We start from the raw sequence: 54,288 nt of genomic DNA, 5'->3' as shown, positions 1-54,288 counted from the left end.
CCGGCGCTCCGGCTCGGCCTGCGGGTGCTCGCGGTCGCCGTGGCGCTGACCGGCGCCGCCGCGGGGTCGCCCGCCGGCTGTCTGGCCAGTGCCGCCGTGCTGCTGTGCTCGCTCGCCGCGGGCTCGATGCACCACCGGGGCGTCGGCATCACAGGCCTGGCGCTGGTGGCGGCGGTGACGGCCGGAGCCGTGTGGGCGGTCGCGGCGGGCGCCCTGCCCGGTGATCTCGGCGCCGCGCTCGAGAGCCGGTTCGCCCCGCACCGGCTCGGGCTGTGGCAGGACGCTCTGCGGATGGCCGGCAGCGCCCCGGGGGCCGGAGTCGGCCCCGACCGCTTCGGTGAGCTGAGCGCCGGCGGGACGGGGGCGCTGCCCGACGGCAAGCCGCACTCGGCGCCGCTCCAGCAGGCGGCGGAGCAGGGCGTGGTGGGTGTGCTCCTGCTCGCGGCCACCTTCTGCTGGGTCCTGCACGCCCTGTGGCGCACCCCACGCCCGACCCCGGTCGCCCTGACCGCGGGCGCGGCGCTCACCGCGCTCGCCGCGATCGCCTCGGTGGGCGACGCGCTGAGCTTCACGACGGTGGCCGCGGGGGCGGGGCTGCTGGCCGGTTGGGCGACGGCACGGCCGTGGGCCGGTGAGGAGGCGACTGCCTGAGGAGCCGCGGCCTCGGCCCGCCGCCCTGCGTCAGGCTGCCGTACCGGGCGTGATCGTCCGCAGCCGGGCCCTGATGACCCGTACCGCCGACTCCGCGTCGTCCACGGTGATCGTGAACGTGTGGCCGTCCCACAGGCTGAGCGCGATGCCCTCGCCCCGGCGTACGACGACCGCGGTGCCCTTCTCGGGGCGCCAGCGGTAGCCCCATCCGCCCCATTGGCGCGGGGTGACGTGCGGGATGAAGTCGGCGCCGGCGACCTGGGAGAGCGGGATGCGGCGGCGTGGCACGCCGATGTGGCCGCAGCGCACCTCGAGGCATTCCTCGTCGAGTCTGAGGTCGACGTGCACGAAGGCGAGTGTGCCGAAGAGCACCAGGAGGCCGGCCGCGATGCAGCCGACGACGGCCATCACCAGCGGGGCGGTGCCCGAGGTCCAGGGCGCGTCCACGGCCAGCTCGATGCCGAGCGCCATGCAGGCCGCGCCGACCAGCGCCAGCAGCCACTGCACACGGTTGGTGGCACGCCCGGTCCATACGTCGGGGTGGGGAAGGTCCTCGGCGTCGCGGTGGTCCCTCATGTCTACGAGGTTACTCAGGTTTCGCTGCGCGGGTACCTGCTCGCGGACGGTGACTGCTCCGGCCGGGCCGGCGGGGCCGGCCGGCGGCCCGCCCCGTCAGCGCTGGTCGGCCAGCGGGCCGACGGCGGGCAGCAGCAGCCCCTCGGCGTAGTGCAGCGCGGGCGCGGGCAGCTCGCCCTCGCGGCCGCTCAGCAGCACGGTCAGGGTGCCCTCGGCCGGCGCGTCGGGGGCGGGCAGCTCGCCGAGACGGCGCAGGGCCTGGGCGGCCACGGCTCCGGCGGAGCCGTGCAGGACGAGCGAGGAGCCGCCGCGGCGCTGCACGGCGGTGCGGATACGTTCCGCCACCAGCTCGTAGTGGGTGCAGCCCAGGACGACGGTCGTCACGTCCTGCGGGGTGAGCGCGGCAGCGGCGGCGACGGCGGCGTCGATGGCCTCCTCGTCCGCGTGCTCCACGGCCTCGGCGAGCCCCCAGCAGGGCACCTCGCTGACCGGGACGCCGTCCGCGAAGTCCGCGATGAGTCCGCGCTGGTACGGGCTGCCGGTGGTGGCGGGGGTCGCCCAAATGGCGACGGGACCGCCACCCGCGGCGGCCGGCTTGATCGCCGGCACCGTGCCGATGACCGGGATACCGGGTTCCAGGCGGTCGCGCAGGGCGGGCAGGGCGTGCACGGTGGCGGTGTTGCAGCCGACGATCAGGGCGTCGGGCCGCCGGGCCGCCGCGGCCTCCGCGACGGCCAGGGCCCGCCCGGTGAGGTCGTCGGGGGTACGCGGCCCCCAGGGCATGCCGTCGGGGTCGAGGGAGAGGATGAGATCCGCGTCGGGCCGCAGGCGCCGTACCGCGGCGGTGGCCGCCAGAAGGCCGATTCCGGAGTCCATGAGCGCGATCTTCACCCGGCCACGATAGACGATCGTCCCCTGCGGGCCCGTCCGGTGGGGCAGACTTCGGGCCGTGAGCGCCATCGTGTGGACGACTGTCGCATCCCTCGCCGCCTGGTGCTGGCTGCTGCTGTGCCAGGGCTTCTTCTGGCGCACGGACGTCCGGCTGCCGCAGCGCCGGGAGCCGGAGTCGTGGCCTTCGGTGTGCGTGGTCGTCCCGGCCCGTGACGAGGCGGCCGTCCTGCCCGCGAGTCTGCCCTCGCTGCTGGCCCAGGACTATCCCGGGCGGGCGGAGATCGTCCTCGTGGACGACGGGAGCACCGACGGCACCGGGGACCTGGCCCGGGAACTGTCCCGGCGGCACGGCGGGCTGCCGCTCACGGTGGCCTCCCCCGGGGAGCCGCCCGCGGGCTGGACGGGCAAGCTGTGGGCGGTGCGGCACGGGGTCAGACTGGCACGCGCGCGCGGCCCCGAGTACCTGCTGCTGACGGACGCGGACATCGCGCACGCCCCGGACAGCCTGCGCGAGCTGGTGGCGGCGGCCCGTACCGGCGGCTTCGACGTGGTGTCGCAGATGGCGCGGCTGAGGGTGGAGAGCCGATGGGAGCGGCTCGTGGTCCCGGCGTTCGTCTATTTCTTCGCGCAGCTGTACCCGTTCCGCCGGATCGGCAGGAAGGGGTCGCGTACGGCGGCCGCGGCGGGCGGCTGTGTGCTGCTGCGGGCGGAGACGGCCGAGCGGGCGCGGATCCCGGACGCCATCCGGCACGCCGTCATCGACGACGTGGCGCTCGCGCGCGCGGTGAAGGGCGTCGGAGGCCGCGTCTGGCTGGGGCTGGCCGAGCGGGTGGACAGCGTACGCCCCTACCCGCGGCTGCACGATCTGTGGCAGATGGTCTCGCGCAGCGCGTACGCCCAGCTGCGGCACAACCCCCTGCTGCTCCTGGGGACGGTCGCCGGACTCGCCCTGGTGTATCTGGTGCCGCCCGCGGCGGTGGTGACGGGCGCCGTCACGGGCGACGCGGTGACGGCGATCGCCGGCGCGGCGGCGTGGGCGCTCATGGCGGCGACGTACGTGCCGATGCTCCGCTACTACCGGCAGCCGCTGTGGCTCGCTCCCCTGCTGCCCTTCACCGCGTTCCTCTACCTCCTGATGACGGTCGACTCCGCCGTGCAGCACTACCGGGGCCGGGGCGCCGCCTGGAAGGGCCGCACGTACACGCGCCCGAAGGCCGTGCCCGACGAGGGCTGAGCCGGGTCACTTGCGGCCGGGCGTCCAGTTCATGCCCCATCCGTAGGCGCGGTCCATGGTCCGCTGCGGACTCACCCCACGCTCCGGCACCAGGTATCGCGCCTCGCGCTGCACGACGAGGTCACTGCCCGTGTTGGTGATCAGCGCGAGCGCGCACACCGGGGAGGGGACCGTGCACTCGTCCAGCGAGAACTCGATCGGGGCGCCGTGCTGCGGCTGGAGGGTCACGGTGGCGTGCAGGTCGGCGAAGGAGCTGGCGCCTTCGTAGACGGTGACGAAGACGAGAATGCGGCGGAAATCCCGGGTGTGGTCGAGGTTGATGGTGAGGTTCTCGCCGCTCGCCATGGCACCGGTGCGGTCGTCGCCGTCGAGGTGGATGTACGGCGGACGGTTCAGTGAGCCGAAGGCGCTGCCGAGGGCCTGTACGACGCCCTTGCGGCCGTCGGCGAGTTCATACAGGGCGCCCAGGTCGAGGTCGAGGTCTCCCTGGCCGCCCCGGCGGCCGCCCCAGCCCGGGAACTGCTTGCGCACCTGCCAGTTGAGGTTGACCCGCATGGCTCCGGACGTACCGCCCTGCTTGGCCAGCGAGACGGACGGTGCGGCCTTGGTGAGCGTGATCTTGGAGAGACGGACCGGCTGCGCCGAGGGTGGCGGGGGCAGCGGCGCGGGAGTCGCTCCCGGGGGCGGCGGAGGCAGGTGGGTCAGCGGGGCGGCCGACGGCGGCGGGGCCGTCGGGGCGACCGGCGGCAAAGGCGGCGCGGCGGCCGGTGACTGTGCGGTCACGGAAGGTGCGGGCATCGGAGCGGGCGGCGCGGCAGCGTGCTGGGGTTCGTCGACGGTGATGCCGAAGTCCGTTGCCAGGCCCTCGAGTCCGCTGCTGTACCCCTGACCCACGGCGCGGAATTTCCAGCCGCCCTGGCGGCGGTACAACTCGCCGAGCACGAAGGCCGTCTCCACGCTCGCGCCCGGGCTGTCGAAGCGGGCGACCACGGCGCCCGTGGCCGCGTCGGTCACCTCGATGGCGAGGCCCGGGACCTGTCCGAAGGTCCCGCCGTCCGCGGAGGCCGCGAGGACGATCCGCTCGATGGCGCCCTCCACGCGCGCGAGGTCCACGAGAAGGGTGTCGCTCACGCGGTCGCCGGCATGGCGCTTGCCCTCGTGGCGGACCGCGCCGGAGGAGTGGGCGGGCTGGTTGTAGAAGACGAAGTCCCCGTCGGAGCGGACCTTTCCGGCCGCGAGCAACAGCGCCGAGGCGTCCGCGTCGGGCACGCCGGGTCCCGGGCGCCAGCACATCTCGACGCGCAGCGCGGCGGTCGGCACCGGAGCGTTCGATCCCTTCGGCATTGACATGTCGGCCCCCTCGCTTCCGGCGTCCCGGATGCTCCCGGTCGCCATGGTCATCCCTACCCGCCCAACGTATTCCGGGCCGCAGCGAACTCCCAGGACCGGCACAGGAAGATCGCCGGTCAACCGCCGGTAACCCTGCCGGAACTTGGCCTTTACACGATCCAAACGGGCTGCGGCGTCCATTTTTGCCAAGTTCGCTCGTATTGGGGATGCCAGGTCACTGCCGACACGGAAAACAACCCTCTTATCGGTCTCCCCAACCAGCACATCGTGGGCTTAACTTATGTGCCATGACCTCCCCCCGCTCCACTTATGGTGGCGGCTACTACTCCGCCTCCTTCCCGGACACTCCGATCTACGACTCGCTCGTGGCCGAACGGGGCACCCCGCAGATCGCCCCGATCCGGGTTCCCGCCGCCTACGAGTCGGCAAGCAACCTCCCTGCCCTGCCCTCGGCGCTGCCCGCCCTCCCGGCGGCTCCGTCTCCGCAGGCTCCCGCGTACGGCTACCCGCAGGCGCCGCAGCCCGCCCCGCTCCAGCAGGCGCCCACGGCGTACATCCCGCAGCAGGCCGGCGCGCCCCGCGGCTACGCCGCGCAGCAGGCTCCGATGCAGCGTCCGATGGCCACCGGCACGGGCACGGGATACGAGGCCATGCGTCCGGCCGCGCCGCGGCCCCCGCAGGCTCCCTACCAGGACCCGTACAACAACCAGCAGTACCGCGGCTACTGACCTGCGCGCCCCGGCCGCCGCGTCACCTGACAGGGTGGCCTCATGGGGAACGCGACGCTGCACTCGGTCCACGTCCATCCGGTCAAGGCGCTCCGCGGCCTGTCGCCACGGCAGGCCGCGGTAGAGCCCTGGGGGCTGGCCGGGGACCGGCGCTGGGCACTTGTCGACCATGGGGGAAGGGTCGTCACCCAGCGCGAGCAGCCACGTCTCGCGTCGGCCGCCGCCGAGCTCCTGCCCGGCGGCGGCCTTCTGCTGTCCGCACCCGGCAGGGCACCGCTGACGGTGCCCGTACCGGGGCCGGCGCCGACGGTGGTCATCGACATCTTCGGCACCGAGGTGGAGGCGGTCGCGGCCTGCGACGCCGCCCACGACTGGTGTGCGGCGTACGTGGGGGCGGACGTCCGCCTGGTCCACCTCGACGACCCGGCCACGCGCCGCCCCGTCGACCCTGCCTACGCGCTGCCCGGCGAGACGGTGAGCCTGGCCGACGGATACCCCCTCCTCGTCACCACGCTCGCCTCCCTCGACGCCCTGAACTCCCTGCTGGCACAAGGCGACCACGCCGATGAGGGCCCTCTGCCCATGAACCGTTTCCGGCCGAACCTGGTCGTGGCGGGCACCGAGGCATGGGCGGAGGACCACTGGTCGCGCATCTGCGTCGGCGAGGTCGCCTTCCGCGTCGCCAAGCCCTGCGGGCGCTGCGTCGTGACCACCACCGACCAGGACAGCGCCGTGCGCGGCCGCGAGCCGCTGCACACGCTGGCCCGCCACCGCAAGCGCGACGGGCAACTGCTCTTCGGCCAGAACCTGGTGCCCCTCGGCACCGGCACGATCCGGGTCGGGGATCCGGTGCGCGTGCTGACGTAGTGCCGGGCGGCGAGACGACCAGCCGTCCTGGCCTTCGGCCGGGAACCGGAGGCGGCGCACGGTCGTTGAGGTGATGTGAGAGATTCGTGAGAGGAACCGGCCGGACGTGATGTCGCTCTCTCTTGGCCGGGCCTCGGGGTGAGCGGCTCCGCCGGGGGTTGTCACGGAGCCGAAGGGGGTGGGGGACGTGCGGGTGTTGAGCGGTCTGTGGCGCTGGCGTGGCAATCCGCTGCGCCGGGCGACCGATCTGGCCGAGGCCTGGCTGGCCCTGGTGGCGCTGCTGCTGATCGCCGTGGCGGCGCCTGTGGTCGGCTCCCTGGTCGGTGCCACCACCCAGGACTCCCTGCAACGGTCGGTGGCGGACCAGCGACGCTCCCGCTATCTGGTCACGGCCACCGTGGTCCGCAAGCTGGGCGACGCCCTGCCCGAGACCGATCCCGACACCAGCGCCGCCAAGATCCAGAGCCGGGTCCTGGCCGACTGGACCGCACCGGACGGCAGCCGGCAGCACGGCCCGGTCTTGGCGAACCTCCAGTCCCCGCACCGGGGGGACCACTTCGAGCTCTGGACGGACCCGCACGGCCGAATAACGGCCCGCCCGCTGGACTCGGCCACGGCGACGACACACGCGGTGCTCGCCGGGATCGGCGCCGCCCTGGCGACCGCGGGGCTGGTCGAGGCCGGCCGCCGGCTGGTCGTCTGGCGCATGGTCCGCCGCCGGTATGCGCGTTGGGACCAGGCATGGGACCGCGCGGGTCCGGACTGGGGCAAGGCGGGCACGGGCAGCTGACAGCCTTCCACCTCTGGTCAACCCATGGTCCGCGCGCACGCTACGGTGGACCGGCCGACTCGCTATCGGCATCAACCCGCACGCGAGCGAGCCGAAGGGCGCGCCGGTGACGGAGCGCGAACGCGTCGAGGCCCCAGGGCCGGGCGCGCCCGCTCTCCCGCCTCCGGCGGCAGCGCCCCGCAGGTCAACGAGCACACGTACCACGAGGTGGGGGCACGGCAACGCCATGGCACAGGGCACGGTCCAGGTGACGCACACCGGTACTTCGCGGTGGCGGCGCCGCACGGGTGAGTACGCGTCCCTCGCCGCCGCCCTGGAGGCCGCCGCCGACGGCGACGTCCTCACCATCGCCCCGGGCACCTACCGGGAGAACCTCGTCGTCCAGCGGCCGGTGACGCTGCGCGGGCCCGAGGGTTCGCCCGGCTCGGTCCGGATCGCCCCCGCGGACGGCGTGCCGTTGACCGTGCGGGCCTCGGCGGTCGTGCAGGGTCTGCACGTGGAGGGCCAGGACGCCGCCGCGCCCGCCCTGTTGGTCGAGGAGGGCACGCCGGAAGTGTCGGACGTGCGGATCGTGACGCGGTCCGCCGCGGGCATCGAGGTGCGGGGCTCGGCGCGGCCGACCATGCGCCGCTGCACGGTCGACAACCCGGCCGGCATCGGCATCGCCGTGCTCGACGGTGGCAGCGGGGTGTTCGAGGAGTGCGAGGTCGTCGCGGCCGGCCAGGCCGCGGTGGTGGTACGGGGCGGCGCGCACCCGCGCCTGGAGCGCTGCCGGGTACATCACGCCGCCGGCATCGGACTGAGCGCGACCGGTGAGAACTCCGCGCTGGAGGCGGTCGGTTGCGAGGTGTACGAGGTCCGGGGCTCGGGGGTCCAGGTCACCCAGCGGGCCACGGCGCATCTGACCGACTGTGATGTGCACCGCACATCCGCCGACGGCGTCACGCTCGACACGGACGCGGTGCTCACCCTGGCCGACTGCCGGATCCATGACATCCCGGAGAACGCGATCGACCTGCGTTCCCGCTCGGTGCTCACGCTGACCCGCACGACGGTGCGTCAGTTCGGGCGCAACGGGCTGTCGGTGTGGGATCCGGGCACCCGCGTCGACGCCAACCAGTGCGAGATCTTCGACAGCACCGGCGACTATCCGGCGGTGTGGGTCAGCGACGGTGCCACGGCGGTGCTGGACTCCTGCCGGGTGCACGACGTGCCGGACGCCCTGTTCGTGCTGGACCGCGGCTCGCGGGCGGACGTGGTGGACAGCGACCTGTCCCAGGTGCGCAACACGGCGGTGTCGGTGAGCGACGGGGCGACCGCCCAGCTCGACGACTGCCGGATCCGGGACGCGGCGACCGGTGCCTGGTTCCGGGACCACGGCAGCGGCGGCACGCTCAACAACTGCACCGTGGACGGCACCCAGACCGGCGTGATCGTCACCAAGGGCGCCGACCCGACCATCGAGCGCTGCACGGTCGGTTCCCCCTCCGAGGCCGGTTTCTACGTGTCCGCCGGAGGCCGCGGCACCTTCCAGAACTGCCGGGTCAGCGGCAGTGGCGGCTATGGCTTCCATGTGCTCGACGGCTGTCGTACGACGCTGCGCAAGTGCCGTACGGAGCGGTGCGCGCGCGGGGGTTACGAGTTCGCGGACGCGGGGCCGGACACGGGCTCGGGGACCGGACCGGTGGTGGAGGACTGCACCAGCGACGAAAGCGGCAGCATCCGGCCGCCGGCGCCCCGCGAGACGGCCGTACAGACGGCGTCCCCCTCCTCCGGCGGGCTGCTCGGGGGGATTCCCGGGCAGCGCACCACGGAGCAGGAGCCGCTCATCACCCCGCCCGAACCGGAGCAGCCGGCCCGGACGTCGAAGGCCGTGCTCGGTGAACTCGACGCACTGGTCGGCCTGGAGAGCGTCAAGCGCGAGGTGCGGGCGCTGACCGACATGATCGAGGTGGGCCGGCGCCGCCAGCGGGCGGGCCTGAAGGCGGCTTCGGTCAAGCGGCATCTGGTGTTCACGGGCTCCCCCGGCACCGGCAAGACGACCGTGGCCCGGCTGTACGGCGAGATCCTCGCCTCCCTCGGGGTGCTGGAGAAGGGACACCTGGTCGAGGTGTCCCGGGTGGATCTGGTCGGTGAGCACATCGGCTCCACCGCGATCCGCACCCAGGAGGCCTTCGAACGGGCGCGCGGCGGTGTGCTGTTCATCGACGAGGCGTACGCGCTCTCCCCGGAGGACGCCGGGCGTGACTTCGGCAAGGAGGCCATCGACACGCTGGTGAAGCTGATGGAGGACCAGCGGGACGCGGTCGTGGTGATCGTCGCGGGCTACACGGCCGAGATGGAACGCTTCCTGTCCGTCAACCCCGGTGTGGCCAGCCGTTTCTCACGGACGATCACCTTCGGTGACTACGGCCCCGACGAACTGCTCAGAATCGTGGAGCAGCAGGCCGAGGAACACGAGTACCGGCTGGCGCCGGGCTCCTCGGACGCGCTGCTCACCTACTTCACGGCGATCCCGAAGGGTGCCGCGTTCGGCAACGGACGCACCGCTCGGCAGACCTTCGAGGCGATGGTGGAGCGTCATGCGGGCCGCGTCGCCCAGGTCGCGGACCCCAGCACCGACGACCTCACCCTGCTGTACGCCGAGGACCTGCCGGAGCTGCCCTGAGCCCGGACGTCACGCGTCCGGGGTATCCGGGTCCGGGCGCGGACCCGGCACGTCCGCGGTGAGGCAGGACAGCAGCCGGGCGCGTTCGCGGGCGAAGGCCGGGTCGGCCTGATAGTCGGAGTGGCCGAGGATCGGCGCCGGGAGCGGGTGCTCGGGGGTACGGCCGCAGGCGAGCGGGTCCCGCAGCGGCTCGTGGTCGACATCCTCGCCTCCGTCCGGCGTGACGTGGACGGGGCCGCCGATGGGATCGGTGCGGCGGTAGAGGTTGCTCCAGGAGCGGACGTCGTGGTGCAGCGCGGCCAGTGCGGGCGGGCCGAAGTGGGCGGGGAACCAGCGGCCGCACAGCCGCTCCAGCAGGGCAACCCGTCCCCGGACGGAGGGCGCGAGCTGCCAGGCCGCCGCGGCCGCGAGGACGCTGCCCTGGGAGTGGCCGGAGAGGACCAGCCGGCCGCCTGTGCGTTCGGTCCAGGTGGCCATCCGCCAGGTCAGGTCGGGCACCGCGCGCTCGGCGTAGCACGGTGGCGCGAAGGGATGCGCGGCGCGCGGCCAGAACGTGCCGACATCCCACAGGATGCCGATGGTGCGCCGGGCGGAGGCGTCCTTGTAGGCGCGCCGGCCCCAGGTGACGAACAGCAGGAAGCCCACCCCGACCAGCCAGGAGCCCAGCGCCTGCGACGTCTGCGCCACCGCGCGCAGCACCTCGAACGTCCGCCGGGTCGCCCCGTCGGGAGACTCGCCGGTCGCCAGGGCACCGGTCAGCGCGGCCGCGCCCAGCACCAGGGTGGTGACGGAGAGCACGGCGACGACCAGGGGCACACGGCCGGTGAGCGTCGCCATGGCCCGGACCTGGGCGATGCTCCGGGTGAGGGAGGCGTCCTCGGGCTCGCCGGGGTGCTCGTGGCGTACGCGGGCGCGTTCGGCGCGGGCGAGCCGTGCGGTGCGCACCGCCAGCGCGGCGGTCAGGACGAGCAGCACCGCGAGGATGGGGATCGCCGACGCCTGCCAGGTCAGCAGCACCGGCGGGCCGTCGAGCGAGGCGCGGGTGCCGTCCAGCCAGTCGGCGATGCGTTGCGCGACCCCGCCGGGCATCACCCCGCCCAGCGCGCAGGCGAGCAGTGCGACCGCCGGTCCGCCGAGACCGCGCATGTCGGCACGCCGGTCGGGATGCCGGCAGTGGAGGGCGGCGACGACCGCGAGGGCCACGGCGAGCAGTCCCTGGGCGAGCATCAGCGCGCCGAAGGCCGGGTCCCCGGGCAGCCGTCCGGCGGACCGCCAGCCGGGCCGCCGGGACACCCGGGGCCCGCGCGGGGCTCGGCTGGCATGCACGCGTCGTGACAGGCAGTGGCGCAACCGGTACCGGCCCGTGCAAAGATGAGACGCCCGCGCGCGGCCGGAGGCATGGAACGTCCAGGTCGGAGGAGGCGTGTCAGGGGCGTCGGACGGGTTGCGGGTTGCGGCGAAAGGACCGGAGCGTAGGTGAGCGAGAATCAGAACCTCCTCGCGGAGCAGCGCCGTGCCCTGATCGTGGACGAGGTCCGGCGCCGAGGCGGTGTCCGCGTCAACGAGCTGACGCGCAAGCTCGGCGTGTCGGACATGACCGTGCGCCGCGATCTGGACGCGCTCGCTCGCCAGGGTGTGCTGGAGAAGGTGCACGGCGGCGCGGTGCCGGTGGTCGAGCCGAGCACGCACGAACCGGGCTTCGAGGCCAAGTCGGGTCTGGAGCTGTCCGCCAAGGAGGACATCGCACGCGCCGCCGCACGGCTGGTCACGCCGGGGACGGCGATCGCACTGTCCGGCGGTACGACGACCTACGCGCTCGCCCAGCACCTGCTGGAGGTGCCCGATCTGACCGTGGTGACGAACTCGGTGCGGGTCGCGGACGTCTTCCACGCGGCGCAGCGCACCGCCGGCCAGCCGCAGGGCGCGGCCACGGTCGTACTGACGGGCGGGGTGCGCACCCCGTCCGACTCGCTCGTCGGACCGGTCGCCGACCAGGCGATCGCCGCGCTCCACTTCGATCTGCTCTTCCTCGGCGTCCACGGCATATCGGTGGAGGCGGGTCTCTCCACGCCGAACCTCGCCGAGGCGGAGACCAACCGCCGGCTGGTGCAGTCGGCGCGGCGGGTCGTGGTGGTCGCCGACCACACCAAGTGGGGGACGGTGGGCCTGAGTTCGTTCGCCACACTGGGGCAGGTGGACACGCTGGTGACGGACGCGGGACTGCCCGCCGACGCGCGGGCGGAGATCGCCGAGCACCTGCGGCGCCTGGTGGTCGCGGGCGAGCCGGACGACGACCAGGACTCAGAGGGCACCGAGGGCGCTGAGGGCACCGAGGACGTCTGATGACACGTCAGCTAGTCTGACGGTTCGGCTCTCCCGGTCTCCCCGGGACTTCACGAGGGGGTTCGTCGCCATGACTCATCGTCTGCGCCCGGTGGGGATCGATTTCACCGAGACCGCCCCCGTACGACTCGTGTTCGCCCGCAACATCGCCGCCTCGCCGGACGCGGTCTTCCGAGCGCTCGCGGAGGACGTGGCCGACTGGTCGGCATGGTTCTCCGCGGTGGCCTCGGTCCGGTCGACCGACGGCGGGCGCGAGGTGCGGCTGCGGGGCGGCATCCACTTCCAGGAGTCGGTGCTGGCCGCGAAGGGGCCCGAGCTGTACACCTACCGGGTCGACGTGACCAACACCCCCGGTGCCCGCGCCTGGATCGAGGAGTGGCAGCTCACTCCGGCCGGCCCCGGACCCGACGCCGGGACCCGGGTCCGGATGACCTTCGCGCTGGACGGCACGGCCGTCTTCCGCTTCGTGTGCCGGCTCGCCCGCGCGGGCGTGGGGCGCTCCTTCCGGCAGGCGGTCGACGCGCTGGACCGGCGCCTGGCCGGGTGACGCGCCGGCGCGTCCGGGTCCTTCGGCTCAGTCCGGCCACACGCCCGTCGCCAGCAGGGACTCGATGGCCTCCGTGTAGGGGGCGATGTCGAGCCCCTGCTCCTCCAGCCAGCTGTCCGAGTAGTACTTGTCGAGGTAGCGGTCGCCCGGGTCGCACAGCAGGGTGACCACGCTGCCCGTGCGGCCCTCGGCCACCATCTCGGCGACGATCTTCAGCGCGCTCCACAGGCCGGTGCCCGTCGAGCCACCCGCCTTGCGGCCGATGGCCCGCTCCAGGGCGCGTACGGCGGCCACGCTGGCCGCGTCCGGGACCTTCATCATCCGGTCGATCGCGCCGGGCACGAAGCTCGGCTCCATGCGCGGCCGGCCGATCCCCTCGATGCGGGAGCCGCAGTCGCAGGTGACGTCCGCATCGCCGGTCGTCCAGCCCTCGAAGAAACAGGAGTTGTCCGGGTCGGCGACGCAGATGCGGGTGTCGTACTGCATGTAGTGGACGTACCGCGCGAGGGTCGCCGAGGTGCCGCCGGTGCCGGCCGTGGCGACGATCCAGGCGGGCTCCGGGAACCGCTCCAACTCCAGTTGGCGGAAGATGGATTCGGCGATGTTGTTGTTGCCGCGCCAGTCGGTGGCCCGCTCGGCGTAGGTGAACTGGTCCATGTAGTGGCCGCCGGTCTCCACCGCGAGGCGCGCGGACTCCTCGTACATCTGCCGGGAGTCGTCCACGAAGTGGCACTGCCCGCCGTGGAACTCGATGAGACGGCACTTCTCGGCGCTCGTCGTGCGCGGCATCACCGCGATGAAGGGCACCCCGATCAGCTTGGCGAAATACGCCTCGGAGACGGCCGTCGAACCGCTGGACGCCTCGATGACCGGGCGGTCCGGGCGGATCCAGCCATTGCAGAGGCCATAGAGGAAGAGGGAGCGCGCGAGGCGGTGTTTGAGGCTGCCGGTCGGATGGGTCGACTCGTCCTTCAGGTACAGGTCGATGCCCCACCGCTCGGGCAGCGGGAAGCGCAGCAGGTGCGTGTCCGCCGAGCGGTTGGCGTCGGCCTGGACCTTGCGGACGGCCTCCTTCAGCCAGGCGCGACAGGCGGCGTCGCTGCGGTCGACATCGAGGGTGGCGCCGGTCCGGGTCCGGGGTGTGGTGCTCACGGCGGGGCTCCTTACGGTGGGCGCCGACGACTCCTCGCGCGGCCGGCATTTCGATGATAGGCACCTTCCACACCACTTCTCACCTGCATAAACGCATCTTTGAGCCACCCAAAGCGGGGCTGGGGCACGCCCGTGCCAGGGTTTCGGCGCACTTTGGCGCGAGTGCTCCGGGCGCTTGTCGAGTGCTCCCTTCGCGCACTGGTGCTCCGGCCCGCGTCGGGGCAGACTGCACCGCATGGGGCGATCGTCCCGAACGGGGGGCGCACACAGGGGTACCCGGATCGCCGAGGACCGGAACGACCGGAGCTGGAACAGCCGGAGACGGTACGACCGGACAAGGGCCGGATCCGGGCCGGGGCGGACCGGGACGGGGCCAGCGACGCGCACAAGGGGGCGGCGAGGGATGGCGGAGCCGGAGTTCACGGCCACGGGCGTGCGGATCGGCAAAGGTCTGCGCTCGCTCACCCGGGCCGGCAAGGTCCGCATCAGCGACGGCAGGCTGGAGCTGCTGAACAGCTACGGCAGCGAGATCGACAGCGCGCCGGTGCAGGCGGTGCGCGCCTCCAAGCCCTGGTACGCCTCCGACGACCGGGCTTCGGCCGACATCGACGGCAGGCGTTATCAGCTGACGCTCGGCGAACAGGACCCCGCGCCGGGCGAACCGGGGCCACCCGCGGCACGGCGCTTCATCGAAGCGGTGCGCCGCGCGGCCGGACGCGGCACCTGACCTGCGCCCCGTCGCGGCGAGTTGCGGGAGCAGGACCACTGCGTCACGCTGGTCTCACGTCACTCTGGGTTTACCGGCGGCTACGCTGCGAACCAGCCCGCCGGCCACGACAGCAGGTGGACGTCTGGACGCCATCACCACTCTGCTGGATCCGTTGTTCCCGTGTTCTCCGTTCTCCGTGTTCTTCCGGTTCCTCCGGACCTCACATCGGGGAGTCGCAGCCGTGATCAGTCACCCAAGCAGACACTGCACGGTGGAGCTGCAAGCCCTGCCGTCGCGGATCGGACAGGTCCGCAGAATCGTATCTGCACAGTTGCGCTACTGGCATATGGACCCATTGATCGACCGGGCCGCGCTCGGTGTGACGGAGCTGCTCAGCAACGTCCACCGGCACGCCCGGCCCGACAAGTCGTGCACCGTCGAGCTGGAGCTGCTGTCCGACCGGCTCACCGTCTCGGTGCGCGACCACGATCCGCGGCTCCCGGTGGTGGCCGACGAGGCGGAGGCGGCGCACGCCACCCCGCTGGCCACCTGCGGGCGAGGCCTGGCGATGGTGGCCGCGGTGAGCGAGAGCTGGGGCGCGCGTCCGGACGGGGACGACGGCAAGGTCGTGTGGTTCACGCTGCCCGCCTCCGCCGCCGCGCACGGGCAGCGGGCGCCGCTGCGCACGACCGAGCAGCAACCGGTGCCCCGGATCACGGAGATGCAGCCGGCGCCGGCCCCGGTCGCCGCCTCGGCTCCGGCACCGACCGTGACCCACACCTCGGCCATGACACCGGTGCGCACCTCGCCTCCGGTCTCGGCGCCCGCACCCGCACCCGCGCTGGCACCGGTCGCGGCCTCCGCCTCGGCACCCGCTCCCGCCCGGTCCGCCGTTCCCGGTTGACCAGGCGGTGACTACCCGGCGCGGCGACCGGGCGGTGAGTCGTCATGACCCACCGCCCCCGCCGTGCCGGGGCTGTGGCACTCGGACACACGGGGGTGTGCCGGGTGCCTGCCGAGGACTGCGGCATGGTCGCCGCCGTACGACGTCGTGCCGGCCGCCCCCTGCGTCCTACGACGGAACCTCACTCGGTGGCGATGGCCCGGAGTACGTCCAGGTGGGCCGCCCGCCGGGCCGGGCGCAGGCCCGCGAGGGCGCCCGCCGCGAGGCCGACCAGGGCCACGACGGCGAGCCGGGCCGGCGGGAGCGCGAAGGCGAACGCGGTGTCGCTCGCGCCGTCGGAGGCCTTCACCAGGACCCAGCCGAGGAACGCACCGAGACCGAGTCCGCCGGCCGTTCCGAACGCGGCGACCAGGACCGACTCCCAGCGGACCATGGCCCGCAGCTGGGCGCGGGTCTGTCCGACGGCCCGGAGCAGGCCCAGTTCCCGGGTGCGCTCGTGCAGGGCGAGGGTGAGCGTATTGGCGATGCCGAGCAGGGCGATGACCACCGCGAGGGCGAGGAGGGCGTAGACGAGGGTCAGCATCATGTCGATGCCTCCGGCCGAGGACTGCGCGTACTCGTCGCGGGTCTGCACCTCGGGGCTGCCGTAGCGGGCGGCCGTCTTCCGCACCGCGGCCTTGCCCACGTCGGCGCTCACCCCGCGCTTGAAGGTGACGGCGATCAGGGTGTCGGAGTCCTGGGTGCGGTGGGGCTGCCAGGCGGCACGGGTGATGACGTAGTCGCCGGCGAGTTCGGACTGGCCGTAGACGGCCCGGACGGTGAAGTTCTCTGCCTTTCCGTCGGTGAAGGTGAGCCGTGCCGTGTCGCCGGCGTGCAGGCCCTGCCGGTCGGCCTCGGTGCGGGTGAGGGCGATGCCGTCGCCGCCGAGGTCGTTCAGGGAGCCGGTGACCGTGCCCAGGTCGAAGGTGCGGGCGAGCGCGGCCGGGTCGGTGACCGTCAGTGCCCTGCCCCTGCCGTCGACTTCGGCGACTCCGCGGCCGAGTCCGACGGCGGTGTCCACCTCGGGCAGCCGTTGCAGGGCCGGGGCGAGCCGGGGGCTGAGCCCGCTGCCGCCCGCGCCGAAGGAGGGTGCGCTGACCGCGAGGTCGCCCGCGAAGGACCGGGAGACCGTCTGGTCCATGGTGGCCTTCAGGGAGGCGCCGAACACGGTGAACAGCGAGACGACGGCGACGCCGATCATCAGGGCGCTCGCGGTGGCGGCCGTCCGCCTGGGGCTGCGCAGGGCGTTGCGCCGGGCGAGGGCGCCGGTGACGCCGCGCAGCCGGTCAAGAGGCGCCCCGAGGACGCGTACGGCGGTGGTGGCGGCGACCGGGCCGAGGACCACGAAGGACGCCAGAGCGAGCAGCGCGCCGAGCCCCGCGAGCCAGACGGACGGTTCGACCAGGACGCCGGTGAGGGTGGCGGCCAGTGCCGCGGCTCCGAGGACCGTGCCGGCGACGGCGCGCGGGCGGGAGGCACCGGAGGCGTCGACGGCCGTCTCGCGCAGGGCGGCCAGCGGGGCGGTGCGGCCGGCGCGTACGGCGGGCAGCAGCGCGGAGCCGAGGCAGACCAGGATGCCCACGGCGAGCGGCAGGACCATCGACAGCGCCTTGATCACCAAGTCGCTGTCGGGGAAGGGGAATCCGATCGCCGGGAAGAGTGCCTGGAGTCCGGCGGCGATGCCGATGCCGCCCGCGAGTCCGGCGAGCGAGGCGGTGGCGGCGACCACGCTCGCCTCGGCGAGGGCGGCGGCGGTCACCTGACGGCGCGCGGCGCCGAGGGCACGCAACAGGGCGTTCTCACGGGTGCGTTGGGCGACCACGATGGCGAACGTGTTGTGGATGGAGAAGGTGGCGACCAGCAGGGCGACGCCGGAGAAGACGAGCAGGAAGGTGGTGAAGAGGGTCAGGAACTGGCTGGAGATCATGTCCGTGTTCTCCTCGGCCGAGCGCTGACCGGTGATGGCCTCGACTCCGCTGGGGAGCACGGGAGTCAGCCGCCGCACGAGTTCCGGCTGGCTCACACCCGGACCGGCCCGCACCTGGATGCTCGCCGCCTGGCCGGGCCGTGCGGTGAGGTACTTCTCGGCGTCGGAGCGGGTCATGCCGGTGAAGGTCACCTGGGCCATGCCGTCCTGGCCGCCGAAGGTGGCGAGGCCGACGATGGTCACCTCGACCGGGTCGGGGGTGCGCAGGACGGTGGTGTCGCCGATCTTCAGGCCGCCCTTCTTCGCAGCGCCCCGGTTCACCACGACCTCACCGGAGCGCGCCGGTACGCGGCCTTCGGCGAGCCGGTACGGGTTGAGCTTCGGGTCGGCGATCCAGTTGCCGGCGAGGGTGGGCGGCCCCTAGCCGCCGATCGGCTTGCCGTCGGCGCCGACGAGTTGGCCGGCACCCTGGATGTCCGGGACGGCGGACGCCACACCGGGGACGCGCTCGATCGCGGTCAGCAGGGAGGTGTCGACGGGCCGCCGTACGCCCTGGGCCTCGCCGGGCGTGGTGATGGCGTCGGCGCCGCGTACGACGGCGTCGGTGCCGCTGGTGGCCTCGCCGAACATGGTGCCGAAGCCGGCGCGCAGGGTGTCGCCCATGACGAGCGTGCCGGCGAGGAAGGCGACGCCGAGGAACACGGCGAGGAACGTGCCGGCGAATCGACGCCGGTGTGTGCGCAGGGAGTTGAGGCTGAGCCGCAGTGAGGCGTTCACGACCGCACCTCGAAGGCCTTCATGCGGTCCAGGACCTTGTCGGCGGTCGGGGACTGCATCCGGTCGACGAGCCGTCCGTCGGCGAGGAAGACCACCTCGTCGGCGTGGGCGGCGGCGACCGGGTCGTGGGTGACCATGACGACCGTGCGCTCCATCTGCCGGACGGCGCGGCCGAGGAGCCCGAGGACCTCCTCGCCCGAGCGGGAGTCGAGGTTGCCGGTCGGTTCGTCGGCGAAGACGACGTCCGGGCGGCCGGCGAACGCCCTTGCCACGGCGACGCGTTGCTGCTGTCCGCCGGACAGTTCGAAGGGCCGGTGGTGCAGCCGGTCGCGCAGTCCGACGACGTCCACGAGCGCGTCGATCCACTCGCGGTCACCGCGCCGTCCGGCGAGGTCCAGGGGCAGGGTGATGTTCTCGGCGACGGTCAGGGTCGGTACCAGGTTGAACGCCTGGAAGACGAAGCCGATCCGGTCGCGGCGCAGCAGGGTCAGACGGCGGTCGTCGAGCGTGCCCAGCTCGGTGTCGCCGATGTGGGCGGCGCCCGAGGTGAGCGTGTCGAGTCCGGCCGCGCAGTGCATGAGGGTGGACTTGCCGGAGCCCGAGGGGCCCATGATCGCGGTGAAGCGTCCGGCCGGGAAGTCGACGTCGACGCCGTCCAGGGCGCGTACGGCGGTGTCGCCGCCGCCGTACACCTTGACCGCGTCCACCACCCGGGCGGCTGTGCGCCGTGTGGTCGTCGTGATCATGCCGCACCGCCCTTGCCCGTGCGGCCGAACTGCTCTTCCAGGACGGACAGGCGGCGCCAGTACTCGTCCTCGTCGATCTCGCCGGAGGCGAAGCGGCGGCCGAGGACCGCGAGCGGCGAGTCGCCCGCCGGGCGGCCGCCGTCCAGTGCGCGCCAGGGGGCGTCGCGGCCGCGCCGGACGGTGCGGCGCACGAACGTGACGACGGCGACCACGACGGCCGCCCAGATCAGCGGGAAGAAAAGGATCCACGGGCCGGGTCCGCCGTCCCAGTTCGCCAGGGTCTGCATCTCGGGTCATCTCCCCTGTCAGAAGGTCTTCGGGTGATGCCAAGAGGCTCCCTCGGGCAGGGGGTCCGGGTCGTCGTGCGACCGGCGGCAGTGCGCCTACCTCCCGGGGAGTACGGGGACCGGTCACGGCTGCTCCCCGGTACGTACCGGTGGCCCGTGTGCGGGCCCTGCGGGTACGCCGAGTCGGCCGCCGGGCCGGTCAGTTCGAGCCGGCCGGGCTCGGGGGCCGGAAGGTCACCGCAGTGCGTCCAGCGGGTCGTCGAGGACCGGTTGCCAGGCCAGTTCGGCGGCGCCGACCAGGCTGTTGTGGTCGAGGGTGCAGGGGAGGATGGGGACGCCGCCGCTCTGGCCCCAGAGGCTGCGGTCGGCGACGACGGCGCGCAGGCGCTCCGGGTCGGCGTCGAGGAGGGTGCGGTGCAGGCCGCCGAGGATGATGCGGTCGGGGTTGAGGATGTTGACCAGGCCGGCGAGGCCGAGGCCGAGGCGGTCGATCAGGGCCTCGGCGGCGGTGCGGACGGCCGGGTCGGCGTACTGGGTGCGCAGCAGGTCGTTGGCCTGCTGGAGCAGGGAGACCTCGGGGCCCGGTTCGCGGCCTGCCTCGACGAGCAGGGCCAGCGGGTCGGCCTCGACGTCGAGGCAGCCACGGCTGCCGCAGTGGCAGGGGCGGCCCTCGGGGTTGACGGTGAGGTGACCGACCTCCAGGGCGAGGCCCGAACTGCCGGTGTGCAGGCGGCCGTCGAGGACCAGGGCCCCGCCGACGCCCCGGTGCCCGGTGGCCACGCACAGCAGGTCCCGGGCGCCCCGGCCGGCGCCGTGCCGGTGTTCGGCGAGCGCGGCGAGGTTGACATCGTTGCCCGCGAAGGCGGGGCCGGTGATGCCCGCGGCGCGCACGCACTCCGCGAAGATCCGGCGCACCGGCGCCCCCACCGGCCAGGCCAGGTGCAGGGGGTTGAGGGCGAGACCCTCGGGTTCGGCGACGGCGGACGGGACGGCGAGCCCGGCGCCCACACAGCGCAGGCCCGTCTCGTGCAGGAGTGCGGCGCCCGCCTCGACGACGGAGCCCAGCACCTTCGCCGGGTCGGCGTCGACGGTCTCGCAGCCCGGCGCGGTCGCCACGATCCGGCCGCCGAGGCCGACCAGCGCCGCCCGGAACCCGTCGGCGTGGACCTGTGCGGCGAGCGCCACGGGGCCGTCCTCGGCGACCTCCAGCCGGTGCGAGGGGCGCCCCTGGGAACCGGCGGCCGCGCCCGGCCGGGCGTCGACGCGGATCAGGCCCAGCGCCTCCAGTTCGGCGGCCACCGCCCCGGCCGTCGCCCGGGTGACCCCGAGTTCGGCGGTGAGCACGGCCCGGGTCGGTGCCCGCCCGGTGTGCACCAGCTCCAGCGCGGGTCCGAGCGCACCGCGCCCCCGGTCCAGCCGCGCCCTCGAGGTGGTCCCTTCCCCCGACTTCCGGGGGTCCGCCTTGCCGCTCATGAGGGCGAGTCTCCCATGATCCGGACCCGTCGTGGCCGTCGCCCGGATCCGGCAGCGGCTCACCCTGTCCTCGCCCGGATCCGGGAGCCGCTCACCCGGCCGTCGCCGGCAGTCCGCTCACCCTCAGCGTGATGTTCAGTCGCCCTGCCAGCCCCAGCTCGGGCGGCGCCGTGCCCGGGTGCACGCGCGGCACCCCGTGGAAGGCGAAGCGGGACTCTCCGCCGAAGACGAACAGGTCGCCGCTGCGCAGTTCCACGTCCGTGTACGGCTTCGTCCGGGTCTCGGTGTTGCCGAAGCGGAACACGCAGGTGTCGCCGAGGCTCAGCGAGACCACCGGCGCGTGCGACTTCTCGTCGCCGTCGCGGTGCATGCCCATGCGGGCGTCGCCGTCGTAGAAGTTGATCAACGCGATGTCGTACGGCTCGGCCGGGACCGACGACGGGCCGAGCGCGTCGGCCACGGCGTCGCGGCCCAGCTCGTCCAGCCAGGCCGGGAAGGGCTTCACGGGGGCGTGGTCGCCGTCGACGACGGTGCGGGCGTAGGCGTACGGGTACCAGTGCCAGCCCAGGCAGACCTGGCGGGCGGTCATCGTGCCGCCGCCCGGGGTGCGGACCGTGCGCAGCCCGGCGGGCGGCCGCGCCCACACCCGGCAGGCGGTGAGCAGCGCGCGCTGTCGCCCGGCGTCCAGCCAGTGCGGGACGTGCACGGCGCCCGGCGCGACCTCGGAGGGCTCGCGTGCGAACAGTTCCACGTCCATGTGCTCCATCCTGCCAAAGTCCCGCCCGACCGGTGCTGAGCTGCGGCTCGGCTAGCCTGGAGCACGATGAACGACCGTATGACGACTCCGTGGGGCGAGATCGAACTGTCCCGCTTCCCCGAGGATCCCCGCGACCGGCTGCGCGCGTGGGACGCCTCCGACTCCTACCTGCTGCGGCACCTGGCCGAGGAGGGGGTGGCGCTCACGGGTGCGGTCGTGCTGGTCGGCGACCGCTGGGGCGCGCTGGCGACGGCCCTCGCGGAGCACCGGCCGACGCAGATCACCGACTCCTTCCTGAGCCAGGAGGCGACCCGGCGCAATCTCGTGCGGGCCGGTGTCGAGCCGGGTGCCGTGCGTCTGCTCACCACCCAGGACCCGCCGCCGGAGCGGGTGGACGTGCTGCTCGTGCGGGTGCCGAAGAGCCTGGCGCTGCTGGAGGACCAGTTGCTGCGGCTCGCGCCCGCCGTGCACGAGGCAACGGTGGTCGTCGGCACCGGAATGGTGAAGGAGATCCACACGTCCACGCTTCAGCTGTTCGAGCGGATTCTCGGTCCGACCCGGACCTCGCTGGCGCGGCAGAAGGCCCGGCTGATCTTCTGCACCCCCGACCCGGCCCTGGTGCGGCCGGCGAACCCGTGGCCGTACCGCTACGCCCTGCCGGACGGGATCGGCACGGTGTCCGGGCACACGGTCGTCAACCACGCCGGCGTGTTCTGCGCCGACCGGCTGGACATCGGCACCCGGTTCCTCCTCGAGCACCTGCCGGCCGGGCCGCGCGGGGGCCGGGTGGTGGACCTCGGCTGCGGCAACGGGGTCGTCGGTACGGCGGTGGCGCTGGCCGACCCGGAGGCCGAAGTGCTGTTCGTGGACGAGTCGTTCCAGGCCGTCGCCTCGGCCGAGGCGACGTACCGGGCCAACGGGGTACCGGGGCACGCCGAGTTCCGGGTCGGGGACGGGCTGGCCGGGGTGGCCCCCGGGAGTGCTGACCTCGTGCTGAACAACCCGCCGTTCCACTCCCATCAGGCGACGACCGACGCGACGGCGTGGCGGATGTTCACCGGGGCGAAGCGCGCGCTGCGGCCGGGCGGTGAGCTGTGGGTGATCGGCAACCGGCACCTGGGGTACCACGTCAAGCTCAAGCGGTTGTTCGGGAACAGCGAACTCGTCGCGAGCGACCCGAAGTTCGTGCTGCTGAGGGCCGTCAAGCAGGGCTAGGACAGGACGTCGGACGTCGGTGCGGCGCACGAGACCGTGCGCCGCACCGACGTCGGCCAGGTGAGGGGGCCGTGTGGCGCGCGGTCAGCCGGCGGCGCGGCCGAGGACACCGATGATCCGGGCCACCTCCCGGGCCATGGCCTCCCGGCCCACGCTGAGGTACTTGCGGGAGTCGACGGCCTCGGGGTGGGCGGCGAGGAACTCCCGGATCGCGCCGGTCATCGCCGCGTTGAGGGCGGTGCCGACGTTGACCTTGCCGATGCCGCCCGCGACGGCGGCGACCAGGGCGTCGTCCGGTACGCCCGAGGAGCCGTGCAGGACGAGCGGGACGGTGAGCGCGGCGGACAGCCGCTCGAGCAGGCCGTGGTCGAGGGCGGCGGTGCGGGTGGTCATGGCGTGCACGCTGCCGATGGCCACGGCCAGGCCGTCGACCTCGGTCCGGGCCACGAAGTCGCGGGCCTGGTCGGGATCGGTGCGGGCGCCGGGCGCGTGGGCGTCCAGCGGGGGCCGGCCGTCCTTGCCGCCGACCTGCCCGAGCTCGGCCTCGATCCACAGGCCCTGGCTGTGCGCCCAGTCGGCCGCGGCCCGGGTCGCCGCCAGGTTCCCGGTGTACGGCAGCCGGGCGGCGTCGTACATCACGGAGCTGAAGCCGGCTCCAAACGCCTGGCGCAGCAGGTCGTCGCTCTGCACGTGGTCGAGGTGCAACGCGACGGGTACGTCGGCGCGTTCGGCGGCGGCGACGGCCGCGCGGGCCAGCGGCAGGAGCCGTCCGTAGCGGAACTTGACGGCGTTCTCGCTGACCTGGAGGACCACGGGGGCGCCCGTGGACTCGGCGCCGGCGATGACGGCCTCGATGTGTTCGAGGGTGATGACGTTGAAGGCGGCGACGGCGGAGCGGGTTCCGGCGGCTCGGGTGACCAGCTCGCCGGTGGTCGCGAGGGGCACGACTTGTCTCTCTTCCTTGGCGCGGGTCAGGGGGCGAGGATCACCGAACGGGTGAGGTGGCGCGGCCGGTCCGGGTCGAGGCCGCGCGCGTCGGCGACGGCCACGGCGAGACGCTGGGCGCGGACGAGTTCCGCGAGCGGGTCGAGCCGGCCCTCGATCCACAACCCGCCGGTGCCGCGTACCTGTTCGGCCAGACCCTCGGGAGCCTCGCCGAACATCCAGGTTGCGGTGCCCTGGGTGGTGATGCTGATCGGCCCGTGCCGGTACTCCATCGCCGGGTAGGCCTCGGTCCAGGACAGCGACGCCTCCCGCATCTTCAGGCCTGCCTCGTTGGCGAGTCCGACGGTCCAGCCCCGGCCCAGGAAGGTGAACTCGGTGCATTCCACGAGCCCTGCGGGAAGAGGGGTGGTGAGGGCCGTGCGGGCGTCCGCGACGGCGGCCTCGGTGTGCAGTCCGAGGTGGGCGCGCAGGAGGGTGAGGGCGGTGGTCGCGAACCGGGTCTGCACGACGGAGCGTTCGTCGGCGAAGTCCAGGACGACGAGGTCGTCGGCCGCCTTCATCACGGGGGTGGCGGGGTCGGCGGTGATCGCGGTGGTCCGGGTGCCGCCCTTCAACCGCCCGAGGAGGTCGAGTACTTCGGTGGTGGTGCCGGAGCGGGTGAGGGTGACGACGCGGTCGTACGAGCGGCCGCGTGGGAACTCGGACGCGGCGAACGCGTCGGTCTCGCCCTGCCCGGCGGACTCGCGCAGGGCGGCCACCGCCTGCGCCATGAAGTACGAGGTGCCGCAGCCGACGATCGCGACCCGCTCCCCCGGCACCGGCAGCGCCTCGCGGTGCCGCCCCGCCTCCTCGGCCACCCGCGTCCAGCACTCGGGCTGGCTGTTCAGTTCGCCCTGGACATGGCTCATGCCACACCCTCCCTTTCTGATTGTTCCTGCAAGATATAGCGAGCTTTCGAGCACAATCAAGCATTCGAGCGCAGAGCAGGGTGCGCTAGGGTCGCCGGGTACACAAGGAACGGAGGCTGCGGATGTCCCGGGACGCCCGCTGGAAGGCGCTGCTGGAACTGCTCGTCGAGCGCGGCCGGCTGGAGGTCGAGGACGCGGCGGCCGAGCTGGGGGTGTCGGCGGCCACGATCCGCCGGGACCTCGACCAGCTCGCCGAGCAGCAGATGCTGGTGCGCACCCGGGGCGGGGCGGTCGTGCACGGGGTGTCGTACGAGCTGCCGCTGCGCTACAAGACGGCCCGCCGCGCCTCCGAGAAGCAGCGGATCGCCAAGGCGGTGGCCGATCTGGTGGCGCCGGGCGAGGCGGTGGGGCTGACCGGCGGCACCACCACCACGGAGGTGGCCCGCGCCCTGGCCGTGCGCCCCGACCTCGGCACCGGAACACCCGCGCTGACCGTTGTCACGAACGCGCTCAACATCGCCAACGAGCTTGCCGTACGGCCCCAGTTCAAGATCGTGGTGACGGGCGGGGTGGCGCGCGCGCAGTCGTACGAGCTCATCGGTCCGCTCGCGGACGGGGTGCTCGGTCAGGTCACGCTCGACATGGCGGTCCTCGGTGTCGTCGCCTTCGACGTCACGCACGGCGCGGCGGCTCACGACGAGGCGGAGGCCGCGATCAACCGGCTGCTGTGCGAGCGCGCCGAGCGGGTGGTGGTCGCCGCCGACTCCAGCAAGCTGGGCCAGCGGGCGTTCGCCCGGATCTGCGCGGCGGAGCTGGTGGACACGCTCGTCACGGACGTGGCCGCCGACGAGGGGACGGTGCAGAGGTTCGAGGAGGCGGGGATCCGAGTCCTCGCGGTGTGAGTCAGTATCCGCTGCGGTCGACCTTCACGAACCCCGCCCCACGCTGGTCGTTGCAGCCGGTCACCGCTCGCCCTGCCGCGTCGGGCCAGACCTGCTGCGCCTGGAGCGCCACACTCACCAGCGTCAGCAGCAGGTCCACGTCGCTCGCGGCGTCGAGCCGGAGGGTCACCCACTGCGAGCCCGGCACGATCCGGATGGCACCGGTGTGCCGCATGTCCTTGGCGAACCGCCGCACGGCCCGGTCGGTCATCCGCAGGTCGACGTCCCGGGCCGAGTGGAAGTGGGCGATCTCGCCCTGTATCGAACTCACCGCCTGTCCCAGGCCGCAGCTCGGGGCCGTCCGTCTCAGGTCCGGCCAGGTCGCCAGTTGCGCGAACGCGCGCGAGGCCAACGTCATGACTCCATCATGGACCGCTCACCCGTCCGCAACCAGCGCGTCGGCAAGCATTAACCATCCTGTGTCCGTGAGCGGACCGGCCGCCGAGCGACGGACCGGCGCCGCGAACAGGTCGAGCCTCGGGGACCGTTGCCGACGTCGGACCCTGTGCGCACCCTGCATCCGCCGTCGGCCGAAGGCACCTCGCCCGCGCACTCCTCCTATCGGATTCCGGTAGGACAAAGAGCCCTACATCTGATGAACTCGCTCGCCAGTTCTCATCCTTCCGCCTGTTCCCCGGTGGTTCGGCGGGTGATGGTCAGCCACTCGGGCGCCGTCTCGGCGTCGCTGTACGTGTCGTGCCAGTTCCACCATTCGTACGGCGGGGTCTGGGGATAGCCCTCGGGCGAGTCCTCCCAGGTCTCCTGCCGCCCGAGCGCGGTCATGTCGAGATAGGTCCAGGTGTTCCCCATCACCTCGTCACCACGGTTGTTGACGAAGTAGGTGCGGAACACGCTGTCACCGTCGCGGATGAACACGTTCGTGCCGTGCCACTCGTTCACCCCGAAGTCGGTGTCGAAGTCGTCGGTGATCGTGTACCAGGGCATCGTCCAGCCCATCCGCGCCTTCACGCGCTCGATGTCCGGCTGCGGCGCGCGCGAGGCGAACACGAGCGTGGTGTCACGGGCATGGAGATGCGCGAGGTTGGCGACATGGTCGGCCACCATGGAACAGCCGCGGCAGGCATGGTCCGGCCAGCCGAACACCCCGGGCTCGAAGAAGGCACGGTAGACGATCAGTTGACGACGGCCGTCGAACAGGTCGAGCAGACTCGCCTTCCCCTTGGGGCCGTCGAACGCGTACTGCTCCTCCACCGCCAGCCAGGGCATCCTCCGCCGCTTGGCGGCCAGTGCGTCACGGACGCGGGTCAATTGCTTCTCTTCCACGAGGAGTTGCCGACGGGCCGCCTCCCACTCCTCGCGCGAGACGATCGGGGGTGTCTTCATGATGACGTTCACCTTCCGGTTCTCAGAGATCGCGGAGCGTTCGCGGCAGCCCGAACAGAGGAAAGAGGCCGTTGTCGCCGAAGCGGGTGACGGCGGAGATCCGGTCGCCTGGCCGGCTGCCACGGCTGTGGCCGGCGGCCGGTGTCGCGCAGCGCGTAAAGACAGCGGTTGGTCGCGATGTGGTACAGCCAGGCGCGTACCGAGGACCGCCCCCGGAATCCCCCGAGCCCACGCCACGCGGCCAGGAGGGTCTCCTGCACCATGTCCTCCGCGTCCTGCACGGAGCCGGGAATCCGATAACAGTGCACCTGGAGTTCGCGCCGGCAGGGCTCGGTGAGCTCGCGGAACGCCTCGCCGTCACCCGCCCGCGCACGGTCCAGAGTCGATTCGATCACCACGGATTCCTCGCCTCGCCTCTCCAGTCTTCCGCAGATACCGACACCGTCCAGGCCGAAAAGTCATCGGTGAGTTCCACGGCACCGCTGTGTCTCCACAAGCGACCGCGTTTTCGCACCCGGGCGCCCGGAGGAACGGAGATCGTCGTCGCGCTCTCGTCCCTCCCGCCCCCACGCCGTCGATGCGACACGGCGTCGACGCATCACGAGTGGAGATACCTCATGACCATCCGCAATGCCCTCGTCATCGGCGCCGGCAGCGGCAGCGGCAGCCGCGTCGGCCGTGCCACCGCCGACGCCCTCACCGCCGCCGGAGTCCGTGTCCTGGCCGCCGGCCGCGAACGGGACGCCACGGATCCCGCACAGCGGGAGCGGGAAAGGCAGCGGGAGCGGGAAAGGCAGCGGGATGCGCACCCGGCGCTCCCCTTGCCCCGACCCCGCACCCCACCTAGCCTGACTTTGTGCCGCTACTAAACAAATCCCGTTCGCACAGCGTCGTGCCGGGCCCCGATCTCACGCGACTCCGGATCGCGATCACCACGTTCTTCGCCCTGGACGGCTTCATCTTCGCGGGCTGGGTGGTGCGCATCCCCGCCGTCAAGGAGCAGACCCACGCCTCCGCGAGCGGGCTCGGGCTCGCGCTGCTCGGGGTCTCCGCGGGGGCGGTCGTGACGATGACGCTGACCGGACGGCTGTGCCGCCGCGTCGGCAGTCACCGGGTGACCGTGCTCTGCGCGGTACTTCTCTCCCTCAGCGTCGCCCTGCCCCCGCTCACCCACTCGGCCCTGACCCTCGGCGCCGTACTGCTCCTGTTCGGAGCGGCCTACGGGGGTATCAACGTGGCGTTCAACAGCGCGGCCGTCGACCTGGTCGGGGCGCTGGGCAGGCCCGTCATGCCCAGTTTCCACGCGGCGTTCAGCCTGGGCGGAATGATCGGTGCCGGGCTGGGCGGGCTTGTCGCCGGCACCCTCTCCCCCGCCCGGCACCTGCTCGGCCTGACGCTCGTCGGACTGCTGGTCACCGCCGTCGCGGGACGCGCCCTCCTGCGGTACGAGTCGCCGGTCCCACCGGACCGCCCCCGCCGGGAAGCGGGCGGTCCGCACCGCCCGGACACCCGGACCCGTGGGCTCGTCGTCGTCTTCGGCCTGATCGCCCTGTGCAGCGCCTACGGCGAGGGCGCCATGGCCGACTGGGGCGCCCTCCACCTCCAGCAGGACCTGACGGCCTCGTCCGGGACGGCAGCGGCCGGGTACTCGTGCTTCGCGCTCGCGATGACCGCCGGCCGGCTGTCCGGGACGGCGCTGCTGGAGCGCCTCGGGCGTGCCCGGACCGTGATCGCCGGAGGCGCCACCGCGACGGCCGGCATGCTGCTCGGCGCCCTCGCACCCTCCGTCTGGGCGGCGCTGATCGGCTTCGCCGTCACCGGTCTGGGACTGGCCAACCTCTTCCCGGTCGCCGTGGAGCGGGCCGGCGCGCTGGCGGGTCCGTCCGGTGTCGCCGCGGCCTCCACTTTCGGGTACGGCGGCATGCTTCTGGGACCACCCGCGATCGGCTTCATGGCGGCCTGGTTCTCCTTGGCCACGGCGCTCACCAGCGTCGCCGCGCTGGCCGCCGTGGCCGCGCTCATCGGGGCGACGACACACCGGGCGATGACCGGCTGACCCCGGGCCCCCGCCGCCGCCCCGCCCACTGCGCCGACTCCTTGCGCGCGCACCCCGTCCGGCTGCCTGCGCGCGCACCCCGTCCGGCAGACTCGACCCCATGGAGACTGCCGAGTTCCTCGAGACCCTGGACCGGGAGGGCCGGTCGCTGGCCGCGGCCGCCGAAGCTGCGGGTACGGACGCCAAGGTGCCGACCTGCCCGGAATGGCAGGTGAAGGACCTGCTGCGGCACACGGGCGCGGTGCACCGCTGGGCCGCCGCGTTCGTCGCCGAGGGGCACACCGCTCCGCGACCCCTGGGTGACGCCCCGGACCTGGACGGCGCCGAACTGGTCGCCTGGTACCGGGACAGCCACCGCCTGCTGGTCGACACGCTGGCCGCCGCACCCGCCGATCTCGAGTGCTGGACCTTCCACCCGGCGCCCTGCCCCTCGCCCCTGACGTTCTGGACGCGGCGACAGGCGCACGAGACGGCCGTCCACCGCTACGACGCCGAGGCGGCCCGCGGCGGCACGGCGTCCGCGATCACCACGGAGTTCGCGGCCGACGGCATCGACGAACTGCTGCGCGGCTTCCACGCACGCCCTCGGAGCCGGGTCCGCACAAAGACACCGCGGGTGCTGCGAGTGCGCGCGGTGGACGCGGGCGCCGACGCGGCGTGGACCGTACGGCTGTCGGAGGAGCCGCCGGTGGCGACGCGGGACGGGTCCGGGGAGGCCGAGGCCGAACTCGCGGGCCCGGCGGACCAGTTGTACTTGGCGCTGTGGAACCGGGTGCCGGTGCCGAGCGTGACGGGCGACCTCGCTCTCGCGGCGCTGTGGCGGGAGAAGTCCGGGATCTGACGCCGACTCAGCCGGCGTCGTCGGTCAGCATCCGGGCGAGCACCGCGCGCTGTACGGGCCGTACCTCCCCGTGCAGCGCGCGCCCCTTCGCCGTGAGCGCCACGCTGACTCCGCGCCGGTCGTCCGGGCACATGGCCCGCTCGACGAGGCCGTCCTTCTCGAGGCGGCCGATCAGCCGGGACAGGGCGCTCTGGCTGAGGTGGACGCGGTCGGAGATCTCCTGCACGCGGTAGGCGAAGCGGCCGTCCCCCGAGGAGTCGCCGGCGAGCACGTCGAGGACCTCGAAGTCGCTGGCGCACAGGCCGTGTCCGCCCAGGGCCCGGTCCAGCTCGCACTGGGTGCGGGCATGCAGGGCCAGGATGCCCCGCCACTGCTCGGCGAGCGTCCGCTCGGCTTCTTTCGCCGCCATGAACGCACGGTAGCAGAGAAGCAGAATTATTGCATCGTAATTAAATGCGTTCGCATTTGATGCGTACGCATGTAGTCTCCTCGGCATGACCTCTCCGCTCACCCCTTCCGCGTCCCCGGAGCCGGCGGTCCGCTGGACTCCTCGGCTGTGGGGCACCCTGCTGGTGCTGTGCGCCGCGATGTTCCTGGACGCGCTCGACGTGTCGATGGTCGGCGTCGCGCTGCCGTCCATCGGTTCCGATCTCCATCTGTCCACGTCGACCCTGCAATGGATCGTCAGCGGCTACATCCTGGGATACGGCGGACTGCTCCTCCTCGGCGGACGCACCGCCGACCTGCTCGGCCGGCGCCGGGTGTTCCTGGTCGCCCTGGGCGTCTTCGCCCTCGCCTCGCTGCTCGGCGGGCTCGTCGACTCGGGTCCGCTGCTGATCGCGAGCCGCTTCATCAAGGGCCTGAGCGCGGCCTTCACCGCGCCGGCGGGCCTGTCGATCATCACCACCACGTTCCCGGAGGGTCCGCTGCGCAACCGCGCTCTCTCCATCTACACCACCTGCGCGGCCACCGGCTTCTCGATGGGTCTGGTCCTCTCCGGTCTGCTCACCGAGGCCAGTTGGCGCCTCACCATGCTGCTGCCCGCCCCGATCGCGCTGATCGCCCTCGCCGCCGGTCTCAAGCTGCTGCCGCGCAGCGCCCGTGAGGAGAACCACGACGGCTACGACATCCCGGGCGCCGTCCTCGGAACGGCCTCGATGCTGCTGCTGGTGTTCACCGTCGTCCAGGCGCCCGAGGCCGGCTGGGCCTCGGCCCGCACGCTCCTGTCCTTCCTGGCCGTCGCCGTCCTGCTGACCGCGTTCGTGCTGGTCGAGCGGCGCTCGCCGAGCCCACTCGTCCGGCTGGGCGTGCTGCGTTCGGGCAGCCAGGTCCGGGCCCAGTTCGGCGCGGTGGCCTTCTTCGGCTCGTACGTGGGCTTCCAGTTCCTGACGACCCTCTACATGCAGTCGCTGCTCGGTTGGTCGGCGCTGCACACGGCGCTCGCCTTCCTGCCCGCGGGCGCGCTGGTGGCGGTGTCGTCGACGAAGGTCGGCGCGATCGTCGACCGGTTCGGCACCCCGCGGCTGATCGCGGCCGGCTTCGCGCTGATGGCCGCCGGATACGCGCTGTTCCTGCGCATCGACCTCGACCCGGTGTACGCGGCCGTCGTCCTGCCGTCGATGCTGCTGATCGGCGCGGCCTGCGCCCTGGTCTTCCCCTCGCTCAACATCCAGGCGACCAACGGGGTCGAGGACCACGAGCAGGGCATGGTCTCCGGGCTGCTGAACACCTCGGTGCAGGTGGGCGGGGCGATCTTCCTGGCCGTCGTGACGGCCGTGGTGACCGCGTCGGCTCCCGCGCACGCGACCCCGCAGGCCGTCCTCGACAGCTACCGGCCCGGCTTCACGGTCGTCGCGGGCATCGCCCTGGTCGGCCTGTTGATCTCCCTCACCGGTGTGCGCGGCCGTCAGGCCCAGCAGTCGATCGTGGTCGCCCGGTCCACCGTGAAGGAGGCGGACGCGGAGCGCGTGGCGGTCCGCGACTGAGAGGGGGGAACGCCTCCCTGTGTGCGCCCGGCGCGTGGCGGATCGCCCCGCCGGGCGCACACCTGTGAGACTGACGTGATGCACGCACACGGGGGACGACGCACCAGGGCCGAGCAGGACGCGGCCACGGTGGAGATCGGATACGCGCTGGCCGGCGCCGCGTTCGCGGCGGCCGTCCTGTTCGGGGCCGTCGCCGGGCCGGCTCTCCTCTTCTCCTTGCCGCATCCGCTGTCGTCGGTGCTGCCGCGCCTCGGCATCGCCCTGGCCGCGGTGGTGTTCGTGGTCCGGGTGGTGAGCGTGCTGGTCCGCTTCCGGCGGGAGTCTCAGCCGAGCCAGCCCGGCCGCACCAGCCCCGACTCGTAGGCGAGGACGACGAGTTGGGCGCGGTCCCGGGCGCCCAGCTTCACCATCGTCCGACTGACATGGGTCTTCGCCGTGAGCGGGCTGACCACCAGGCGGCGGGCGATCTCCTCGTTGGACAGGCCGATACCGACCAGCGCCATCACCTCGCGCTCCCTCTCGGTGAGCCGGGCGAGGGCGTGGGCGGCGGCGGGCTCCTTGGAGCGGGCGGCGAACTCGGCGATCAGGCGCCGGGTGACACCCGGTGAGAGCAGGGCGTCTCCGCCGACCACCGCCCGTACCGCGCGCACGAGTTCGTCCGGCTCGGTGTCCTTCACCAGGAACCCGGAGGCGCCCGAGCGGATCGCCTCGAAGACGTACTCGTCGAGTTCGAAGGTGGTGAGCATGACCACCTTCACGTCCGCCAGTTCCGCGTCCTCGGTGACGCGCCGGGTCGCGGCCAGCCCGTCGAGCAGGGGCATGCGGATGTCCATCAGGACGACGTCGGGCCGCAGTTCACGCACCCGGCGCAGCGCCTCCTCACCGTCCGCCGCCTCGCCGGCCACCTCGATGTCGGGCTGCGCGTCGAGCAGCGCCCTGAAGCCGGCCCGCACGAGCGACTGGTCGTCGGCGAGCAGTACCCGGATCACTGGTCCTCCCTGGTGTGCAAGGGCAGTACGGCGAGCACCCGGAAGCCACCGTCGGGGCGCGGGCCCGCCTCGATCGTGCCACCCAGCGCGGCGGCGCGCTCCCGCATCCCGGCCAGCCCGTTGCCGCCGCCGCCCGCGTCGGCTCCGGTCGCGGGTCCGTCGTCGTCGACGCGCACCCGCAGTTCGTCTCCGTCGTGCTCGAGGCGCACCCACGCGTGCCGGGATCCGGAGTGCCGTACGACGTTGGTGAGGGCCTCCTGCACGATGCGGAAGGCCGCCAGGCCGGCGCCAGGCGCCAGGCGCGGCGGCTCGCCGTCGACCTCGACCGTCAGGCCGGCGGCCGCCGCCTGCTCGACGAGTTCCGGGAGCCGGTCGAGGCCGGGCGCGGGGGCGCGTGGCGCTGCGCCCGGTGCGCGCAGGGTGTCGAGGACCTGGCGCACCTCCCCGAGTGCTTCCTTGCTCGCGGCCTTGATGGTGGTGAGTGCCGTACGCGCCTGTTCGGGGTCGCTGTCCAGCAGGGCGAGACCCATGCTCGCCTGGACGTTGATGACGGAGATGCTGTGCGCGAGCACGTCGTGCAACTCCCGGGCGATCCGCAGCCGTTCCTCGTCCGCGCGCCGCTTGGCGGCCTGCGCGCGGTCCGCCCGCTCCCGGGCCCACTGCTCGCGCCGCACCCGGGCCAGTTCGGCCACCGCGACGACGACCAGCACCCAGGTGGTGACGACGATCTCCTGGCCGATGCTCGCGCCCTTGTCCCCCGCCGGCGGCAGCCAGCGGTACAGCCGGAGCGCGATCAGCGCATGCCCCGCCCACAGCAGGCCGAGGGCCGTCCAGGCGGCGCGCCGGTGCCCGGCGACGACGGCACTGAAGCAGCTGACGACGACGGTCAGGAACACCGGCCCGTAGGGGTAGCCCGCGCCCGTGTAGACCAGCACCGCGGCCGCCGTACCGAAGGCGACTGCCGCCGGGTGGCGGTGTCGCCACAGCAGCAGGAGGGAGGCAACGAGCAGCAGCACGCGCCCGGTGGTGTCGAGCGGCTCGCGGTGAGGCTGCCCGTGCGCGGCGAAGTGCGAGCCGACGAGCACGAACACGGTGACCAGCGCCGTGGACCGCCAGGGCATCCGCGCGGGGCGCGTCTCGGCGTCGCCTGCGGAGCGGTTCCACCACGGCGGCCCGTACCGCCACCAGTGCGTGGGCCCGGGGCCGCGCTGCTCTTCCATGCCCGCCACGCTAGACGCCGACGGACCGCGCGGACGTCAGCCGGGCGAGGTGATCACGAGTACTCCCCGGGGAGTACGACCGCCCGCGCGGTCAGCGCCCGCCGGTGAGCGAGTCCACCTCGGCGGCGAACAGCACGTCCTGGTCGAAGCCCATGCCGGCGAAGTGGCCGGCGAGTTCCAGGGAGAGCACTCCGTGCAGCCGGGTCCAGAAGGCCAGGGCGCGCCGCAGGACGGGGAGCGGGGCGGGGTGGTCGCCGGCCCAGCGGCGGTGGTCCGCGAGGTGCGCATCGAGGGCGTCGGGTGCCGCGGCCTCCGGGGCCGTCAGCGGTGGCGGCGTGCCGGGGGCGTCGGCCACGCACACGTCCAGCAGGGCGGCCATGATCTCCTGCGCGATGGCGGTGATGTCGTCAGGTGCCCGGTAGCCGGGGACGGGGGTGCCGTAGACCAGGAAGTACCGCTGCGGGTCCGCCAGCGCCCAGCGGCGCAGCGCCTGCGCGAGGCCGGACAGCCCCGCACCGGAGTCGGCGGCGGCGCGGAAGGTGTCGGCGAGGCTGCGGTAGGCGTCCCGCACCAGTTCGGTGATCAGGTCGTCCCGGCCGGCGAAGTACCGGTAGAGGGCCGGGCCGCTCATGCCGAGATCCTTCGCGATGGCGTTGAGGGACAGCCCCGAGGCCCCTGCCGTGGCGATCTGCTCCCAGGCCCGCGCCTTGATCTCCGCACGCACCTGGCTGCGGTACCGCTCACGGGGACTCGCCGCGCCTGCCGCCATCGCCTTCACACTCCTCCACGCCGAATGGTTTCAACGTATCACCAGCGCAAGAGGTCGTAACGGCTTTGCGAGTAAGAGCTTGACACTCACGATGGATAGCATCATTTTAGTTATAGCTTCTAACTCAACCGAAGGGCTCTAGCCGCAATGGCTCCGGCAGCCCTCATCGACACGGAGACACGGAGGTCGTCATGGGAAGCAGGGAACTGGTCGAGGTCGTCCTGCCGGGCACGGTGGAACCGGAGGGCCTGGAACTCCGGCGCCGGGACATACCGGCACCGGGCGCCGGGCAGATCGTGGTCCGGACGGAGGCCACAGGGGTGTCGTTCGCCGAGCAGCAGATGCGCCGGGGGCGTTACTACGACCAGCCGCCGTTCCCCTTCGTGCCGGGATACGACCTGGTCGGCACGGTTCTCACGGCTGGCGCGGGAGTCGCCCCGGACCTCGTCGGCCGGCGCGTGGCCGCGCTGGTCAAGGTCGGTGGCTGGGCCAGCCACGTGGTGCTCGACGCGGCGGACGCGGTGGAGGTGCCGGCCGGGATCGGGGCCGCGGAGGCGGAGACGATGGTGCTCAACGGCATCACGGCCTGGCAGATGCTGCACCGCAGGGCGCGGGTGCGCGACAGCGGGAAGATCCTCGTGCACGGCGCGGGCGGCGGCGTCGGCACCGTCCTCGTCCAGCTCGCGCGGGCGGCCGGCCTGACCGTGATCGGCACCGCCTCCGCCCGCCACCACGACGCACTGCGCACGATGGGCGTCACCCCGGTCGACTACCGCGCCGAGGACGTCCCGGCGCGGGTCCGGGAACTCGCCCCCGGCGGGGTCGACGCGGTCTTCGACCACCTCGGCGGACGCAGCGTCGTCGACTCCTGGCGGCTGCTCGCCCCCGGCGGGACCCTGGTCTCCTACGGCAGCGCCACGACCCGGGACGACACGGGCTCCAAGCAGTGGCCCGTACTGAAGATCCTGGGCCGGGTGTGGCTGTGGAACGCCCTGCCGAACGGCCGCCACGCGTACTTCTTCAACGTCTGGGCGGGGCGCGCCCTGAACAAGGACCGCTTCCGGGCCAGACTGCGCGCCGACCTCACCGAGGTGTTCCGGGCCCTGCAGCGCGGCGAGGTCACCGCGCACGTGGCCGCCCGGCTGCCGCTCACCGAGGCCGCCCGGGCGATGCGGCTGGCCGAGTCCGGGACGGTGACCGGGAAGGTCGTCCTCGTTCCGGAGGCGTAGGAGGCACCCTCGCTCCCTCGGCGCGGAGGGGGTGGGGCCGGCCCCTCAGGAGCCGCCCAGCCCCACCGACTCCGCCAGCCGGAGGACCGCGTGCCGGAAGAACGGTTCGGGATCCTCCACCAGCCGGTGGAACTGACCGAACACCTCGAAGCCGACCAGCCCGAACAGCTCGGCCCAGGCCGCCGTCAGGGCCACAACGGTCCCGGGCGGCAGTTCGGGGGCGAAGTCGGCCGCCATCCGCTCGGCCTCGGGGCGCAGGCCGGCGGGGACGGACAGGTCGGCGAGACCGGGTCCCTGTTGGGCGTCGCGCACGATGCCGATGAGGAGCAGGCCGACGCGGGAGGCGGCGGGAACGGTGGTGTCGGGCGCCGAGTAGCCGGGCACGGGCGAGCCGTAGATCAGCGTGTACTCGTGCGGCTGGGCGAGCGCCCAGGCCCGCACCGCCTCGCACACGGTCGTCCAGCGCCCCATGAGGTCCGCGTCGGGGATCCGCGCGTGCGCCGCCTCCGCCGCCGCACCGAGGGAGTCGTAGGCGTCGATGATGAGCGCGGTCAGCAGGTCGTCGCGACTGGGGAAGTACCGGTAGAGCGCGGAGGACACCATGCCCAGTTCGCGGGCGACGGCCCGCAGCGAGAGCTTGGCCGCGCCCTCGGCCGCCAGCTGTCTGCGAGCCTCGTCCTTGATGGCCGCGGTGACTGCCGTCCTGGCCCGCGCTCGGGCGCCCTGTGCGGTACTCATCCCAGCAGTGTGCCATGAGTCGAGAGCAGTGCACACAAAAGGAAGCAGTGCCCAAAAACGAGAGCACTGCTCTTGCATGGGAACGGCCGACGCCCCCACACTGGAGTCGAACGAGAGCACCGCTCTCTCAATCCGTGGGGGATCACCATGTCGTCGTCTTCGCCGTACTACGTCAAGAGCAGCCCGCTCGCCGTCCGTCTCAACGGCATCGTCGGCCGGCTCGCCCGGCACGGGATCAGCATGGCGGGGAGCGCCGAACTGTCGGTGCCCGGCCGCAAGAGCGGCAAGATGCAGCGCGTACCGGTCAACCCGCACACCTACGAGGGCGGTCAGTACCTGGTCTCGGCGCGGGGCCACTCGCAGTGGGTGTTCAACGTACGCGCGGCGGGCGGCGGGGAGCTGCGGGTCGGCCGGAAGGTGCGCGTGTTCACCGTGGTGGAGCTCCCCGACGACGAGAAGCTCCCGATCCTGCGGACCTACCTGGAGAGGTGGGGCTGGGAGGTCAAGCAGTACTTCCCGGGGGTGACCGCCACGTCCTCCGACGCGGAGATCCTCGCGGCGGCCCCCGACCATCCGGTGTTCCGGCTCACCGTCACGAACTGACGGTGTCCCCCTCCGGTGCCGCGACGGTCCCCCGGTCCAGCACGGCCAGGGCCCGCTGCGCGATCGGGCGGGACCGGACGAGCTCGCCCAGCGACGTCGAGCCCTGGGTGATGTCCTTGAACGCCCGCCAGGCGGGCCTGAAGCCGGTGAGGGCCGCGTGGAAGACGCCCGGACGGCGCTCGAACGCGGCCAGCATCCGCTTGCCGACGCTCATCTCCACGCCGAGCCCCGCCTTGATCGCGAACGCGTAGTTCAGGGCCTGGCGGCGGGTGTCGACCGCGTCGTGCGCCTCCGCGATCCGCACCGCCCACTCCCCCGCCAGCCGGCCCGAGCGCAGCGCGAAGGAGATGCCTTCGCGGGTCCACGGCTCCAGCAGTCCCGCCGCGTCACCGCAGACCAGCACCCGGCCGCGGGACAGCGGCGAGTCGTCGGCCCGGCAGCGGGTCAGGTGCCCGGAGGAGATGCTCGGTTCGAATCCGGCCAGACCGAGCCGGGCGACGAAGTCCTCCAAGTAGCGCTTGGTCGCCGCACCTTCACCGCGCGCCGAGATGACACCGACGGTCAGCGTGTCGCCCTTCGGGAAGACCCAGCCGTAACTGCCCGGCAGCGGGCCCCAGTCGATGAGCACCCGCCCCTTCCAGTCCTCGGCGACGGTGTCCGGCACCGGGATCTCCGCCTCCAGGCCGAGGTCGACCTGGTCCAGCTTCACCCCGACGTGCGCGCCTATGCGGCTGGCGCTGCCGTCGGCGCCGACGACCGCGCGGGCCAGCACCGTCTCGCCGCCCTGGAGCACCAACGCGACCGTGCGCCGGTCCGGCACCGCCGAGCCGTGCTGCTCGACGCGCTGCACCGTGACACCCGTACGCAGCTCGGCGCCCGCCTTCTGCGCGTGCTCCACCAGCTGCTGGTCGAACTCGGGCCGGTTGATCAGCCCGAACAGCATCTGCTTGGAGCGGCGGGTGCGGGTGAAGCGGCCGTTGTTCGAGAAGGTGACGGCGTGCACCCGGTCCCGAAAGGGCAGCTCGAAACCGGGCGGCAGCGCGTCGCGCGAGGGGCCGATGATGCCGCCGCCGCACGTCTTGTAGCGGGGCAGTTCCGCCTTCTCCAGCAGCAGCACGCGCCGTCCGGCGACCGCGGCCGCGTAGGCCGCCGAGGCCCCCGCGGGCCCCGCGCCCACCACGACGACGTCCCACACCCGCTGCACGTCGTCCGCCGAAGAGTTCTCGCCGCTCACGATGGTGTACCGCTCCGATCAGTGCCGTTGCCGCTCCCCCCGTCCGCCCGGCAGCGCCGGGAGCGGGGAAACCCCATGTCCACCGCATCCTACGGCGGCGGTGATCGTGGACCCTGTGGGAGGATCGGTCTACCTCAGCAGTTCAACGTCGCACCTACGAGGAGCGTGCCCATGTCGTCGAATCCGGTCGCCGAGACCGTCGCCTCGCTGCTGCCCCGGGCGAAGGCCGAGCTGACCGAACTGGTCGCCTTCAAGTCGGTGGCGGACTTCGCGCAGTTCCCGAAGAGCGAGAGCGAGGGCGCCGCGAACTGGATCGCCGACGCGCTGCGCGCCGAAGGCTTCACCGATGTGGCACTGCTGGACACTCCGGACGGCACCCAGTCGGTCTACGGCTACCTGCCGGGCCCGGACGGTGCCAAAACGATTCTCCTCTACGCGCACTACGACGTGCAGCCACCGCTGGACGAGGCCGCCTGGACCACTCCGCCCTTCGAGCTCACCGAGCGGGACGGCCGCTGGTACGGGCGCGGCACCGCCGACTGCAAGGGCGGCTTCCTCATGCACCTGCTCGCGCTGCGCGCGCTCAAGGCGAACGGCGGCGTGCCGGTGCACGTCAAGGTCATCGTCGAGGGTTCCGAGGAGCAGGGCACGGGCGGCCTGGAGCGGTACGCCGAGCAGCACCCCGAGCTGCTGACGGCGGACTCGATCGTCATCGGCGACGCGGGCAACTTCCGGGTCGGTCTGCCGACCGTGACGACCACCCTGCGCGGCATGACGCTGGTGCGGGTCCAGGTCGACACCCTCGCCGGCAACCTGCACTCGGGCCAGTTCGGCGGTGCCGCCCCGGACGCGCTGGCCGCGCTGATCCGGGTGCTGGACTCGCTGCGCGCCGAGGACGGCTCGACCACCGTGGACGGGCTCGACGCCACGCAGGGCTGGGACGGTCTCGAGTACACCGAGGAGCAGTTCCGCAAGGACGCCAAGGTGCTGGACGGGGTCGGGCTGATCGGCGACGGCTCGGTGGCCGACCGCATCTGGGCCCGTCCGGCGGTCACCGTCATCGGCATCGACTGCCCGCCGGTCGTGGGTGCCACGCCGTCCGTGCAGTCGAGCGCCCGCGCGCTGGTCAGCCTGCGGGTGTCGCCGGGCGTGGACGCGGCCGGCGCGACCAAGCTGCTCCAGGCCCACGTGGAGAGCCACACGCCGTGGGGCGCCCGGGTCACCACCGAGCAGATCGGCCAGGGCCAGTCCTTCCGCGCCGACCCGACCAGCCCGGCGTACCAGGCGATGGCCGACGCGATGGCGGTCGCCTACCCGGGCGAGTCGATGCAGTACGCCGGCCAGGGCGGCTCCATCCCGCTGTGCAACACCCTCGCCGCGCTCTACCCGCAGGCGGAGATCCTGCTCATCGGCCTGAGCGAGCCGGAGGCGCAGATCCACGCGGTCGACGAGAGCGTGTCGCCGCAGGAGCTGGAGCGGCTGTCGGTCGCCGAGGCGCTGTTCCTGCGCAACTACGCGGCGAGCTGAACCGTTCCTGATCAGTGATCAGGAGTGAGCCGTAGACCCACATTTGGTCACTGCGGACATCCCGAACGGTTTTGGATGTCCTGGTCGCCCGCTTTCGCTCCGTGTCCGGTGACACGGATCGTGTCCGTGGTCCGGGGATAGGGGGGCGGGTCTCCTCACGCCCTCGGGTGTCTGGTCGGGCCTGGACGGTCCGATGCCCGCGACGATCACTCCGGTCGTCGCGGGGCGGTGCCATCCGTCGCCGGATCGGGTGTCCGAGGGCGCGTCTACCGATCGCGATGCTCGCCGCATCGTGACGGGTAGGTTTCCTGTTGGTACCGGTGAGGGGTTTCTGCCAGTGCTGAGCGCCCCACTTGCTCGTGTAGGCGGGGTCGACGGCGACGAGGGGGACGCCGAGTTCGGCCGCCATGCTGACCAGCCGGGAGCGCAGCTTGGAGGTGGGCATGCCGGAGATCAGCCTGTGGAACCTCTTACGTCGCCCGTGCTTCTCCCGCGTCTTCTCCGCGGTGAAGTCCAGGTCCTCGACCGCGATGGCGAGAAGGTGGCGTTTGGCCCAGTGCAGCAGCCGGATCAGCGCGTGCCGCACCTGAGCGTCGCGGTGGCCGACGCAGAACACACTCGTACGCTGTTCGGCAGCAGCTGTTCACAACCCCCGGTCCCGACCCCAGGGCCAGACACCCGGATCAGCGGCAGACCCCACGGCCAGGAACCGGGTCAACGACAGACGGCACGGCCCACTCCACAGCCAGGCACCAGGGTCAACGACAGACTCCCCGGACCCACCCCACAGCCAGGCACCCAGGTCGACAGCTGACTCCCGCTCTCACGCACCGGCCCGGCATCCGGGTCAGCTGCCCCTGGCCGTTCCTCACGACCAGGCATCCGTATCAGCCGACCGGGACCCCGGCCTCCAGATACAGCGCGGCCCCGCGCTCACGAGCCCGAAGGGCCCAGCGCAGCCGCTCGTAGCGCACGGGCGGCAGCATCCCGGCCGCCTCCTGCTCGCTGACGAAACGCCAGGCGCGCAGCTCCGGCCCCGGCAGCAGCACCCGGGAGGCCTCGGCGGAGTCCAGCCGGCCGCCGTCGAAGATCAGCCGTAGGCCGCCGTAGCCGGGAGGTGCGGGCCGCTCCCAGTCGACGACGAGCAGCCGCGGCACGTCACGCAGCCGTATCCCGGTCTCCTCGGCGACCTCGCGCATGCCGGCGCGGGCCGGGGCCTCGCCGCGCTCGACCACACCGCCCGGGAACTCCCAGCCGGGCTTGTAGGTGGGGTCCACGAGCAGCACCCGGTCCCGCTCGTCGAAGAGGAGCACGCCGGCGGCGACGGTCTCGGCGGTGGGCTCGGGGGTCTGCACGATGTCGCAGGGCGCCGCGACGCCGCTGCCGACGGCGTCGGCGACGCGGACGGCGGTCTCGTAGGGGGTGAGGGCGCTGGTGTCGACGAGGTGGGCGTCGGCGGTGAGCCAGGAGGCGAGGGCGGCCCGGTAGGGCTCGATGTGATCGTAGGCCCACTGTCGCTGCCGTATCTCGCCGTCGGGCAGGTCCGGCAGGACCTCGCGCCCGGCTATCCGCGCGCGCAGGATCGTTTCCGCCGGGGCCAGCAGCAGGTGCCGCACGGGGATGCGGCGGGCGGCGAGGCCGCCGAAGATCTCGTCCCGGTACTCCTGGCGCAGCAGGGTCATGGGGGCCACGAGGGTGCCGCCGAGGTCGGCGAGCATCGCGGCCGCGGTGTCGATCACGAGCCGGCGCCAAATGGGCAGGTCCTGGAAGTCGCCGACCTCGGCCAGGCGTTTGGGCGGCAGCAGGTGCGAGAGCGTTTCCCCGATGATCTCGGGGTCGAAGAGCGTGCTGTTCGGGATCAGCTCGATCAGTTCCCGTGCGGCGGTGGTCTTGCCCGCACCGAACGCGCCGTTGATCCAGACGACGGTCACGGTTCCCCCTCTTCTGTTGGCCCCCTGGGGCTTGCCCGTTCCACCCTGCCACGGAAACCACACGCAGTTGAGGGCGGGCACACGGGAGGGCCGGTACCCCTGCCGCAGGGGTACCGGCCCTCCCCGTCCCGCCTACTCCTGGCCGAGTGTGCCCTCGTCCAGGGACAGGCTTTCCTGGCTGACGAGGTGGTCGACCGTGCCGAGGGTGTCGGTGACCTTCAGGTCGTCGACACCCCCCGGCCCCGCCGCGTGGGACGGGGTGACGGCGGCCACGACGAATCCGGTGGCGAGGCTGGCGATGGCGAGCATGCTGCGCTTCTTCATGCCGTGATCAACTGCGCAGACCGGCCGGGGTCACGCGGATCGCGCCGAAACCTCGTGGCGGCGGCGATCAAGGGGCCGGTACCGTCCGGATCCCCGTCCGCCGGAAGCCGGCGGGCCACGACCGGGAGTACGACGACCATGACCAGTCCCCGCCCGACCACCACCCTGTGGCGCCCCACCGGCCCCACGGAACTGGCCCTGGTCCGGCAGTTGGAGTGGCGGGCATGGCCGCCCCGACTGCCCGAGCAGCCGATCTTCTACCCGGTCCTCAACGAGGACTACGCGATCAGGATCGCCCGCGACTGGAACGTCAAGCACGACGGAGCCGGTTTCGTGACGCGCTTCGAGGTCGACTCGGCGTTCCTCACCCGGTATCCGGTGCAGCAGGCCGGCGGCAGGACCATCCGCGAACTGTGGGTGCCGGCCGAGGAACTGGACGAGTTCAACGCGCACATCGTCGGCCGTATCGAGGTCGTGCACGAGTTCCGGTGAGCGCCGCGCGGCCGGGCGAACCCAACACAACCGAACGCCCGGTCGCTCCGCCCCCGCCATCAGGCCTCAAGGCCATGCGTTTTCACGGCCCGTGACGACACGTCACACGGCACGACCGCAACTCTTCCAACATACTTCGACACGTCCTACCGTATTCGCGCCCCGATGACGCGCGCATGCCGTCATCCCGCCCTGCGCGAGGAAGAGGAACGTCGACGATGCGTCACCCTCACACCCGCACAACCCGCGCAGCCCGCCGAAGAGTGACCGGAGCCATCACCGCGGCGCTGCTGGGGGCGGCCGGTCTCATCGCCCCCGCGCTCGCGGCTCCCGCGCAGTCTCCCGACGCCACGACCGCCCTGGCCGACGATCTGGCCCTCACCCCGCCCATGGGCTTCGACAACTGGAACTCCACGCACTGCCGGGCCGACTTCGACGAGGCCATGGTCAAGGGCATCGCGGACCTCTTCGTGGACAAGGGTCTCAAGGAGGCCGGCTACCAGTACGTCAACCTCGACGACTGCTGGGCACTTCCGATCCGGGACGCAGGCGGGAAGCTCGTGCCCGACCCGGCCCGCTTCCCGAACGGGATCAAGGCCGTCGCCGACTACGTCCACGCCAAGGGCCTCAAGCTCGGCATCTACACCAGCGCCGGCGTCAAGACCTGCAACAGCGCGGGCTTTCCGGGCGCGCTCGGCCACGAGTACAGCGACGCCCGGCAGTTCGCGGACTGGGGCGTCGACTATCTCAAGTACGACAACTGCAACAACCTCGGCGTCGACGCCAAGCTGCGCTACCGGACCATGCGGGACGCCCTGAGGGCGACCGGCCGGCCCATCGTCTACAGCATCTGCGAGTGGGGCGAGAACAGACCCTGGGAGTGGGCTGCCGACGACGGCCACCTGTGGCGGACCACCGGCGACATCGGCGACCGGTGGAGCTCGATGCTGTCCATCCTCAAGCAGAACCTGCCGCTCGCTCGCTACGCCGGTCCCGGCCACTGGAACGACCCCGACATGCTGGAGGTCGGCAACGGCGGCATGACGGACACCGAGTACCGCTCCCACTTCTCCCTCTGGTCGGTCATGGCCGCCCCGCTGCTCATCGGCACCGACCTGCGCAAGGCCTCCCGAGCGACCTTCGGCATCCTGGCGAACAAGGAGGTCATCGCCGTCGACCAGGACCCGCTGGGCAAGCAGGGCACGGTCGTCTCCTCGGAGGGCGGGCGCTGGGTCGTCGCCAAGGAGATGAAGGACGGCAGCCGCGCGGTCGCCCTGTTCAACGAGTCCGGGACCGCACAGCACATCGCCACCAGCGCCGCCGCCGTCGGCCTGTCCGGCGCCCCCGCCTACACCCAGCGCGACCTGTGGCAGCACCGCGGCTTCAACACCGCCGGCACCATCGCGGCGACCGTCCCGGCCCACGGCACGGTCCTGCTGCGGGTCTCGGCCGACCCGGACCGGGCGGCCGACCCGCCCGCCGCCCAACTCGGCCTGTCCGGCGACCCGCTCGTGGAGGCCGGCAGACCCGCCACGCTGACCAGCACGGTCACCGACCTGGGCCGCACGCCCGCACGCCAGGTGTCCGTGTCGCTGACCGGCCCCGACAGCTGGACCGTACGCGCCACCTCCGCGGCCACCGCTCCCACGCTGCCCACCGGCGCGTCCCTTGGCACCCGATGGCAGGTGACGGCGCCGGCGGGGACGTCGACCGGGTCGTACGCGATGTCCCTGCGGGCGAGTTATCTCTCGCCCGCAGGAGAACACGTCACCGGCACTCTGTCCCTGACCGCGTCCGTCGTCCTGCCTCCGCCGCCGGGCACGTCGTATCTCAGCGACCTGCCGTGGCCGGCGGCGACGGGCGGCTGAGGCCCGGTGGAACGGGACACCGGCGACGGGCAGACCTGTCCGGGCCCCGAAGTACGGCCGCCGGAACGCCGATCGCCGCTTTCCCTCACCGCCCGCCGCTTCTCACACGGACGTATGCGCGGCGATGTGCAAGGCCGCCGCGGCCGCCCCCACCAGACCGGCGTCCGTGCCCATCTGTGCGGGCGTCACCGTCAGGCGCCGGACGAACGAGAGGGTGGCGTAGTCGGCGAGGGCCTTGCGCAGCGGGGTGAAGAGGACGTCGCCGGCCTTGCCGACGCCCCCGCCGATCACCGCGATGTCGATCTCGACCAGCGTCGCGGTGGCCGCGATCCCGGCCGCGAGGGCCCTGGCGGCGCGCTCGAAGGAGGCCACGGCGACCGGGTCGCCCGCGCGGGCGGCGGAGGCCACCGCGGCGGCGGACGTGTCGCCGTCGGGGCCGGGCCGCCAGCCCTGCTCCAGGGCGCGCCGGGCGATGTTGGGGCCACTCGCGATGCGCTCGACACAGCCGCGGGAGCCGCACGGGCAGAGGTCGCCGTCGAGGTCGACGCTGATGTGGCCGATGTGCCCGGCGTTGCCCGTGGGACCGGGGTGCAGTTGCCCGCCCAGGACCAGGCCGCCCCCGACGCCGGTCGAGACCACCATGCACAACGCGTTGTCGTGACCGCGGGCGGCTCCCTGCCAGTGCTCGGCCGCGGTGATCGCCACGCCGTCGCCGATCAGCTCGACCGGAAGGCCGCCCGTGGCCACGCGCACCCGCTCCACCAGCGGGAAGTCCCGCCAGCCGGGCACGTTGACGGGGCTGACGGTGCCGGCCGAGGCGTCGACCGGACCCGCGCTGCCGATACCGAGGGAACCCGCGTGTCCCCACAGCGGCGACCCGGCGAGATCGCCGAGCACCTCCTCGACGGCCCGCATGACCGTCTCCCCGTCCTGCTGCGCGGGCGTGGCCCGCTGGGCGCGTGCCCGGATCCGTCCGTGGCCGTCCACCAGCGCGCCGGCGATCTTTGTCCCGCCGATGTCCAGGGCCGCCACGAGGTCGGTGTGCATCAGTGTCAGATCTCCCCATTGATCCGTGAGAAGGTGCGAAGCGAACGTGCGCAGGAGCGAATCCGGAACATCGCCGCAGGCCGACAGCGGCGGTTGCGGGCCGAAGGCAGCGGTGGACAGTCTCTCTCGCATCTGACAACGTTGTCCAGGCTCTATGCTCGAGGCCACATCCTCATACATCCGCCGGATCGCCGCACCACCCCGGTGGACACCCCGGACGACAGGACAGGACGCAGCACCGTGCCCGAGACCACCCGCCGCGCAGACCACCTCTCAGGGACTCGCTACGGCAATCGTCCCACGATGAAGGACGTGGCCGCGCGCGCGGGGGTCGGCCTGAAGACGGTGTCCCGTGTGGTCAACGGCGAGCCCGGGGTCACCCCGGACACCGAGCGGCGCGTGCAGGAGGCGATCGACGCGCTCGGCTTCCGCCGCAACGACAGCGCGCGGGTGCTGCGCAAGGGCCGTACGTCGAGCATCGGCCTGGTCCTGGAGGACCTGGCGGACCCCTTCTACGGCCCCCTGAGCCGCGCGGTCGAGGAGGTGGCACGCGCGCACGGCGCGCTGCTGATCAACGGTTCCAGCGCCGAGGACCCGGAGCGGGAGCAGGAGTTGGCGCTGGCGCTGTGCGCGCGGCGGGTGGACGGTCTCGTGGTGATTCCGGCCGGGGACGACCACCGTTACCTGGAGCCGGAGATCAGGGCGGGCGTGGCGACGGTGTTCGTGGACCGGCCGGCCGGGCGCATCGACGCCGACGTCGTCCTGTCGGACAACTACGGCGGTGCCCGCGACGGTGTCGCCCACCTGATCGCGCACGGCCACCGGCGGATCGGCTTCATCGGCGACATGCCCCGCATCCACACCGCGGCCGAGCGACTGCGCGGTTACCGGACCGCCATGGAGGACGCGGGGATACCCGTCGACGAGCGGTGGATCTCCCTCGGGGCGACCGACCCCGAGCGGGTGCGCCGGGCGGCCGAGGAGATGCTGTCCGGCCCCTCCCCGGTCACCGCCGTGTTCACCGGCAACAACCGGGTCACGGTCACCGTCATCCGCGTGCTCGCCGAGCGGTCCCGCCCCGTCGCCCTCGTCGGCTTCGACGACTTCGAGCTGGCCGACCTGCTCCAGCCGGGCGTGACGGTCGTCGCCCAGAACGCGGCCGCTCTGGGCCGTACCGCCGCCGAGCGGCTCTTCCGTCAGCTGGACGGCGTCCTGGTCGCCCCGGAACGCGTCGAGCTGCCGACCCGGCTGATCGCCCGCGGCTCCGGCGAACTGCCGCCCGCGGACTGAGCCGCCCATGGCCGGCCGCACCCTGGACGAACTCGGCCTCGCCGAGGCACCCCGCGACCATCCGCTGAGCTACCCGGGCGCCTGGCCCGCCGACTCCGGTCTGCTGCACGGCGACCGGATGCTGCCGCTTGAGCGCCTGGTGCACGCCGACCGGGTACCGGTGCTCGCCGTCGGCTCCAACGCCTGCCCCGGCCAACTGCGGCACAAGCTGGACGAGTTCGGGATCGACTCCCCCATTCCCATGGTGCGGGCCCGGCTGACCGGGATCGACGTGGGCGTCTCCGCACACGTCAGCCGCATGGGCTATGTCTCGGCCTCGCCGGTCAAGTCCCCGCGCGCGTTACGGGAGTTGTTCCTCATCTGGCTGAATCCGCGGCAACTGGCCGTGATCGACGCGAGCGAGACGAACTTCCGGCGGGCCTGGCTGCCCGCGCCGGACGTTCGGATCGAGCTGCCGGACGGCTCGACGCTCCCCGGCGCGCACGCGTACGTCAACCGGCACGGGGTGCTGCACAACGGCGCCGGGGTGCCGCGCCCGCATCCCGGCCAGCACGCCCTGCTGTCCGAACTTCTCGTGAAATCGGCTCCGTTGAGGGAGCTGTTCGGCGTGACTCCCGAGGAGTTCTGCGCCCGGGCGCGCGCCGATGCCGGGCTGTGCGACCGGGGGACACGGCTGTTCGCGAAGCACACGTGGGTGACGGAGTCGGGGCTGGAGCCGTACGCACACGGCCGGCCGCATACCCCGCCCGGGGCATGACGGGCGGCTCCCGCCGCAGCCGCCGTGTCCGGGGCCGTCGCGTCCGGGGCCGTCGGCCGCTTCCGGTGCGGCCGACGCCTCCTCCGGTGTGCCCGCGCTCAGGGCTGGCGGCGCGGGCGTGGGCTCAGGGGACCTTGTTGAAGAGCGCGACGACGCTGCGGTTCTTGTCCATGGTGATCTGGAAGTTGTCCCATAATCTGCGTCAGCGCGGGTCACGCTTTCGCCCGCCCGCGCGCGAGGGCGATGTCGTCCCAAGGTTCATCCGGTCAGCCGCCAGGGACCGGTCCCCACGCCCGCGTCCGGGAATTCACCAGGCGCCACCCCGATTGAAGGGCACCGGACACGAGCCTCCCCCGTCGCCCTTCAATCGGGGCGGCGGGGGCGGCCGGGGTCTGTCCGGAGCCGCGATGACGGCGCGTTACTTCGCCGAGGCCGTCAGGTCGCCGCGCCGGGGGGCGGCGAAGCCCTCCAGGCCGGCGCGGGTCAGGCCGGTGAGTGCGGCGACCTCGGCGACGTCGAGGGCGCCGCAGTCCAGGCCGCGCAGCAGGTAGCCGCTGAGGGCCTTGGCGGTGGCGGGCTCGTCCATGACGTCGCCGCCGGCGCGGTTGGCGTAGCGGGCGAGCCGGGCCGCCGCCTGCTCGAGGCCCTCGCGGTAGAAGGCGAAGACGGCCGCGTAGCGGGTCGGGATGTGGCCGGGGTGCATGTCCCAGCCCTGGTAGTAGGCGCGGGCCAGGGCGCGGCGGGTGAGACCGTAGTGCAGCCGCCAGGCGTCGTGGACCTTCTCGGTCGGGCCGACGGGGAGGACGTTGGTCGAGCCGTCGGAGACGCGTACGCCGGTGCCCGCCGCGGCGACCTGCATGATCGCCTTGGCGTGGTCGGCGGCCGGGTGGTCGCTGGCCTGGTAGGCGGCGGAGACGCCGAGGCAGGCGCTGTAGTCGAAGGTTCCGTAGTGCAGGCCGGTGGCGCGGCCCTCGGCGGCCTGGATCATGCGGGCGACGGTCGCCGTGCCGTCGGTGGCGAGGATCGACTGGCTGGTCTCGATCTGGATCTCGAAGCCGAGGCGGCCGGAGTCGAGTCCGTGGGCCTTCTCGAACGCCTCCAGGAGACGCACGAAGGCGCTGACCTGCTCGGCGTAGGTCACCTTCGGCAGGGTCAGCACGAGCCCCTCGGGCAGGCCGCCGGCCTCCATCAGGCCGGTGAGGAAGACGTCGAGGGTGCGGATGCCCCGGTCGCGTACCGCGGCCTCCATGCACTTCATGCGGATACCCATGTACGGGGCCGCCGTGCCGTTCCTGTACGCCTCGGAGACGATCCGGGCGGCGCGGGCGGCCGCCTCGTCCTCCTCGGCGTCGGGGCGGGGGCCGTAGCCGTCCTCGAAGTCGACGCGCAGGTCCTCGATGGGCTCGCGCTCCAGCTTGGCGCGGACGCGGGCGTAGACGGGCTCGGCGAGGTCGTCGGACAGGCCGAGGGCAGCCGCGAACGAGGCGGCGTCCGGCGCGTGTTCGTCGAGGGACGCGAGGGCCTGGTCGCCCCAGGAGCGGATGGTGCCGGCGGCGAAGGCGTCGCCGGGGACGTACACGGTGTGGACGGGCTGCCGGGTGCCGGGGTCTCCGGGGTAGCGGCGCTCCAGCTCCGCGTCGACCGGCGCGAGGGATGCGCTGATCTCCTCGCTGACCGCGCCCGCGAGGCTCGTCGCCACCTTCTCCTGCTGACCCATCCCACACCCTCCAATTTTCCGCTGTACGGAATCAACAATCCGTAGAATGAAGTTATCCGGGGCGGTTCCGCTGGTCAACACCCTCGGGTGAGCCGACCGAGGTCCTCCGGGGCGCCGACCGGCACCTCTCGGGTCGCCTCCAGAATGCACCGAGGCCCCCGTGACCGCGCGGGTCACAGGGGCCTCGTGGAGCGCCTGGGAGAGGCTCAGCCCTTGCGGGCCTGGATCTCCTCGGTCAGCTGCGGGACGACGTCGAACAGGTCGCCGACGACGCCGTAGTCGACCAGCTCGAAGATCGGGGCCTCGGGGTCCTTGTTGACCGCGACGATGGTCTTCGAGGTCTGCATACCGGCGCGGTGCTGGATCGCGCCCGAGATGCCGTTCGCGATGTACAGCTGCGGCGACACGCTCTTGCCGGTCTGGCCGACCTGGTTGGTGTGCGGGTACCAGCCGGCGTCGACGGCGGCACGCGAGGCGCCGACGGCAGCGCCGAGGGAGTCGGCGAGCGCCTCGATGATCGCGAAGTTCTCGGCGCCGTTGACACCACGGCCGCCGGAGACCACGATCGCGGCCTCGGTCAGCTCGGGGCGGCCCGTCGACTCGCGCGGGGTGCGGCCGGTGACCTTGGTGCCGGTGGCCTTGTCGGAGAAGGTGACGGCCAGGGCCTCGACGGCGCCGGCGGCCGGGGCGGCCTCGACGGCGGCACTGTTCGGCTTGACCGTGATGACCGGCGTGCCCTTGATGACACGGGACTTGGTGGTGAAGGACGCGGCGAACACCGACTGGGTGGCCACCGGGCCCTCGTCGCCTGCCTCGAGGTCGACGGCGTCGGTGATGATGCCGGAGCCGATGCGCAGCGCCAGGCGGGCGGCGATCTCCTTGCCCTCGGCGGAGGACGGGACCAGCACGGCGGCCGGGGAGACGGCCTCGACCGCGGCCTGGAGGGCGTCCACCTTCGGGACGACCAGGTAGTCGGCGTACTCGGACGCCTCGTGGGTGAGGACCTTCACCGCGCCGTGCTCGGCGAGCGTGGCGGCGGTGTCGGCGGCGCCGTTGCCCAGCGCGAGGGCGACGGGCTCGCCGATGCGGCGGGCCAGGGTCAGCAGCTCGAGGGTGGGCTTGCGGACGGCACCGTCCACGTGGTCGACGTAGACGAGGACTTCAGCCATGGGATTTGCTCTCCTGCGTAACGAAGTTGAGGGGCGGTCAGCGGGGTCGGGGGGCGCCTTCTGGATCATGTCGGCGTCGCGGGCCCAGGCACGCACATCCGCCGCGTTGTCGTCGGTCGCCGACGCTCCGCGTCGACGCCCTCCTCCGCCTTGCAGCTGCACGCACCGGACCCCGCTCGGGTCGGCCGATCAGGCGCCGCTCCTGGCGGCCAGCCTGATCCAGAAGACACCCTCTGGCCCTTAGATGAACTTCTGGCTCGCGAGGAACTCAGCGAGCTGCTTGCCGCCCTCGCCCTCGTCCTTGACGATGGTGCCGGCCGTGCGCTCCGGGCGCTTGGCCGCGTCCTCGACCTTGGTGAACGCACCGTCGAGACCGACCTCCTCGGCATCGATGTCGAGGTCGGACAGGTCCCAGGACGCCACCGGCTTCTTCTTGGCCGCCATGATGCCCTTGAAGGACGGGTAGCGCGCCTCGCCCGACTGGTCGGTCACGGAGACCAGGGCCGGGAGCTGCGCCTCGAGCTGCTCGGAGGCGGCGTCTCCGTCGCGGCGGCCCGTCACGGTGCCGTCCTCGACCGAGACCTCGGACAGCAGGGTGACCTGCGGGACGCCCAGACGCTCGGCGACCAGCGCGGGGACGACACCCATGGTGCCGTCGGTGGAGGCCATGCCGGAGACGACCAGGTCGAAGCCGGCCTTCTCGATCGCCTTGGCGAGCACCAGGGAGGTGCCGATGGCGTCGGTGCCGTGCAGGTCGTCGTCCTCGACGTGGATGGCCTTGTCGGCACCCATCGAGAGGGCCTTGCGGAGCGCGTCCTTGGCGTCCTCGGGGCCGACGGTCAGAACGGTGACCTCGGCGTCGTCCGCGTCCTCCGCGATCTGGAGGGCCTGCTCGACGGCGTACTCGTCCAGTTCGGAGAGCAGACCGTCCACGTCGTCGCGGTCGACAGTCAGGTCATCGGCGAAGTGCCGGTCGCCAGTGGCGTCGGGCACGTACTTCACAGTGACAACGATCCTCAAGCTCACGCCGGCTCTCCTACTGCAATCGTCATTTCCGGGCTGCCTCTTGGAGGCAGCATAGGTGCCTCGATCAATCGGCTGATCCCCACGATCGGGCGTCCATCCGCCCGGTCGAATATTACTCACCAGTACACCCAGTTCATGCCCGCTAAGCAAGCGCTTTGAACTGTGACGTCTGCAACGCAGCGTAACCGTAACCGGACGGCCTCGCAGGACTGCGGGGCGTGATCAATCCCGCAATCCGCCGAAGCGTCCCTGGTGGTAGAGAAGCGGCCTGCCCGTGCCGGTCGGGTCGCCGAGGACCACCTCGGCGAGCACGATCCGGTGGTCCCCGGCCGGGACACGGCCGACCACGCGGCACACCAGCCAGGCGAGCACGTCGTCCAGGACGGGTACACCTTCCGGGCCCTCGCGCCAGGCGGTGGGCGCGCCGAAGCGGTCGGCGCCGCTGCGGGCGAAGGTGGCGGCCAGGTCGCTCTGGTGCTCGCCGAGTATGTGGACGCCGACGTACTCCGTCTCGGCGACGGCGGGCCAGCTGGAGGCGCCGGTGCCGATACCGAAGGAGACGAGCGGGGGGTCCGCGGAGACGGAGGTGAGGGAGGTGGCGGTGAAGCCGACCGGGCCGCGTTCTCCGCGCGCGGTGATCACCGCGACACCGGCGGCGTGCCGGCGGAAGGTGGAGCGCAGCAGGCCGGGCGAGGCGATCTGGAAGGTGCCGAGGTCGGGCATGGCCGTCATTGAGTTGTCCTTCTGCTGGTGGCGACCGGATCCGTGACTGTTCAACAGCTCGGACAGCACGCGCTCGCGGTGCGCACCAGGTCGACGTGGACCCGGCCGAAGAGAAGGAGTTCGATCGGCATACGGTCAGGCTGACGATAGGTGGCGGGTGCAGTCAAGTTCGGTCCGGGATCCGGGCGATGCCTCACCAGGTGCCGGACGACCTCACACGGCCTCTCCGAGCGCCGCGATGACGTCCGCCTTGCGGGGCTGTCCGACGGCGCGCCGCACCACCCGGCCGCCGGCGTCGAGGACCAGCACGGTGGGGGTCTTGAGGACGGCCAGCTCGCGTACGAGGTCCAGGCGGGCCTCGGCGTCGATCTCGACGTGGGCGACGCCCGGGACCATCGCGGCGACCTCGCCGAGGACGCGCCGGGTGGCCCGGCAGGGCGCGCAGAAGGCGCTGGAGAACTGCACGAGCGTGGCCCGCTCCCCCAGTTCGCCGCCCAGCTCGGCCGCTCCGAGCCGCCTGCCCTCGTCCCCGCTCACCCGCACCCTCCCGCTCCGCCGCACCACCTGCGCGGTCACCATCTGAACAAGCATCCACGAGGCCGCGGGGATTCCCCCGCCCGGGATCGGTCTCCGTCGTGAAGCTCCCGCAGGTCCCGGTACGCGCGGAGCAAAGGTGACGTGACGAGGATCTCGCCGCCACGAGGCACCAGGACTGGCTACCTGTCCGTTCTTCGGGCACCATCTGCGAGACGCCGAAAACCTACGGCTGCGTAACTTCCCGCCGGGAGCCCCCTTTCCCGAGCAGAGCAGAAAGGGTCCAACCCTCCCATGGCAGAGCTGGTCTATCGTCCCGTCGTCGGTTTCGCCAGGACGCTGTTCAAGGTGTGGGACCTCAAGATCGACTGCAAGGGTTCGGAGAACATCCCGCGCGAGGGCGGCGCCGTGCTGGTGAGCAATCACATCAGCTATCTGGACTTCATCTTCGACGGTCTGGCCGCGCTGCCGCAGAAGCGTCTGGTGCGCTTCATGGCGAAGGAGTCCGTCTTCCGGCACAAGGTGTCGGGGCCGCTGATGCGCGGGATGAAGCACATCCCGGTCGACCGCGAACAGGGCGAGACCGCCTACGCGCACGCGCTGGAGTCGCTGCGCTCCGGGGAGATCATCGGGGTGTTCCCGGAGGCCACGATCTCGCAGTCGTTCACCCTGAAGAGCTTCAAGTCCGGTGCGGCGCGCCTCGCCCAGGAGGCCGGCGTCCCGCTCATCCCGATGGCGTTGTGGGGCACGCAGCGGCTGTGGACCAAGGGGCACCCGCGCAACTTCAAGCGCAGCCACACCCCCATCACCATCCGGGTCGGCGAACCCGTCGAGGCCCCGCGCGACCAGTACGCGGGAGCGATCACCCGCCGGCTGCGCGAGCGCGTCCAGGAGTTGCTGGAAGCCGCCCAGCGCGCCTACCCCACGCGCCCCAGGAACGCCGAGGACTCCTGGTGGCTCCCGGCCCACCTGGGCGGTACGGCACCGACGGCCGAGCAGCTGCGCGCGGCCGAGGCGCACTGACACCCGGCGGCGGAGCCGCACGCGGCGGCCGGTAGGGTTCGCGTTCGTAACGGGAGGGCCCCGGTGGCTCTCGTGGGACGAGTGCGCTACGGGGGCGAGCGATGCGGCGCTGGACGAAGGCGGCGGTGGCGGTTCTGGCCGTCCTGGCGGTGGCCGGGTGGTTCGCCACGCCGTACGTGGAGGACTGGTGGCTGGTGCGCACCGCCTGCGACGGCGCGCGGCCCGGCGATGCTGTGAAGCAACTGGCCGCGCCCGGCGGTCACCTGACCGAGGCGGAGTCGACTGCGCACGAGCCTCTGGGCGACTACGGATGCAGCGTCTCTAATCAGCTAAGGGCGTGCGCGGATAGGCGGTGCTCAGGGGCGCTTCCCGGGGCGTGCGTCCCAGCGGTAGAGGATCCACGCGCGGCGGATGAGGCGACGCAGAG

General features: G+C 72.7%; 53 protein-coding genes and 3 pseudogenes (1 of these 56 only partly in view). 25 read left to right on the top strand and 31 right to left on the bottom strand.

Annotated elements, in window-relative coordinates:
• Nucleotides 1–651 carry the 3' portion of an O-antigen ligase family protein gene (locus tag ACWD5D_RS34845; protein ID WP_451376809.1) on the top strand. 312 nt of this gene lie to the left of the window's left edge, so 651 of the gene's 963 nt are visible here — the last part of the coding sequence; its start codon lies off the left edge, out of view; the stop codon is at nt 649–651.
• A gap of 30 nt (nt 652–681) precedes the next feature.
• Here the strand turns inward: ACWD5D_RS34845 and ACWD5D_RS34840 are convergent, their stop codons facing one another.
• Nucleotides 682–1,227 (bottom strand): hypothetical protein, encoded by a 546-nt coding sequence (locus tag ACWD5D_RS34840; protein WP_451376808.1) that lies wholly within the window; start codon nt 1,225–1,227, stop codon nt 682–684.
• Nucleotides 1,228–1,323: 96 nt separating this feature from the next.
• On the bottom strand, nt 1,324–2,118 hold the full coding sequence (locus tag ACWD5D_RS34835; protein WP_451376807.1) for a glutamate racemase: 795 nt from the start codon (nt 2,116–2,118) through the stop codon (nt 1,324–1,326).
• Nucleotides 2,119–2,176: 58 nt separating this feature from the next.
• On the opposite strand from ACWD5D_RS34835, the gene ACWD5D_RS34830 reads away from it, so the two are divergent.
• Nucleotides 2,177–3,352 (top strand): glycosyltransferase, encoded by a 1,176-nt coding sequence (locus tag ACWD5D_RS34830; protein WP_451376806.1) that lies wholly within the window; start codon nt 2,177–2,179, stop codon nt 3,350–3,352.
• A 6-nt stretch (nt 3,353–3,358) separates the two neighbouring features.
• On the opposite strand, the gene ACWD5D_RS34825 is transcribed toward ACWD5D_RS34830, so the two are convergent.
• Complete coding sequence (locus tag ACWD5D_RS34825) at nt 3,359–4,696, bottom strand: TerD family protein (protein ID WP_451376832.1); 1,338 nt, start codon at nt 4,694–4,696, stop codon at nt 3,359–3,361.
• A 293-nt stretch (nt 4,697–4,989) separates the two neighbouring features.
• Here ACWD5D_RS34825 and ACWD5D_RS34820 point away from each other — a divergent pair, with 293 nt between their 5' ends.
• From ACWD5D_RS34820 to ACWD5D_RS34805, 4 genes are all read left to right on the top strand, one after another.
• Nucleotides 4,990–5,430, top strand: coding sequence for a DUF6643 family protein (locus ACWD5D_RS34820; RefSeq protein ID WP_451376805.1), 441 nt, complete (start codon nt 4,990–4,992; stop codon nt 5,428–5,430).
• A gap of 42 nt (nt 5,431–5,472) precedes the next feature.
• Nucleotides 5,473–6,297 carry an MOSC domain-containing protein gene (locus tag ACWD5D_RS34815; protein WP_451376804.1) on the top strand — a complete coding sequence of 275 codons (825 nt, stop codon included), beginning with the start codon at nt 5,473–5,475 and terminating at the stop codon, nt 6,295–6,297.
• 187 nt (nt 6,298–6,484) lie between these two features.
• Nucleotides 6,485–7,087, top strand: coding sequence for an Rv1733c family protein (locus tag ACWD5D_RS34810; protein ID WP_451376803.1), 603 nt, complete (start codon nt 6,485–6,487; stop codon nt 7,085–7,087).
• Nucleotides 7,088–7,313: 226 nt separating this feature from the next.
• On the top strand, nt 7,314–9,755 hold the full coding sequence (locus tag ACWD5D_RS34805; protein ID WP_451376802.1) for a right-handed parallel beta-helix repeat-containing protein: 2,442 nt from the start codon (nt 7,314–7,316) through the stop codon (nt 9,753–9,755).
• Between the two features lie 9 nt (nt 9,756–9,764).
• Here ACWD5D_RS34805 and ACWD5D_RS34800 read toward each other — a convergent pair.
• Nucleotides 9,765–11,039, bottom strand: a pseudogene (locus tag ACWD5D_RS34800) (hypothetical protein); the annotation flags it as partial.
• A 192-nt stretch (nt 11,040–11,231) separates the two neighbouring features.
• On the opposite strand from ACWD5D_RS34800, the gene ACWD5D_RS34795 reads away from it, so the two are divergent.
• Nucleotides 11,232–12,098 carry a DeoR/GlpR family DNA-binding transcription regulator gene (locus tag ACWD5D_RS34795; RefSeq protein ID WP_451376801.1) on the top strand — a complete coding sequence of 289 codons (867 nt, stop codon included), beginning with the start codon at nt 11,232–11,234 and terminating at the stop codon, nt 12,096–12,098.
• Between the two features lie 70 nt (nt 12,099–12,168).
• Nucleotides 12,169–12,645: an SRPBCC family protein gene (locus tag ACWD5D_RS34790; protein ID WP_451376800.1), complete on the top strand. Its 477-nt coding sequence runs from the start codon at nt 12,169–12,171 to the stop codon at nt 12,643–12,645.
• Nucleotides 12,646–12,672: 27 nt separating this feature from the next.
• On the opposite strand, the gene ACWD5D_RS34785 is transcribed toward ACWD5D_RS34790, so the two are convergent.
• On the bottom strand, nt 12,673–13,797 hold the full coding sequence (locus ACWD5D_RS34785) for a PLP-dependent cysteine synthase family protein (RefSeq protein ID WP_451376799.1): 1,125 nt from the start codon (nt 13,795–13,797) through the stop codon (nt 12,673–12,675).
• A 403-nt stretch (nt 13,798–14,200) separates the two neighbouring features.
• Here ACWD5D_RS34785 and ACWD5D_RS34780 point away from each other — a divergent pair, with 403 nt between their 5' ends.
• Nucleotides 14,201–14,524, top strand: a complete 324-nt coding sequence (locus ACWD5D_RS34780) for a hypothetical protein (RefSeq protein WP_451376798.1) — start codon at nt 14,201–14,203, stop codon at nt 14,522–14,524.
• Nucleotides 14,525–14,747: 223 nt separating this feature from the next.
• Nucleotides 14,748–15,410, top strand: a complete 663-nt coding sequence (locus ACWD5D_RS34775) for an ATP-binding protein (protein WP_451376797.1) — start codon at nt 14,748–14,750, stop codon at nt 15,408–15,410.
• Nucleotides 15,411–15,591: 181 nt separating this feature from the next.
• On the opposite strand, the pseudogene ACWD5D_RS34770 reads toward ACWD5D_RS34775, so the two are convergent.
• The 5 genes and pseudogenes from ACWD5D_RS34770 to ACWD5D_RS34750 form a co-directional block, all read right to left on the bottom strand.
• A pseudogene (locus ACWD5D_RS34770) lies at nt 15,592–18,153 on the bottom strand (ABC transporter permease).
• Nucleotides 18,150–18,899 carry an ABC transporter ATP-binding protein gene (locus tag ACWD5D_RS34765; RefSeq protein ID WP_451376796.1) on the bottom strand — a complete coding sequence of 250 codons (750 nt, stop codon included), beginning with the start codon at nt 18,897–18,899 and terminating at the stop codon, nt 18,150–18,152. Before ACWD5D_RS34765 ends, ACWD5D_RS34770 begins: the two are co-directional and overlap by 4 nt.
• On the bottom strand, nt 18,896–19,186 hold the full coding sequence (locus ACWD5D_RS34760) for an SHOCT domain-containing protein (RefSeq protein ID WP_451376795.1): 291 nt from the start codon (nt 19,184–19,186) through the stop codon (nt 18,896–18,898). Before ACWD5D_RS34760 ends, ACWD5D_RS34765 begins: the two co-directional genes overlap by 4 nt.
• A gap of 234 nt (nt 19,187–19,420) precedes the next feature.
• Complete coding sequence (locus tag ACWD5D_RS34755; protein ID WP_451376794.1) at nt 19,421–20,659, bottom strand: ROK family protein; 1,239 nt, start codon at nt 20,657–20,659, stop codon at nt 19,421–19,423.
• Between the two features lie 91 nt (nt 20,660–20,750).
• Nucleotides 20,751–21,416, bottom strand: coding sequence for an alpha-ketoglutarate-dependent dioxygenase AlkB family protein (locus ACWD5D_RS34750; RefSeq protein WP_451376793.1), 666 nt, complete (start codon nt 21,414–21,416; stop codon nt 20,751–20,753).
• 78 nt (nt 21,417–21,494) lie between these two features.
• Between ACWD5D_RS34750 and ACWD5D_RS34745 the strand changes: the two genes are divergently transcribed.
• Nucleotides 21,495–22,631: a methyltransferase gene (locus ACWD5D_RS34745; protein ID WP_451376831.1), complete on the top strand. Its 1,137-nt coding sequence runs from the start codon at nt 21,495–21,497 to the stop codon at nt 22,629–22,631.
• 84 nt (nt 22,632–22,715) lie between these two features.
• Here ACWD5D_RS34745 and ACWD5D_RS34740 read toward each other — a convergent pair whose 3' ends face one another.
• On the bottom strand, nt 22,716–23,576 hold the full coding sequence (locus tag ACWD5D_RS34740) for a class II fructose-bisphosphate aldolase (RefSeq protein ID WP_451376792.1): 861 nt from the start codon (nt 23,574–23,576) through the stop codon (nt 22,716–22,718).
• Between the two features lie 26 nt (nt 23,577–23,602).
• Nucleotides 23,603–24,484: an SIS domain-containing protein gene (locus ACWD5D_RS34735; protein WP_451376791.1), complete on the bottom strand. Its 882-nt coding sequence runs from the start codon at nt 24,482–24,484 to the stop codon at nt 23,603–23,605.
• Between the two features lie 122 nt (nt 24,485–24,606).
• Here ACWD5D_RS34735 and ACWD5D_RS34730 point away from each other — a divergent pair, with 122 nt between their 5' ends.
• Entirely contained in the window at nt 24,607–25,386 is a 780-nt protein-coding gene (locus ACWD5D_RS34730) for a DeoR/GlpR family DNA-binding transcription regulator (RefSeq protein WP_451376790.1), read from the top strand.
• A 1-nt stretch (nt 25,387) separates the two neighbouring features.
• Here the strand turns inward: ACWD5D_RS34730 and ACWD5D_RS34725 are convergent, their stop codons facing one another.
• The 3 genes from ACWD5D_RS34725 to ACWD5D_RS34715 form a co-directional block, all read right to left on the bottom strand.
• Nucleotides 25,388–25,783 carry a luciferase domain-containing protein gene (locus ACWD5D_RS34725; protein ID WP_451376789.1) on the bottom strand — a complete coding sequence of 132 codons (396 nt, stop codon included), beginning with the start codon at nt 25,781–25,783 and terminating at the stop codon, nt 25,388–25,390.
• A gap of 257 nt (nt 25,784–26,040) precedes the next feature.
• Nucleotides 26,041–26,769 (bottom strand): DUF899 domain-containing protein, encoded by a 729-nt coding sequence (locus tag ACWD5D_RS34720; protein ID WP_451376788.1) that lies wholly within the window; start codon nt 26,767–26,769, stop codon nt 26,041–26,043.
• An 8-nt stretch (nt 26,770–26,777) separates the two neighbouring features.
• On the bottom strand, nt 26,778–27,164 hold the full coding sequence (locus ACWD5D_RS34715) for a sigma factor (protein WP_451376787.1): 387 nt from the start codon (nt 27,162–27,164) through the stop codon (nt 26,778–26,780).
• Between the two features lie 222 nt (nt 27,165–27,386).
• Between ACWD5D_RS34715 and ACWD5D_RS34710 the strand changes: the two genes are divergently transcribed.
• The 3 genes from ACWD5D_RS34710 to ACWD5D_RS34700 all read left to right on the top strand — a co-directional run bounded on the left by ACWD5D_RS34710 (nt 27,387) and on the right by ACWD5D_RS34700 (nt 29,666).
• Nucleotides 27,387–27,638 (top strand): hypothetical protein, encoded by a 252-nt coding sequence (locus ACWD5D_RS34710; RefSeq protein WP_451376786.1) that lies wholly within the window; start codon nt 27,387–27,389, stop codon nt 27,636–27,638.
• 23 nt (nt 27,639–27,661) lie between these two features.
• Nucleotides 27,662–28,825: an MFS transporter gene (locus tag ACWD5D_RS34705; protein ID WP_451376785.1), complete on the top strand. Its 1,164-nt coding sequence runs from the start codon at nt 27,662–27,664 to the stop codon at nt 28,823–28,825.
• A gap of 100 nt (nt 28,826–28,925) precedes the next feature.
• Nucleotides 28,926–29,666: a maleylpyruvate isomerase family mycothiol-dependent enzyme gene (locus tag ACWD5D_RS34700; RefSeq protein ID WP_451376784.1), complete on the top strand. Its 741-nt coding sequence runs from the start codon at nt 28,926–28,928 to the stop codon at nt 29,664–29,666.
• A 7-nt stretch (nt 29,667–29,673) separates the two neighbouring features.
• Here the strand turns inward: ACWD5D_RS34700 and ACWD5D_RS34695 are convergent, their stop codons facing one another.
• The gene (locus ACWD5D_RS34695) at nt 29,674–30,075 is read right to left on the bottom strand and encodes a MarR family winged helix-turn-helix transcriptional regulator (RefSeq protein ID WP_451376783.1); all 402 of its coding nucleotides are present in this window, start codon (nt 30,073–30,075) and stop codon (nt 29,674–29,676) included.
• Nucleotides 30,076–30,160: 85 nt separating this feature from the next.
• Here ACWD5D_RS34695 and ACWD5D_RS34690 point away from each other — a divergent pair, with 85 nt between their 5' ends.
• The gene (locus ACWD5D_RS34690; RefSeq protein ID WP_451376782.1) at nt 30,161–31,651 is read left to right on the top strand and encodes an MFS transporter; all 1,491 of its coding nucleotides are present in this window, start codon (nt 30,161–30,163) and stop codon (nt 31,649–31,651) included.
• Between the two features lie 78 nt (nt 31,652–31,729).
• Nucleotides 31,730–32,014, top strand: a complete 285-nt coding sequence (locus ACWD5D_RS34685; RefSeq protein ID WP_451376781.1) for a DUF6332 family protein — start codon at nt 31,730–31,732, stop codon at nt 32,012–32,014.
• Here ACWD5D_RS34685 and ACWD5D_RS34680 read toward each other — a convergent pair.
• From ACWD5D_RS34680 to ACWD5D_RS34670, 3 genes are all read right to left on the bottom strand, one after another.
• A complete protein-coding gene (locus ACWD5D_RS34680) occupies nt 31,975–32,640 on the bottom strand; it encodes a response regulator (RefSeq protein ID WP_451376780.1) in 666 nt (221 codons plus the stop codon). The genes ACWD5D_RS34685 and ACWD5D_RS34680 overlap by 40 nt on opposite strands.
• Complete coding sequence (locus tag ACWD5D_RS34675) at nt 32,637–33,860, bottom strand: sensor histidine kinase (protein WP_451376779.1); 1,224 nt, start codon at nt 33,858–33,860, stop codon at nt 32,637–32,639. Before ACWD5D_RS34675 ends, ACWD5D_RS34680 begins: the two co-directional genes overlap by 4 nt.
• Before the next feature lie 91 nt (nt 33,861–33,951).
• A complete protein-coding gene (locus ACWD5D_RS34670) occupies nt 33,952–34,629 on the bottom strand; it encodes a TetR/AcrR family transcriptional regulator (protein ID WP_451376778.1) in 678 nt (225 codons plus the stop codon).
• A gap of 191 nt (nt 34,630–34,820) precedes the next feature.
• Here ACWD5D_RS34670 and ACWD5D_RS34665 point away from each other — a divergent pair, with 191 nt between their 5' ends.
• On the top strand, nt 34,821–35,858 hold the full coding sequence (locus tag ACWD5D_RS34665) for a medium chain dehydrogenase/reductase family protein (protein ID WP_451376777.1): 1,038 nt from the start codon (nt 34,821–34,823) through the stop codon (nt 35,856–35,858).
• Nucleotides 35,859–35,903: 45 nt separating this feature from the next.
• On the opposite strand, the gene ACWD5D_RS34660 is transcribed toward ACWD5D_RS34665, so the two are convergent.
• The gene (locus ACWD5D_RS34660) at nt 35,904–36,596 is read right to left on the bottom strand and encodes a TetR/AcrR family transcriptional regulator (RefSeq protein WP_451376776.1); all 693 of its coding nucleotides are present in this window, start codon (nt 36,594–36,596) and stop codon (nt 35,904–35,906) included.
• A 147-nt stretch (nt 36,597–36,743) separates the two neighbouring features.
• Here ACWD5D_RS34660 and ACWD5D_RS34655 point away from each other — a divergent pair, with 147 nt between their 5' ends.
• Complete coding sequence (locus ACWD5D_RS34655) at nt 36,744–37,199, top strand: nitroreductase family deazaflavin-dependent oxidoreductase (protein ID WP_451376775.1); 456 nt, start codon at nt 36,744–36,746, stop codon at nt 37,197–37,199.
• Here the strand turns inward: ACWD5D_RS34655 and ACWD5D_RS34650 are convergent.
• A complete protein-coding gene (locus ACWD5D_RS34650) occupies nt 37,189–38,433 on the bottom strand; it encodes a geranylgeranyl reductase family protein (protein ID WP_451376774.1) in 1,245 nt (414 codons plus the stop codon). The two genes, ACWD5D_RS34655 and ACWD5D_RS34650, sit on opposite strands and share 11 nt — an antisense overlap.
• A gap of 171 nt (nt 38,434–38,604) precedes the next feature.
• Between ACWD5D_RS34650 and ACWD5D_RS34645 the strand changes: the two genes are divergently transcribed.
• Nucleotides 38,605–39,960 carry a M20/M25/M40 family metallo-hydrolase gene (locus tag ACWD5D_RS34645; RefSeq protein WP_451376773.1) on the top strand — a complete coding sequence of 452 codons (1,356 nt, stop codon included), beginning with the start codon at nt 38,605–38,607 and terminating at the stop codon, nt 39,958–39,960.
• 10 nt (nt 39,961–39,970) lie between these two features.
• Here ACWD5D_RS34645 and ACWD5D_RS34640 read toward each other — a convergent pair.
• The 3 genes and pseudogenes from ACWD5D_RS34640 to ACWD5D_RS34630 form a co-directional block, all read right to left on the bottom strand.
• Nucleotides 39,971–40,561 (bottom strand): annotated as a pseudogene (locus ACWD5D_RS34640) (IS200/IS605 family accessory protein TnpB-related protein); the annotation flags it as partial.
• A 286-nt stretch (nt 40,562–40,847) separates the two neighbouring features.
• Nucleotides 40,848–41,891 (bottom strand): NUDIX hydrolase, encoded by a 1,044-nt coding sequence (locus tag ACWD5D_RS34635; protein WP_451376772.1) that lies wholly within the window; start codon nt 41,889–41,891, stop codon nt 40,848–40,850.
• A gap of 132 nt (nt 41,892–42,023) precedes the next feature.
• Complete coding sequence (locus ACWD5D_RS34630; protein ID WP_451376771.1) at nt 42,024–42,215, bottom strand: hypothetical protein; 192 nt, start codon at nt 42,213–42,215, stop codon at nt 42,024–42,026.
• 138 nt (nt 42,216–42,353) lie between these two features.
• Between ACWD5D_RS34630 and ACWD5D_RS34625 the strand changes: the two genes are divergently transcribed.
• Entirely contained in the window at nt 42,354–42,707 is a 354-nt protein-coding gene (locus ACWD5D_RS34625) for a hypothetical protein (RefSeq protein WP_451376770.1), read from the top strand.
• A gap of 218 nt (nt 42,708–42,925) precedes the next feature.
• A complete protein-coding gene (locus ACWD5D_RS34620; protein WP_451376769.1) occupies nt 42,926–44,575 on the top strand; it encodes an NEW3 domain-containing protein in 1,650 nt (549 codons plus the stop codon).
• Nucleotides 44,576–44,677: 102 nt separating this feature from the next.
• Here ACWD5D_RS34620 and ACWD5D_RS34615 read toward each other — a convergent pair whose 3' ends face one another.
• Nucleotides 44,678–45,622, bottom strand: coding sequence for an ROK family protein (locus ACWD5D_RS34615; RefSeq protein WP_451376768.1), 945 nt, complete (start codon nt 45,620–45,622; stop codon nt 44,678–44,680).
• A 240-nt stretch (nt 45,623–45,862) separates the two neighbouring features.
• On the opposite strand from ACWD5D_RS34615, the gene ACWD5D_RS34610 reads away from it, so the two are divergent.
• Both ACWD5D_RS34610 and ACWD5D_RS34605 read left to right on the top strand, forming a co-directional pair.
• Nucleotides 45,863–46,912, top strand: coding sequence for a LacI family DNA-binding transcriptional regulator (locus ACWD5D_RS34610; protein WP_451376767.1), 1,050 nt, complete (start codon nt 45,863–45,865; stop codon nt 46,910–46,912).
• A gap of 7 nt (nt 46,913–46,919) precedes the next feature.
• Nucleotides 46,920–47,669, top strand: coding sequence for a hypothetical protein (locus ACWD5D_RS34605; RefSeq protein WP_451376766.1), 750 nt, complete (start codon nt 46,920–46,922; stop codon nt 47,667–47,669).
• Between the two features lie 418 nt (nt 47,670–48,087).
• Here ACWD5D_RS34605 and ACWD5D_RS34600 read toward each other — a convergent pair whose 3' ends face one another.
• The 6 genes from ACWD5D_RS34600 to ACWD5D_RS34575 form a co-directional block, all read right to left on the bottom strand.
• Nucleotides 48,088–49,386 (bottom strand): DUF6986 family protein, encoded by a 1,299-nt coding sequence (locus ACWD5D_RS34600; RefSeq protein ID WP_451376765.1) that lies wholly within the window; start codon nt 49,384–49,386, stop codon nt 48,088–48,090.
• Nucleotides 49,387–49,592: 206 nt separating this feature from the next.
• Nucleotides 49,593–50,555 carry an electron transfer flavoprotein subunit alpha/FixB family protein gene (locus tag ACWD5D_RS34595; RefSeq protein WP_451376764.1) on the bottom strand — a complete coding sequence of 321 codons (963 nt, stop codon included), beginning with the start codon at nt 50,553–50,555 and terminating at the stop codon, nt 49,593–49,595.
• A 240-nt stretch (nt 50,556–50,795) separates the two neighbouring features.
• Nucleotides 50,796–51,581: an electron transfer flavoprotein subunit beta/FixA family protein gene (locus ACWD5D_RS34590; RefSeq protein ID WP_451376763.1), complete on the bottom strand. Its 786-nt coding sequence runs from the start codon at nt 51,579–51,581 to the stop codon at nt 50,796–50,798.
• A 222-nt stretch (nt 51,582–51,803) separates the two neighbouring features.
• Nucleotides 51,804–52,313: a flavin reductase family protein gene (locus tag ACWD5D_RS34585; RefSeq protein WP_451376762.1), complete on the bottom strand. Its 510-nt coding sequence runs from the start codon at nt 52,311–52,313 to the stop codon at nt 51,804–51,806.
• Nucleotides 52,314–52,354: 41 nt separating this feature from the next.
• Nucleotides 52,355–52,435 carry a putative leader peptide gene (locus ACWD5D_RS34580; protein WP_451376830.1) on the bottom strand — a complete coding sequence of 27 codons (81 nt, stop codon included), beginning with the start codon at nt 52,433–52,435 and terminating at the stop codon, nt 52,355–52,357.
• Nucleotides 52,436–52,517: 82 nt separating this feature from the next.
• Entirely contained in the window at nt 52,518–52,883 is a 366-nt protein-coding gene (locus ACWD5D_RS34575) for a TlpA family protein disulfide reductase (RefSeq protein WP_451376761.1), read from the bottom strand.
• Nucleotides 52,884–53,132: 249 nt separating this feature from the next.
• Here ACWD5D_RS34575 and ACWD5D_RS34570 point away from each other — a divergent pair, with 249 nt between their 5' ends.
• Complete coding sequence (locus tag ACWD5D_RS34570) at nt 53,133–53,861, top strand: lysophospholipid acyltransferase family protein (protein ID WP_451376760.1); 729 nt, start codon at nt 53,133–53,135, stop codon at nt 53,859–53,861.
• Nucleotides 53,862–54,288: the final 427 nt, after the last annotated feature.

The organism is Streptomyces sp. NPDC002520 (genome assembly GCF_053595235.1).
The sequence above is the reverse complement of the archived record's forward strand: the minus strand, read 5'-3'. Positions and strand labels throughout refer to the sequence as shown.

What these genes read in the sequence shown, in the direction of transcription:
- ACWD5D_RS34840 (WP_451376808.1), bottom strand. Translation starts at nt 1,227, where the DNA reads ATGAGGGACCACCGCGACGCCGAGGACCTTCCCCACCCCGACGTATGG.
- ACWD5D_RS34825 (WP_451376832.1), bottom strand. Translation starts at nt 4,696, where the DNA reads ATGCCGAAGGGATCGAACGCTCCGGTGCCGACCGCCGCGCTGCGCGTC.
- ACWD5D_RS34820 (WP_451376805.1), top strand. Translation starts at nt 4,990, where the DNA reads ATGACCTCCCCCCGCTCCACTTATGGTGGCGGCTACTACTCCGCCTCC.
- ACWD5D_RS34815 (WP_451376804.1), top strand. Translation starts at nt 5,473, where the DNA reads ATGGGGAACGCGACGCTGCACTCGGTCCACGTCCATCCGGTCAAGGCG.
- ACWD5D_RS34805 (WP_451376802.1), top strand. Translation starts at nt 7,314, where the DNA reads ATGGCACAGGGCACGGTCCAGGTGACGCACACCGGTACTTCGCGGTGG.
- ACWD5D_RS34790 (WP_451376800.1), top strand. Translation starts at nt 12,169, where the DNA reads ATGACTCATCGTCTGCGCCCGGTGGGGATCGATTTCACCGAGACCGCC.
- ACWD5D_RS34780 (WP_451376798.1), top strand. Translation starts at nt 14,201, where the DNA reads ATGGCGGAGCCGGAGTTCACGGCCACGGGCGTGCGGATCGGCAAAGGT.
- ACWD5D_RS34765 (WP_451376796.1), bottom strand. Translation starts at nt 18,899, where the DNA reads ATGATCACGACGACCACACGGCGCACAGCCGCCCGGGTGGTGGACGCG.
- ACWD5D_RS34760 (WP_451376795.1), bottom strand. Translation starts at nt 19,186, where the DNA reads ATGCAGACCCTGGCGAACTGGGACGGCGGACCCGGCCCGTGGATCCTT.
- ACWD5D_RS34755 (WP_451376794.1), bottom strand. Translation starts at nt 20,659, where the DNA reads ATGAGCGGCAAGGCGGACCCCCGGAAGTCGGGGGAAGGGACCACCTCG.
- ACWD5D_RS34750 (WP_451376793.1), bottom strand. Translation starts at nt 21,416, where the DNA reads ATGGACGTGGAACTGTTCGCACGCGAGCCCTCCGAGGTCGCGCCGGGC.
- ACWD5D_RS34745 (WP_451376831.1), top strand. Translation starts at nt 21,495, where the DNA reads ATGACGACTCCGTGGGGCGAGATCGAACTGTCCCGCTTCCCCGAGGAT.
- ACWD5D_RS34735 (WP_451376791.1), bottom strand. Translation starts at nt 24,484, where the DNA reads ATGAGCCATGTCCAGGGCGAACTGAACAGCCAGCCCGAGTGCTGGACG.
- ACWD5D_RS34730 (WP_451376790.1), top strand. Translation starts at nt 24,607, where the DNA reads ATGTCCCGGGACGCCCGCTGGAAGGCGCTGCTGGAACTGCTCGTCGAG.
- ACWD5D_RS34725 (WP_451376789.1), bottom strand. Translation starts at nt 25,783, where the DNA reads ATGACGTTGGCCTCGCGCGCGTTCGCGCAACTGGCGACCTGGCCGGAC.
- ACWD5D_RS34720 (WP_451376788.1), bottom strand. Translation starts at nt 26,769, where the DNA reads ATGAAGACACCCCCGATCGTCTCGCGCGAGGAGTGGGAGGCGGCCCGT.
- ACWD5D_RS34710 (WP_451376786.1), top strand. Translation starts at nt 27,387, where the DNA reads ATGACCATCCGCAATGCCCTCGTCATCGGCGCCGGCAGCGGCAGCGGC.
- ACWD5D_RS34700 (WP_451376784.1), top strand. Translation starts at nt 28,926, where the DNA reads ATGGAGACTGCCGAGTTCCTCGAGACCCTGGACCGGGAGGGCCGGTCG.
- ACWD5D_RS34695 (WP_451376783.1), bottom strand. Translation starts at nt 30,075, where the DNA reads ATGGCGGCGAAAGAAGCCGAGCGGACGCTCGCCGAGCAGTGGCGGGGC.
- ACWD5D_RS34690 (WP_451376782.1), top strand. Translation starts at nt 30,161, where the DNA reads ATGACCTCTCCGCTCACCCCTTCCGCGTCCCCGGAGCCGGCGGTCCGC.
- ACWD5D_RS34685 (WP_451376781.1), top strand. Translation starts at nt 31,730, where the DNA reads ATGCACGCACACGGGGGACGACGCACCAGGGCCGAGCAGGACGCGGCC.
- ACWD5D_RS34675 (WP_451376779.1), bottom strand. Translation starts at nt 33,860, where the DNA reads ATGGAAGAGCAGCGCGGCCCCGGGCCCACGCACTGGTGGCGGTACGGG.
- ACWD5D_RS34670 (WP_451376778.1), bottom strand. Translation starts at nt 34,629, where the DNA reads ATGGCGGCAGGCGCGGCGAGTCCCCGTGAGCGGTACCGCAGCCAGGTG.
- ACWD5D_RS34665 (WP_451376777.1), top strand. Translation starts at nt 34,821, where the DNA reads ATGGGAAGCAGGGAACTGGTCGAGGTCGTCCTGCCGGGCACGGTGGAA.
- ACWD5D_RS34660 (WP_451376776.1), bottom strand. Translation starts at nt 36,596, where the DNA reads ATGAGTACCGCACAGGGCGCCCGAGCGCGGGCCAGGACGGCAGTCACC.
- ACWD5D_RS34655 (WP_451376775.1), top strand. Translation starts at nt 36,744, where the DNA reads ATGTCGTCGTCTTCGCCGTACTACGTCAAGAGCAGCCCGCTCGCCGTC.
- ACWD5D_RS34645 (WP_451376773.1), top strand. Translation starts at nt 38,605, where the DNA reads ATGTCGTCGAATCCGGTCGCCGAGACCGTCGCCTCGCTGCTGCCCCGG.
- ACWD5D_RS34630 (WP_451376771.1), bottom strand. Translation starts at nt 42,215, where the DNA reads ATGAAGAAGCGCAGCATGCTCGCCATCGCCAGCCTCGCCACCGGATTC.
- ACWD5D_RS34625 (WP_451376770.1), top strand. Translation starts at nt 42,354, where the DNA reads ATGACCAGTCCCCGCCCGACCACCACCCTGTGGCGCCCCACCGGCCCC.
- ACWD5D_RS34620 (WP_451376769.1), top strand. Translation starts at nt 42,926, where the DNA reads ATGCGTCACCCTCACACCCGCACAACCCGCGCAGCCCGCCGAAGAGTG.
- ACWD5D_RS34615 (WP_451376768.1), bottom strand. Translation starts at nt 45,622, where the DNA reads ATGCACACCGACCTCGTGGCGGCCCTGGACATCGGCGGGACAAAGATC.
- ACWD5D_RS34605 (WP_451376766.1), top strand. Translation starts at nt 46,920, where the DNA reads ATGGCCGGCCGCACCCTGGACGAACTCGGCCTCGCCGAGGCACCCCGC.
- ACWD5D_RS34600 (WP_451376765.1), bottom strand. Translation starts at nt 49,386, where the DNA reads ATGGGTCAGCAGGAGAAGGTGGCGACGAGCCTCGCGGGCGCGGTCAGC.
- ACWD5D_RS34595 (WP_451376764.1), bottom strand. Translation starts at nt 50,555, where the DNA reads ATGGCTGAAGTCCTCGTCTACGTCGACCACGTGGACGGTGCCGTCCGC.
- ACWD5D_RS34585 (WP_451376762.1), bottom strand. Translation starts at nt 52,313, where the DNA reads ATGACGGCCATGCCCGACCTCGGCACCTTCCAGATCGCCTCGCCCGGC.
- ACWD5D_RS34580 (WP_451376830.1), bottom strand. Translation starts at nt 52,435, where the DNA reads ATGCCGATCGAACTCCTTCTCTTCGGCCGGGTCCACGTCGACCTGGTG.
- ACWD5D_RS34575 (WP_451376761.1), bottom strand. Translation starts at nt 52,883, where the DNA reads ATGGTGACCGCGCAGGTGGTGCGGCGGAGCGGGAGGGTGCGGGTGAGC.
- ACWD5D_RS34570 (WP_451376760.1), top strand. Translation starts at nt 53,133, where the DNA reads ATGGCAGAGCTGGTCTATCGTCCCGTCGTCGGTTTCGCCAGGACGCTG.